Source organism: Streptomyces sp. MUSC 14 (assembly GCF_001866675.1).
In the GTDB taxonomy this organism is placed as follows: Bacteria; Actinomycetota; Actinomycetes; order Streptomycetales; family Streptomycetaceae; genus Streptomyces.
On the sequence record NZ_MLYN01000044.1, the window covers coordinates 56,965 to 102,456 of the forward strand.

42 protein-coding genes and 1 riboswitch (1 of these 43 only partly in view) are annotated in these 45,492 nt (G+C 72.8%); of the genes, 9 read left to right on the plus strand and 33 right to left on the minus strand.

Going from position 1 to position 45,492, the window contains the following annotated elements:
• Positions 1-194: the 3' end of a uridine kinase gene (locus tag BIV25_RS27330; protein WP_079176922.1), read on the plus strand. Its footprint begins 427 nt before the window's first position; 194 of the gene's 621 nt are visible here — the last part of the coding sequence; its start codon lies beyond the left edge, outside the window; it ends in the stop codon at positions 192-194.
• A 426-nt stretch (positions 195-620) separates the two neighbouring features.
• Positions 621-2,483, plus strand: a complete 1,863-nt coding sequence (locus BIV25_RS27335) for an AAA family ATPase (protein WP_071375097.1) — start codon at positions 621-623, stop codon at positions 2,481-2,483.
• Between the two features lie 79 nt (positions 2,484-2,562).
• Here BIV25_RS27335 and BIV25_RS27340 read toward each other — a convergent pair whose 3' ends face one another.
• The 9 genes from BIV25_RS27340 to BIV25_RS27380 all read right to left on the minus strand — a co-directional run bounded on the left by BIV25_RS27340 (position 2,563) and on the right by BIV25_RS27380 (position 10,001).
• Positions 2,563-3,636: a hemolysin family protein gene (locus BIV25_RS27340; RefSeq protein ID WP_071375098.1), complete on the minus strand. Its 1,074-nt coding sequence runs from the start codon at positions 3,634-3,636 to the stop codon at positions 2,563-2,565.
• The gene (locus tag BIV25_RS27345; RefSeq protein WP_071375099.1) at positions 3,633-4,967 is read right to left on the minus strand and encodes a hemolysin family protein; all 1,335 of its coding nucleotides are present in this window, start codon (positions 4,965-4,967) and stop codon (positions 3,633-3,635) included. The genes BIV25_RS27340 and BIV25_RS27345 overlap by 4 nt, the downstream gene beginning before the upstream one ends.
• A gap of 291 nt (positions 4,968-5,258) precedes the next feature.
• A complete protein-coding gene (locus BIV25_RS27350; RefSeq protein WP_071375100.1) occupies positions 5,259-5,723 on the minus strand; it encodes a PH domain-containing protein in 465 nt (154 codons plus the stop codon).
• Positions 5,724-5,738: 15 nt separating this feature from the next.
• Positions 5,739-6,587 carry an ATP phosphoribosyltransferase gene (hisG, locus tag BIV25_RS27355; RefSeq protein ID WP_071375101.1) on the minus strand — a complete coding sequence of 283 codons (849 nt, stop codon included), beginning with the start codon at positions 6,585-6,587 and terminating at the stop codon, positions 5,739-5,741.
• A 62-nt stretch (positions 6,588-6,649) separates the two neighbouring features.
• A complete protein-coding gene (locus BIV25_RS27360) occupies positions 6,650-6,922 on the minus strand; it encodes a phosphoribosyl-ATP diphosphatase (protein WP_071375102.1) in 273 nt (90 codons plus the stop codon).
• Positions 6,923-6,956: 34 nt separating this feature from the next.
• Positions 6,957-7,442, minus strand: a complete 486-nt coding sequence (gene ribH / locus BIV25_RS27365) for a 6,7-dimethyl-8-ribityllumazine synthase (RefSeq protein ID WP_071375103.1) — start codon at positions 7,440-7,442, stop codon at positions 6,957-6,959.
• 23 nt (positions 7,443-7,465) lie between these two features.
• The gene (locus BIV25_RS27370; RefSeq protein WP_071375104.1) at positions 7,466-8,758 is read right to left on the minus strand and encodes a bifunctional 3,4-dihydroxy-2-butanone-4-phosphate synthase/GTP cyclohydrolase II; all 1,293 of its coding nucleotides are present in this window, start codon (positions 8,756-8,758) and stop codon (positions 7,466-7,468) included.
• Positions 8,755-9,396: a nicotinamide riboside transporter PnuC gene (pnuC, locus tag BIV25_RS27375; protein ID WP_071375105.1), complete on the minus strand. Its 642-nt coding sequence runs from the start codon at positions 9,394-9,396 to the stop codon at positions 8,755-8,757. The genes BIV25_RS27370 and pnuC overlap by 4 nt, the downstream gene beginning before the upstream one ends.
• Positions 9,393-10,001 carry a riboflavin synthase gene (locus tag BIV25_RS27380; protein WP_071375106.1) on the minus strand — a complete coding sequence of 203 codons (609 nt, stop codon included), beginning with the start codon at positions 9,999-10,001 and terminating at the stop codon, positions 9,393-9,395. The genes pnuC and BIV25_RS27380 overlap by 4 nt, the downstream gene beginning before the upstream one ends.
• A 155-nt stretch (positions 10,002-10,156) precedes the next feature.
• Positions 10,157-10,287, minus strand: a riboswitch (FMN riboswitch).
• 358 nt (positions 10,288-10,645) lie between these two features.
• On the opposite strand from BIV25_RS27380, the gene BIV25_RS27385 reads away from it, so the two are divergent.
• On the plus strand, positions 10,646-11,389 hold the full coding sequence (locus tag BIV25_RS27385) for an SDR family oxidoreductase (RefSeq protein ID WP_071375107.1): 744 nt from the start codon (positions 10,646-10,648) through the stop codon (positions 11,387-11,389).
• Between the two features lie 142 nt (positions 11,390-11,531).
• On the opposite strand, the gene BIV25_RS27390 is transcribed toward BIV25_RS27385, so the two are convergent.
• Positions 11,532-12,791, minus strand: coding sequence for an ROK family transcriptional regulator (locus BIV25_RS27390; RefSeq protein WP_071375108.1), 1,260 nt, complete (start codon positions 12,789-12,791; stop codon positions 11,532-11,534).
• A 107-nt stretch (positions 12,792-12,898) separates the two neighbouring features.
• Here BIV25_RS27390 and BIV25_RS27395 point away from each other — a divergent pair, with 107 nt between their 5' ends.
• The gene (locus BIV25_RS27395; protein ID WP_071375109.1) at positions 12,899-14,113 is read left to right on the plus strand and encodes an MFS transporter; all 1,215 of its coding nucleotides are present in this window, start codon (positions 12,899-12,901) and stop codon (positions 14,111-14,113) included.
• A gap of 45 nt (positions 14,114-14,158) precedes the next feature.
• On the opposite strand, the gene BIV25_RS27400 is transcribed toward BIV25_RS27395, so the two are convergent.
• On the minus strand, positions 14,159-14,617 hold the full coding sequence (locus BIV25_RS27400; protein WP_071375110.1) for a thioesterase family protein: 459 nt from the start codon (positions 14,615-14,617) through the stop codon (positions 14,159-14,161).
• Between the two features lie 84 nt (positions 14,618-14,701).
• The gene (locus BIV25_RS27405; RefSeq protein WP_071375111.1) at positions 14,702-15,958 is read right to left on the minus strand and encodes an alginate lyase family protein; all 1,257 of its coding nucleotides are present in this window, start codon (positions 15,956-15,958) and stop codon (positions 14,702-14,704) included.
• 145 nt (positions 15,959-16,103) lie between these two features.
• On the opposite strand from BIV25_RS27405, the gene BIV25_RS27410 reads away from it, so the two are divergent.
• The 3 genes from BIV25_RS27410 to BIV25_RS27420 all read left to right on the plus strand — a co-directional run bounded on the left by BIV25_RS27410 (position 16,104) and on the right by BIV25_RS27420 (position 19,412).
• The gene (locus tag BIV25_RS27410; RefSeq protein ID WP_071375112.1) at positions 16,104-17,495 is read left to right on the plus strand and encodes a uracil-xanthine permease family protein; all 1,392 of its coding nucleotides are present in this window, start codon (positions 16,104-16,106) and stop codon (positions 17,493-17,495) included.
• A gap of 144 nt (positions 17,496-17,639) precedes the next feature.
• A complete protein-coding gene (locus tag BIV25_RS27415) occupies positions 17,640-18,332 on the plus strand; it encodes a DUF5995 family protein (RefSeq protein WP_071375113.1) in 693 nt (230 codons plus the stop codon).
• Positions 18,333-18,482: 150 nt separating this feature from the next.
• The gene (locus tag BIV25_RS27420; RefSeq protein ID WP_071375114.1) at positions 18,483-19,412 is read left to right on the plus strand and encodes an LLM class F420-dependent oxidoreductase; all 930 of its coding nucleotides are present in this window, start codon (positions 18,483-18,485) and stop codon (positions 19,410-19,412) included.
• A gap of 44 nt (positions 19,413-19,456) precedes the next feature.
• On the opposite strand, the gene BIV25_RS27425 is transcribed toward BIV25_RS27420, so the two are convergent.
• The 11 genes from BIV25_RS27425 to BIV25_RS27475 form a co-directional block, all read right to left on the minus strand.
• Positions 19,457-21,169 (minus strand): NAD(P)/FAD-dependent oxidoreductase, encoded by a 1,713-nt coding sequence (locus BIV25_RS27425; RefSeq protein WP_071375115.1) that lies wholly within the window; start codon positions 21,167-21,169, stop codon positions 19,457-19,459.
• Positions 21,170-21,239: 70 nt separating this feature from the next.
• Positions 21,240-22,028 (minus strand): carbon-nitrogen hydrolase family protein, encoded by a 789-nt coding sequence (locus BIV25_RS27430; protein ID WP_071375116.1) that lies wholly within the window; start codon positions 22,026-22,028, stop codon positions 21,240-21,242.
• A gap of 232 nt (positions 22,029-22,260) precedes the next feature.
• Positions 22,261-22,908, minus strand: a complete 648-nt coding sequence (locus BIV25_RS27435) for a DUF4232 domain-containing protein (RefSeq protein WP_071375117.1) — start codon at positions 22,906-22,908, stop codon at positions 22,261-22,263.
• Positions 22,909-23,053: 145 nt separating this feature from the next.
• Complete coding sequence (locus BIV25_RS27440; RefSeq protein WP_071375118.1) at positions 23,054-23,434, minus strand: DUF742 domain-containing protein; 381 nt, start codon at positions 23,432-23,434, stop codon at positions 23,054-23,056.
• A gap of 7 nt (positions 23,435-23,441) precedes the next feature.
• On the minus strand, positions 23,442-23,894 hold the full coding sequence (locus BIV25_RS27445) for a roadblock/LC7 domain-containing protein (RefSeq protein WP_079176923.1): 453 nt from the start codon (positions 23,892-23,894) through the stop codon (positions 23,442-23,444).
• Positions 23,884-26,430, minus strand: a complete 2,547-nt coding sequence (locus tag BIV25_RS27450; protein ID WP_079176924.1) for an ATP-binding protein — start codon at positions 26,428-26,430, stop codon at positions 23,884-23,886. The genes BIV25_RS27445 and BIV25_RS27450 overlap by 11 nt, the downstream gene beginning before the upstream one ends.
• 94 nt (positions 26,431-26,524) lie before the next feature.
• Positions 26,525-27,991 carry an HAD-IA family hydrolase gene (locus BIV25_RS27455; protein ID WP_071375119.1) on the minus strand — a complete coding sequence of 489 codons (1,467 nt, stop codon included), beginning with the start codon at positions 27,989-27,991 and terminating at the stop codon, positions 26,525-26,527.
• A gap of 14 nt (positions 27,992-28,005) precedes the next feature.
• A complete protein-coding gene (locus BIV25_RS27460) occupies positions 28,006-29,088 on the minus strand; it encodes an ABC transporter ATP-binding protein (protein ID WP_071375120.1) in 1,083 nt (360 codons plus the stop codon).
• 8 nt (positions 29,089-29,096) lie between these two features.
• Complete coding sequence (locus BIV25_RS27465; protein WP_071375121.1) at positions 29,097-29,918, minus strand: ABC transporter permease; 822 nt, start codon at positions 29,916-29,918, stop codon at positions 29,097-29,099.
• Complete coding sequence (locus BIV25_RS27470; protein WP_071375122.1) at positions 29,903-30,784, minus strand: ABC transporter permease subunit; 882 nt, start codon at positions 30,782-30,784, stop codon at positions 29,903-29,905. Before BIV25_RS27470 ends, BIV25_RS27465 begins: the two co-directional genes overlap by 16 nt.
• Positions 30,781-31,941, minus strand: a complete 1,161-nt coding sequence (locus BIV25_RS27475) for an ABC transporter substrate-binding protein (protein WP_071375123.1) — start codon at positions 31,939-31,941, stop codon at positions 30,781-30,783. Before BIV25_RS27475 ends, BIV25_RS27470 begins: the two co-directional genes overlap by 4 nt.
• Positions 31,942-32,146: 205 nt before the next feature.
• On the opposite strand from BIV25_RS27475, the gene BIV25_RS27480 reads away from it, so the two are divergent.
• On the plus strand, positions 32,147-32,887 hold the full coding sequence (locus BIV25_RS27480) for a GntR family transcriptional regulator (protein ID WP_071375124.1): 741 nt from the start codon (positions 32,147-32,149) through the stop codon (positions 32,885-32,887).
• Between the two features lie 116 nt (positions 32,888-33,003).
• Here the strand turns inward: BIV25_RS27480 and BIV25_RS27485 are convergent, their stop codons facing one another.
• The 9 genes from BIV25_RS27485 to fmt form a co-directional block, all read right to left on the minus strand.
• On the minus strand, positions 33,004-33,456 hold the full coding sequence (locus BIV25_RS27485; RefSeq protein WP_067129751.1) for an Lrp/AsnC family transcriptional regulator: 453 nt from the start codon (positions 33,454-33,456) through the stop codon (positions 33,004-33,006).
• A gap of 27 nt (positions 33,457-33,483) precedes the next feature.
• Positions 33,484-34,971 carry an amino acid permease gene (locus BIV25_RS27490; protein ID WP_071375125.1) on the minus strand — a complete coding sequence of 496 codons (1,488 nt, stop codon included), beginning with the start codon at positions 34,969-34,971 and terminating at the stop codon, positions 33,484-33,486.
• 329 nt (positions 34,972-35,300) lie between these two features.
• On the minus strand, positions 35,301-36,743 hold the full coding sequence (locus tag BIV25_RS27495) for a GuaB1 family IMP dehydrogenase-related protein (RefSeq protein ID WP_071375139.1): 1,443 nt from the start codon (positions 36,741-36,743) through the stop codon (positions 35,301-35,303).
• A gap of 133 nt (positions 36,744-36,876) precedes the next feature.
• Positions 36,877-37,203, minus strand: a complete 327-nt coding sequence (locus BIV25_RS27500) for a barstar family protein (RefSeq protein ID WP_071375126.1) — start codon at positions 37,201-37,203, stop codon at positions 36,877-36,879.
• The gene (locus tag BIV25_RS27505) at positions 37,200-37,667 is read right to left on the minus strand and encodes a ribonuclease domain-containing protein (RefSeq protein ID WP_071375127.1); all 468 of its coding nucleotides are present in this window, start codon (positions 37,665-37,667) and stop codon (positions 37,200-37,202) included. The genes BIV25_RS27500 and BIV25_RS27505 overlap by 4 nt, the downstream gene beginning before the upstream one ends.
• 101 nt (positions 37,668-37,768) lie before the next feature.
• Complete coding sequence (locus BIV25_RS27510; protein WP_071375128.1) at positions 37,769-38,812, minus strand: sugar-binding transcriptional regulator; 1,044 nt, start codon at positions 38,810-38,812, stop codon at positions 37,769-37,771.
• A gap of 90 nt (positions 38,813-38,902) precedes the next feature.
• Complete coding sequence (gene rpe / locus BIV25_RS27515) at positions 38,903-39,586, minus strand: ribulose-phosphate 3-epimerase (RefSeq protein WP_071375129.1); 684 nt, start codon at positions 39,584-39,586, stop codon at positions 38,903-38,905.
• Between the two features lie 110 nt (positions 39,587-39,696).
• Entirely contained in the window at positions 39,697-41,124 is a 1,428-nt protein-coding gene (locus BIV25_RS27520) for an RsmB/NOP family class I SAM-dependent RNA methyltransferase (RefSeq protein WP_071375130.1), read from the minus strand.
• A 149-nt stretch (positions 41,125-41,273) separates the two neighbouring features.
• On the minus strand, positions 41,274-42,206 hold the full coding sequence (fmt, locus tag BIV25_RS27525) for a methionyl-tRNA formyltransferase (protein ID WP_071375131.1): 933 nt from the start codon (positions 42,204-42,206) through the stop codon (positions 41,274-41,276).
• 312 nt (positions 42,207-42,518) lie between these two features.
• Here fmt and BIV25_RS27530 point away from each other — a divergent pair, with 312 nt between their 5' ends.
• On the plus strand, positions 42,519-43,064 hold the full coding sequence (locus BIV25_RS27530) for a hypothetical protein (RefSeq protein ID WP_071375132.1): 546 nt from the start codon (positions 42,519-42,521) through the stop codon (positions 43,062-43,064).
• An 82-nt stretch (positions 43,065-43,146) separates the two neighbouring features.
• Here the strand turns inward: BIV25_RS27530 and BIV25_RS27535 are convergent, their stop codons facing one another.
• Positions 43,147-45,309, minus strand: a complete 2,163-nt coding sequence (locus tag BIV25_RS27535; protein WP_071375133.1) for a primosomal protein N' — start codon at positions 45,307-45,309, stop codon at positions 43,147-43,149.
• Positions 45,310-45,492: the final 183 nt, after the last annotated feature.

The window sequence follows — 45,492 nt, forward strand, 5'->3', positions numbered from 1 at the left end:
CGGAGCAGCGGGAGTTCTGGGACGGCTGGGTCGAGGCGGAGCGCGCGCACTTCGCCGCGGACCCCTCGTACCCCCATGCCGATCTCCTGGTGACACAGACTCCGATGGGGTACGAGGTGCTGCCGGGACCCGGGTCAACCCCTGGACCGGACCAGCCCGTGACCCTGAGTGACGAGCCATCGGCAATGTGGTGAAGTTGTGAAGACGCCTGTGGGTGAACTTCCCCGAGTGCCCCAACTCTGCTTGACCGGGGGCCCGTACAGGTCTTACGTTCTCAATGTGCGGTCAATCGGAACCGCTCACGAACGCGAAGCCCCCGGTTGTTCCCCCGTGACCGGGGGCTTCGTACTGCCCTAAAGCCACTTTCCGGGCGCCCCGCGCACCGAGCCGCTCACACTCGGTCACGAAGCCGTTGTGCTCCGTCCGCTCCCACCTCGTCAAACGGCCCGTACGGCACCCTTCGGCAGGCGGTCCCCGCGCGGGTACGATGCCAACGGTGCGGGCTCGGAGCGGCTGCCTCGCACCCAGCAACTCCGGTCCGCGGCACGGCGGTTCGACCGCGGCGGCCCCGGGCGTCCGCCCGGTGGTGAACCACGGGGGCACGGTCTGTGGGGGGACGGATGGACTTCGGCACGCAGGGCCCCGACGCCCCGGCCGACCTCGCCTGGCTGCGAGGTGTCGACGCGTACACGATGGGGGCCTATCCGCAGGCGGAGGAGGAGTTCCGCACCGCGGTGCGGATGGACCCGGGCATGGCGGACGGCTGGCTCGGGCTGCACGCGCTCCGGGTCGACACCACGACCGCGCTGCTCAGAATGTTCCGGCACCGCGACCGCTTCGGCGAGCAGCGCGGCCGGCACCGCAGGCCCCTCAACTCCTGGTACTGGCTGGGCTGGTGGGTGCAGCCGGTGCTGGAGAGCCCGCGCGATCTGCTGCTGGCGCACGCCTCGCACTGGCTGGACGGCCGGCACGTGCCCGAGCTGGACCGGGCGCTCGCCGGACTGCCCCCGGTCGACACCGACCCCCAGGTGCGCTTTCTGCACGCCTGCCGCGCCTATCTGGTGAAGGACTGGGAGCAGTTGGTCCGGCACACCGACCCGCTGCTGGACGATCCGCTGCTCGGCATCGAGGCGGGCCTGTTCGGCGGCATGGCCCGGGTCCGGCTGGAGATGTACGGTCAGGCCGAGCCGCTGCTGTCGGCGGCGCTGATGCGCTGCCGCAGCGAGCAGCCGCAGCGCAAGGAGCTGCGCTACTGGCTGGCGCGGGCGCACGAGGGCACGGGCCGCTCGGCGGCGGCGCTCCCCCTGTACCGGGCCGTGCACCGCGTGGACCCCGCCTTCATGGACACCTCGGCGCGCCTCGCGGCGATCGCCGAGGGGGACGGGTACGACGACGCCGCCGGCCTCGCCGCGATCAGCCTGACCGGCGCCGGGCAGGACAGCGTCGACGGAGCGGACGGCTTCGACGCCTTCTTCGGCACCGAGAGCCGGGACCTGCGGCTGCCGGAGCCGGATCTGCCGACCGGGCCCCTGCCCTCGGTGGCCGACCCGGCGGTGCGCGCGAAGACCGGCGCCCCCTCCTCCCCGGTCCCGGCCGGGCCGACCGATCCCGCCCTGCTGGAGGAGGCACTCGCCGAGCTGGAGCGCATGGTGGGGCTGGAGCCGGTCAAGCGCCAGGTGAAGGCGCTGTCCGCACAGCTGAACATGGCCCGGCTGCGGGCCGGGCAGGGGCTGCCGGTGCAGCCGCCGAAACGGCACTTCGTCTTCTCGGGGCCGTCGGGGACCGGCAAGACCACGGTGGCCCGGATCCTCGGCCGGGTCTTCTACGCGCTCGGCCTGCTCGGCGGCGACCACCTGGTGGAGGCCCAACGGGCGGATCTCGTCGGCGAGTACCTCGGGCAGACGGCCGTGAAGGCCAACGAGCTGATCGACTCCGCGATCGGCGGGGTGCTGTTCGTGGACGAGGCGTACTCGCTGTCGAACTCCGGGTACGGCAAGGGGGACGCGTACGGCGACGAGGCCCTGCAGGTGCTGCTGAAGCGGGCCGAGGACAACCGGGACCACCTGGTGGTGATCCTGGCCGGCTACCCCGAGGGCATGGACCGGCTCCTGGCGGCGAACCCCGGGCTGTCCTCCCGCTTCACGTCTCGGGTCGACTTCCCCTCCTACCGGCCGCAGGAACTCACCGAGATCGGCAAGGTGCTGGCGGCCGAGAACGGGGACGTGTGGGACGAGGAGGCGCTGGAGGAGCTGCGCTCGATCGCCGGGCACGTGGTCGACCAGGGGTGGATCGACGAGCTGGGCAACGGCCGTTTCCTGCGGACGCTGTACGAGAAGAGCTGCGCGTACCGGGACCTGCGGCTGTCCGCCTATCTGGGCGCGCTCTCCCGGGACGACCTGGCGACGCTCCGGCTGCCCGACCTGATGCAGGCGTACGGAGAGGTGCTGTCGGGCCGGGGCCCGCAGGATCCGCCGGGCATGTGAGCGCCTCTCCGGAACGGACACGGGGAGCCGCATGACGGCCGCCTGCGGCCCGCTGTCACGCGGCTCCCCGCCGTCCGGGCTAGTTGGCGAGCACTCCCTCCGGCTCGCCGCTGGCTCTCGGCTCTGGCATCTCGCGGTGGGCCGGGTCGCGTACCTCGCCCACCAGCAGCTCCAGTACGTCCTCCAGGGCCACCAGGCCCAGCACCCGGCCGGAGGCGTCCGCCACCTGGGCCAGGTGTGTGGCCGCCCGGCGCATGACCGTGAGGGCGTCGTCGAGCGGCAGCTCGGCCCGCAGGGTGGTCATGGGGCGCCAGACGTGCTGCGGGACGGCACGGTCGGAGCTCTCCAGGTCCAGGACGTCCTTGACGTGGACGTAGCCCATGAAGGCGCCCTTGTCCGCCGCCGCGACCGGGAAACGGGAGTAGCCCGTGCGGGCCGTCAGGTCGACGATCTCGCCCGGGGTGACCGACGGCGCGACGACGACGAGGGACTCCCGGCGCAGCAGGACGTCCGTGACCGGACGGGAGCCCAGCTCCAGGGCGTCCTCCAGGCGCTCGCGCTCCTCGGGGTCGAGCAGGCCCGCCTCGCCGGAGTCCTCCAGCAGGCGGTTGAGCTGCTCGGTGGTGACGACCGCCTCCACCTCGTCCTTCGGCTCGACCCGGAACAGGCGCAGGACGGCCTGGGCGCAGGCGCCGAGGGCGACGGTGATCGGTCTGCAGACGCGGGCGAACGCGACCAGTCCGGGGCCGAGCCAGAGTGCCGCCTTCTCGGGGGCCGCCATCGCGAGGTTCTTCGGCACCATCTCGCCGATCACCAGGTGGAAGAAGACGACCGCCATCAGTGCGATCACGTAACCCAGCGGATGGATCATGCCGTCCGGCAGCCGGACCGCGGCGAACACCGGCTCCAGCAGCTGCGCCACCGTCGGCTCGGCGACCGCGCCGAGGGTCAGCGAGCAGACCGTGATGCCGAACTGGGCGGCTGCCATCATCTGCGGCAGGCGCTGCAGGCCGTAGAGCACCTGGCGGGCGCGCGCCGTGCCGAGCGGTTCGATCTGGCTGCGGCGCACGGAAACGAGCGCGAACTCGGCGCCGACGAAGAAGCCGTTGGCGAGCACGAGCAGTGCGGCGAAGGCCAGTTGGAGGACGCTCATCGGGCGGTCTCCATCACGTTCGCCGCCGGGGCCGTCCTGACCAGGCGGACCCGTTCGGCGCGGTAGTGGCCGACGCGGCGCACCGAGAGCCGCCAGCCGGGCAGTTCGGCCCGGTCGCCGGGGGCCGGGATCCTGCCGAGCAGGTCCGCGACCAGGCCGGCGACCGTCTCGTACGGCCCCTCGGGCACGTCGAGTCCTATGCGCTGGAGGATGTCGACGCGGACGCTGCCGTCGACGTCCCAGGCGGGCTTGCCGTCCTGCGGCGGGGCGACGGCGAATTCCGGCGCGTCCGGGCGGTCGTGCTCGTCGCGGACCTCGCCGACGAGTTCCTCGACGATGTCCTCCAGGGTGACGACGCCGGCGGTGCCGCCGTACTCGTCGACGACGACCGCGATGGGCTGCTCGGAGCGGAGCCGGGCGAGCAGGGGCTGGACCGGCAGGGTCTCGGGGACGAGCAGCGCCTTGCGGGCGATGCGGCTCACCGGGGTACGCAGCCGGTCGTGGACCGGGACGGCCAGGGCGTCCTTGAGGTGGGCCATGCCGACGATCTCGTCGATCTTCTCGCGGTAGACGGGGAAGCGGGACAGGCCCGTGGCCCGGGTGAGGTTCACCACGTCCTCGGCGGTGGCCGAGTCCTGGAGGGCGCTGACCTTCACACGCGGGGTCATGACGTGCTGCGCGGTCAGCTCGCCCAGGGACAGGGTGCGCACGAACAGGTCGGCGGTGTCCTGCTCCAGGGCGCCGGCCTGCGCGGAGTGCCGGGCCAGGGAGACGAGTTCGCCCGGGGTGCGGGCCGAGGCCAGCTCCTCGGCCGGCTCGACGCCGAGGGCCCGGACGAGCCGGTTGGCGACGGTGTTGAGCGCGGCGATCACCGGGCGGAACAGCCGTGAGAAGCGGGCTTGCGGGCCGACGACGAAGCGCGCGACCTGGAGCGGCTTGGAGACCGCCCAGTTCTTGGGCACCAGTTCGCCGATGACCATCTGGATCGCGGAGGCCAGCAGCATGCCGACGACCACGGCGATGCCGGAGACGACGCCGTCGGGGAGGCCGAGTGCGGCGAACGGGCCGTGCAGCAGCCGGGCCAGGGCCGGTTCGGCCAGCATGCCGACGACCAGGGAGGTGATGGTGATGCCGAGCTGGGTGCCGGAGAGCTGGAAGGACAGTTCCTTGAGCGACTCGACGACCGTACGGGCGCGTCGGTCGCCGTCGGCGGCGGCCTTCTCGGCTTCCGGGCGCTCGACCGTCACGAGGCCGAATTCGGCCGCCACGAAGAATCCGTTGGCGAGAATCAGCAGGAGGGCGGCTGCCAGGAGCAGCAGAGAGGTGGTCACGATGCCGCCGCCTTCCCGGTATGTCGGGTCGGGGCGGCGCAGGTACTACAGGACGATCCGTCCATCGCTGGAGGGAGTCACTCCTCGGGTAGCAGGAACCCCTGGACGCCGGGCGGCGTGCAGGGGCGGAGGCGCAGCGAAAAGGCCTCCGTCACCAGATTAATCAAGACAAGGGCCGCTCGGGCAGGGTGGGCGCCCCGGAGTCGGCCCCGATCTGTCCCCGAGTGAGCCCGGAGCCGCCCCCGGGGAAGCGGCGACGCCGCCCCTGAGGGGCCGTGCCCGGCCGCCGGGTCAGCCCCGGTCGTGGGCGCCGTCGACCGCCGAACGTGCCTCGGCGAGCGCGCGCAGGGCCCGCGCGTCGGCAATGGCACGCTGCTTGGCGAGACCCGGCTGGATGCCGAGCGCGGGCAGGCTGGTGCCGTCGCTGAGGTTGAGGAACACCCACGGGTCGCCCGGGCGGAGGTTCACCTGAACGATCTCGGCCCATTCCAGGCGCCGCTTGCCGGCGATGTTGACCACGGTGACGCCGGAGTCGTCGGCGACCACCTTGATCCGGGCCAGCAGAGCGAGCACCCAGAAGATGAGCGCTCCGGTGACGGCGAAGCTGAGGCGCTCCCCCGGGCCCAGCTGCTCCAGCAGCAGGCCGACCGCCGTGATGGTCAGGAAGATCGCCGCGCCGGCGGTGAGCAGGATGGCCCGGGTGTGGCCCGGCCGGAAGGTGACGGGGAGGTCGGGAAGGGGAGTCGGGTCGGACATCGGTCGGCGTGTCCCTCAGAGGCGGCAGGCGTGGATGGCCGTGGTGAGGATGGCGCGGGCGCCGATGGCGTAGAGGTCGTCCATGATCCGCTGCGCCTCCTTGGCGGGCACCATGGCGCGGACCGCGACCCAGCCCTCGTTGTGCAGCGGGGAGACGGTCGGGGACTCCAGGCCGGGGGTGAGCGCGACGGCCTTCTCCAGCTGCTCGACACGGCAGTCGTAGTCCATCATCACGTACGTCCGCGCGACCAGGACGCCCTGGAGACGGCGCAGGAACTGCTGGACCTTCGCGTCCTCGGTGCCGGCGCCGGAGCGGCGGATGACGATCGCCTCGGACTTCATGATCGGCTCGCCGAAGACCTCCAGGCCGGCGTTGCGCAGGCTGGTGCCGGTCTCGACGACGTCGGCGATGACCTCGGCGACGCCCAGCTCGATCGCGGTCTCGACGGCGCCGTCGAGGTGGACCACGGAGGCGTCGATGCCGCTGTCCGCGAGGTGCCCGGCGACGATGCCCTCGTAGGACGTGGCGACCGTCCTGCCCTTGAGGTCCTCGGTGCCGGTCGCCGTGCCGGGCTTGGCGGCGAAGCGGAAGGTGGAGCGGGCGAAGCCGAGCGGCAGGATCTCCTCGGCGTCGGCGCCCGAGTCGATCAGCAGGTCGCGGCCGGTGATGCCCACGTCGAGGCGGCCGGAGGCGACGTAGATCGCGATGTCGCGGGGGCGGAGGTAGAAGAACTCGACCTCGTTGACCGGGTCGACGATCCGCAGTTCCTTGGACTCGCGGCGCTGCTGGTAGCCGGCCTCATGCAGCATGTCCGCCGCAGGGCCGGACAGGGAACCCTTGTTGGGGACGGCGATGCGCAGCATGAGGTCGGCTTCCTTTGCGTGACGGGGTTCTTACGGCTGGTACGGCTGGAACAGCAGGCTGTTCACAGGTGGGCGTAGACGTCGTCCAGGGAGATCCCGCGGGCGACCATCATCACCTGGACGTGGTAGAGCAGCTGCGAGATCTCCTCGGCTGCCGCTTCCTTGCCCTCGTACTCGGCGGCCATCCAGACCTCGGCGGCCTCCTCGACGACCTTCTTGCCGATGGCATGGACACCCTTGCCGACCAGCTCTGCGGTGCGGGAGGTGACGGGATCGCCGTGGGCGGCCTTGTGCTGGAGCTCGGTGAAGAGCTCCTCGAACGTCTTCTTGGACATGGTGTCCCCCACCCTAGCCGTTGTGGTGGCCGACCTAGTGCCAGGGTTCGGATACTGAGCGCAGCGTGGCCGCCGTCGCCACCGCCGCCGTCACCGCCTCGTGCCCCTTGTCCTCGTTCGAGCCCTCGATGCCGGCCCGGTCCAGGGCCTGCTCCTCGGTGTCGCAGGTGAGCACGCCGAAGCCGACGGGGACGCCGGTCTCGATGCTGACCTGGGTGAGGCCCTGGGTGACGCCCTGGCACACGTAGTCGAAGTGGGGCGTGCCGCCGCGGATGACGACGCCGAGGGCGACCACCGCGTCGTAGCCGCGGCCCGCGAGGACCTTGGCGGCGACCGGGAGCTCGAAGCTGCCCGGGACCCGGATCAGGGTCGGCTCGTCGATCCCCAGGTCGTGCAGGGCGCGCAGGGCGCCGTTCACCAGACCGTCCATTACCTTCTCGTGCCACTGCGCCGCGATGACGGCGACCCTGAGGTCGCTCGCACCCCGTACGGACAGCTCCGGTGCACCCTTGCCGCTCACGTGTCTCCTCAGTGCTCTCTTGCTTACTGGTTGCCGCAGGCCGCCGCCACGGCGGGCGTGTCGAGCCAGGGCAGGTCGTGTCCCATCCGGTCGCGCTTGGTGCGCAGGTACCGCAGATTGTGCTCCCCGGCCTGGACCGGCATCGGTTCGCGGTCGGTGACCTTGATGCCGTGGCTACGCAACGCGTCCGTCTTGTCCGGGTTGTTGGTCATCAGCCGGACGCTGCGCACGCCGAGGTCGGCGAGGATCTGCGCGCCCGCGCCGTAGTCCCGGGCGTCGGCCGGCAGACCGAGTTCGAGGTTGGCGTCGAGCGTGTCGCGGCCCTGCTCCTGGAGTTCGTACGCCCGGAGCTTGGACAGCAGGCCGATGCCGCGGCCCTCGTGTCCGCGCAGGTAGACCACGACGCCCCGGCCCTCCTCCTGGATGCGTTCCAGGGCCGTGTCCAGCTGGGGGCCGCAGTCACAGCGCAGGGAGCCGAAGACGTCGCCGGTGAGGCATTCGGAGTGGACGCGGACCAGGACGTCCGCCCCGTCGCCGAGCTCGCCGTGCACGAGGGCGACGTGCTCGACGCCGTCGGCGACGGCCCGGTAGCCGTAGGCGGTGAAGGTGCCGTGGGCGGTGGGCAGCCGGGTCTCGGCCTCGCGGCGGACGGTGGGCTCGCTGCTGCGGCGGTAGGCGATCAGGTCCTCGATGGAGATGATCGTCAGGCCGTGCTTGCGGGCGAACGGGATCAGCTCGGGCAGCCGGAGCATCCGGCCGTCCTCGCCGGCGATCTCCACGATGGCGCCGGCCGGACGCAGGCCCGCGAGCCGGGCGAGGTCGACGGCGGCCTCGGTGTGGCCGTTGCGCACGAGGACGCCGCCGGGCCGGGCGCGCAGCGGGAAGACATGGCCGGGGCGGACGAAGTCCGTGTGCTCGGCGGTGCCGCCTGCCAGCAGCTGAAGCGTGGTGGCGCGGTCGGCGGCGGAGATGCCGGTGGTGACGCCGTGCGCGGCGGAGGCGTCCACGGAGACGGTGAAGGCGGTCTTCATCGACTCGGTGTTGTCCTCCACCATCTGCGGCAGCCGCAGCCGGTCGAGTTCGTCGCCCTCCATGGGGGCGCAGATCAGGCCCCGGCACTCGCTCATCATGAAGGCGACGATCTCGGGGGTCGCCTTCTCGGCGGCGATGACGAGGTCGCCCTCGTTCTCCCGGTCCTCGTCGTCCACGACCACGACGGGGCGGCCCGCGGCGATGTCGGCGACGGCCTGTTCGACGGGGTCGAGCAGGAAGTCCTCGAGGGGATCGATGTCGTGGAGCAGGGGTGCCGCGGTCATGCCGGAGCTCCTTCCAGGACGGGCTGCGGACGCCTGCGGGAGCGCAGCCACCAGTCGCGCATGCCCCACAGGACGAGCGCGCCGTAGATGACGTAGACGAAGCCGGAGAAGGCGTAGCCGTTGGTGAAGTTGAGGGGGACGCCGACGAGGTCGACGAGGAGCCAGGCGATCCAGAACTCGACCATGCCCTTGGCCTGGGCGTACATGGCGACGACGGTGCCGACGAAGATGTACGCGTCCGGCCAGGGGTCCCAGGACAGGCTCGGGTACGCCTGGAAGAACAGGGCGACGGCGACCGTGCCCACGGCGGCCGCGGCGAGCATGGCCGCGCGCTCGCGCCAGGTGGCGAAGCGGGGCGTGATGTGGCCGTCGCCGGAGCGGTCCTTGGTGCGCTGCCACTGCCACCAGCCGTACAGGGCGACGGCCATGACGACGGCCTGCTTGCCGGCGCTGCCGGTCAGATGGCCGTAGAAGGCGGCGAAGAGGACGAGGCCGGAGAGGAACTGCACGGGCCAGGTCCACAGCGAGCGGCGCCAGCCGAGGGCGAGGGTGATCAGGCCGAGGATGTTGCCGACCATGTCCGACCAGATGATGCGCTGGCCGAAGAGGGTGAAGGCCTCGGAGTTCAGCCAGTTCACTTGCCGGCTCCCTGGGCGCGGTCGCCGAGGAGACGCTCGACGTACTTGGCGATGACGTCGACCTCCAGGTTGACCGGGTCGCCGGCCTGCTTCACGCCGAGCGTGGTCAGGTCGAGGGTGGTCGGGATGAGGCTGACCGTGAAGAAGTCCGGGCCGGCCTCGACGACGGTGAGGCTGATGCCGTCGACGGTGATGGAGCCCTTCTCGACCACGTAGCGGGCGAGGTCCGCGGGCAGCGAGATCTTCACGATCTCCCAGTTCTCGGACGGCGTGCGCGCCAGCACCTCGCCGGTGCCGTCGACGTGGCCCTGCACGATGTGGCCGCCGAGGCGGGCGCCGACGGCGGTGGGGCGTTCGAGGTTGACGCGGGAGCCGACGGTGAGCGCGCCGAGGCTGGAGCGGTTCAGGGTCTCGGCCATGACGTCGGCCGTGAACTCGTCGCCCTCGTGCTCGACGACGGTGAGACAGACGCCGTTCACGGCGATGGAGTCGCCGTGCTGCGCGCCCTCGGTCACGACGGGGCCACGGAGCTTGAAGCGGGAGGCGTCGCCGAGGTTCTCGACGGCGGTGACCTCACCCAGCTCTTCGACGATTCCGGTGAACACTTCCCGGGTCCTCCTGCCTCTTCGGGCACGGACTCCGGGGCCTGTCGATGACGACAGCTGGTACGAGTGAGCACGACAGGACGACGCCGAGAAGGACCCGTCCGGGTACGGACGAGCCCAGATACGACGGCGCACACGAAAGACGTGCCCGCTCGCCGCGCACTGCCTCCCATCCGGACTTTAACCGTCGGTCCAGGAATTTCACCTGGTCAACCGGCCGCTGGAAGCGACCGGGTCGCGGACTGTAACCGCCGGTTCGGACTTTCACCGACCCCGGAGTGCGCTGCTTCTGGTACATGGCCAGTGTGCCATGCCGGACCGACATCCAGACAGGCGAGGCGTGTGGCCTCCCTCACAGCGCGTGTCAGCACCCTTGCGCGGCGCAGCCACAGCGGGCAACTGCCGTTCGGGGAGGTCCGGTTGACGGTGGCCGGGACGGTGGCCCGGACCATTGACCGTACTGGTCTAGTCCTTTTAGGGTGCGGACGGGTCCGGTGGCGGTGACGACGGCCCTTGCCCGCCGCCGGACCGTCAGGGCGCGTGGCGCCCGTCGGTACGACGTCACGATTCCCGGGGCTGTCCGGTTCCCACTGGCGAGGGGTGCTCCGACCGGGGCACCCGGAGTCCGGAGGAACGGGAACGACATGACCACGATCCTGGTGACCGGCGGGACCGGCACGCTCGGCCGCCGCGTGACGGAGCGCCTGCGGGCGGACGGGCAGGCGGTGCGGGTGCTCAGCCGGCACGCGCAGCCGTACGCCGTCGATCTGCGCGCGGGCGGAGCCGGTCTGGACGCCGCGCTGACGGGGGTACGGACGGTGGTGCACTGCGCGAGCAGCCCGCGCGGCGGCGACGAGCGGGCGGCCGGTCAGCTCGTCTCGGCGGCGCGGCGGGCTGGGGTGGCCCACCTGGTCTACATCTCGATCGTCGGGGTCGACCGGGTGCCGTTCGGCTACTACAAGTCCAAGCTGGCCGTGGAGCGGCTGATAGCGGAGTCGGGGCTCGGCTTCACGGTGCTGCGCGCCACGCAGTTCCACGACCTGGTGGCGACGGTGCTGGGCGCACTGGCCAGGTCGCCCGTCCTGCCGCTCCCGGCCGGGGTGCCGGACCAGCCGGTGGAGGTGACCGAAGTCGCCGCCCGGCTGGCCGAGTTGGCACTCGCCGCGCCGGCCGGCCGGGTCCCGGACATGGGCGGTCCCGAGGTCCGCTCCTTCGACTCCCTGGCCCGCGCCTACCTGCAGGCGACCGGCCGCCGCCGCAGCGTGCTCCAGCTACCGCTGCCCGGCCGGACGTACCGCGCCTTCCGCGCGGGCGGCCACCTCGCACCGGAGGGAGCGGTGGGCAAGGTGACGTTCGAGGAGTACCTGGAGCGCCGCTTCACCGGCTGAGGGGGCAGCGGGGTCCGTTCGGGCCGGATCCAGAACCCGCCCCACAACAACACGAGGGCGACAACACCCACCCGGCCTCCACCGCCTCCGGGCAGACAGACCGCAAGGGAACTCCCCGTCCCACGTCCGCGGCGGCGAGGCGTCAGTGCAGGCCCGGAGGTGTGAACAGGTCGTCCTGGGCGCGGTCGCGGGCCGTCAGGAGTGCGCCGCGCAGGACGGCCGTGCCGCCGAGGGTGCCGGCCCGGACCTCCGTGCGCAGCGGTGACATCCCGCGCAGCCGCTCCTCCACCAGCCCCGCGAGCGCCGCGCCCCCGGCCTGCCCGATCTCCCCGCCGAGCACCACGCAGCCGGGGTCCAGGACGGCCACGACCGAGGCGACCCCGACCGCGAGCCGGTCGGCGAGGGCGTGCAGGAAGCGGGAGGCGGACGGGCCGGCGTTCGTGTCCGAAGCCTCCGCGCCGCCCGGCACTTCCACAGGCCCCCGCTCCGCACCGCCATCACCCGCTGCCGCCACAGCCGCTCGCACCGTCTCCGCCGTGGCCGGGCCGTCGGGGTGGGGCGGTGGCGGCAGGCCGCAGGACGTTGCCAGGCTGGCGATCGCGGCTGCTCCGGCCAGGGAGTGGAAGCCGCCGTCGCAGTCCTTCGCCGAGGGCAGTGAGCCGGTGCCCGGGACGGGCAGGAAGCCGATCTCGCCGGTGCCGCCGGAGGCCCCGCGGCGCAGGGTGCCGTCGAGGACGACCGCCGCGCCCACACCGTGGCCCAGCCAGAGCAGGACGAAGGTGTCGCGGTCCCGGGCGGCGCCCTCACGCTGTTCGGCCAGGGCGGCGAGGTTGGTCTCGTTCTCCACGGTGACGCGGGCGCCCGGCAGGCGTTCCTGGAGGGCGGCGGACAGGCTGCGGTGCCACGCGGGCAGCCCGCCGGAGTCGCGCAGGTCGCCGGTGGCCGGGTCGACGAGGCCCGGCGCACCGATGCCGACGGTGTGCAGCCGGTCCGCGCCGGCCTCCTTGGCGGTGCGCTCCACCGCGGCCACCGCCTGCTCCACGGCGGGCCCGGTGCCGGCATCCCCGCCGATCGGCACGGAAGCCTCGGCGAGCACCCGCCCGACCAGGTCCGCGACCAGCACGAAGACACCCTCGGTACGGACGTCCAGCGCGGCCAGATGGGCGCGGTCGGCGACGATGCCGTAGAGCCGGGCGTTCGGGCCGCGGCGCTGCTCCCCCGACTCGCCGACCACGGTGATCAGCCCGGCGTCGGTGAGCCGGTCCACGAGGTCGGCGACCGTCGGCCGGGAGAGCCCGGTCAGCTGTTTCAACTGCCCTGCCGTCAGCGGGCCTTCCTGCTGGAGCAGCCGCAGGGCGAGGCGGTCGTTGAGGGCCCGGGCGGTGCTGGGCGATGCGGGCATGGCGGGAATCCTAGAACCATCTTTCTATCAGGAAGGGTACCTGATAGTTTACGCCGCGGGTCGACCGGGCGCCCGGAGGCGGGACCGGACCGGGGAGGGGCGGGAACATGAGTGACGTGGGACACGCGCCCGGCGAGGTGAGGCGCGCCCGGTACGCCGTGGCGGCGGTGTTCGCCGTGCACGGCGCCGTGACAGGCTCCTTCGCCACCCGGGTGCCGTGGATCCAGGACCATGCCTCGCTCGGTGCGGGCCAGTTGGGCTTCGCGCTGGCGTTCACGGCGCTCGGCGCCTCGTGCGCGATGCCGCTCGCGGGGCGGATCAGCCACCGCTTCGGCAGCCGTACGGCGCTGCGCGGGCTGCTCGCGCTGTGGACGATGTCACTGGTCCTGCCGTCCCTGGCGACGAATCTGTACACCCTGTGCCTGGCGATGTTCGTCTACGGCGCGAGCTCGGGAACCGCCGACGTCACGATGAACGCGCTCGGTGTCGAGGTCGAGCGGCTGCTGGACAGGTCGATCATGTCGGGGCTGCACGGCATGTGGAGCGCGGGCGCGCTGACCGGCTCCGCGGCCGGCACGCTCGCCGCGCATCTGGGGGCGGACGCCCGCACGCACTTCCTGTCGGCCGCCGCCGTGCTCACCGTGCTCGGAGCGGCGGCCTGTGCCTGGGTGCCGGACCTCCGGGCGGCCGCGGACGAGGAGCCGCCGCCGCGGTTCGCGCTGCCGCCGCGCTCGGCGCTGCTGATCGGCGCGGTCGGCTTCTGCGCGGTGTTCGCGGAGGGCGCGAGCCTGGACTGGTCGGCGGTCTTCCTGCGGGACCGGCTGGACAGCTCGGCCGGGGTGGCGGCGGCCTGCACGACCGGGTTCATGCTGACCATGGCGGTGGCCCGGATCGCCGGGGACGCGGTGGTGAACCGGTACGGCGCGGTCCGCACGGTCCGGGCCGGCGGGGCGCTGGCCGCGCTGGGCGGACTGCTGATCGTCGCCGCCGGGCAGCAGGCGGTGGCGATGGCCGGGTTCGGGCTGATGGGGCTCGGCATCGCGGTGGTCGTACCGCTGTGCTTCGCGGCGGCCGGGCACGCGGGGCCGAACCCCGGCCAGGCCATCGCGGGCGTGGCGACGATCACCTACACCTCGGGGCTGATCGCGCCGAGCCTGATCGGCGGGGTGGCCCAGGCGACCAGCCTGATGGTGTCGTTCGGCGTGGTGGCGGCGCTGGCGTGCGGGCTCGCGGTGTTCGCGGGGGTGCTGCGCACCGCCGAGCGCGGCAGCCGCACGCAGGTCGGTGCGCGGGCCGCCGCCGTACCCGACCCGCGCGCCTGAGGGACACCCCTGATCGACGGCCCCGGGACACGCCCCTGCGGAACGTCAGGCCGCCGGGCGCAGCAGTTCCCGGCCGGCGGCCCGGAAGCCGTCCGTCCAAGGCGTGGGGCGCAGGGTGTCCGCGTCGAGCCGGACCAGCACCCGGGCGCCCTCGGCGTACGTCCGCGTGCCGTCGGCCGAGCAGAAGCGGAAGCCGTAGGTCAGGCCGGTGGTACCGAGCCGGTCCAGCCAGAGGTGGACGGCGTACGCACCGGGGCTGGTCACGGGCGCCTCGTAGCTGATGCGCAGTTCGCGCACCGCGTTGCAGGCGTCGCCCGCCGCGTGCCAGTCGCCGTCGAAGCGGACGCCGTGGCCGTTCCACAGCTCGGTCCAGGCGCGCTCGACCAGCAGCGGGTAGCGGGCGTTGTGCAGGAGGCCGAGGGCGTCGAGGTCGTCGAAGTGGACGGTGACGGGGATCAGCCGCCCGTAGGGGAGGGCGGGCGCGATCGGGGCTTCGACGGTCACGGGTGGGGCTCCTGAACATGGTTGCGATGACAACCACATACTAAGCGACCGCTCAGGAGCCCCGGTCGGGTTCCGCCTGAGGGCTCAGCCCGCGATGGAGTCCAGTTGCTCGGCGGCGGGGCGCAGCGCCCACAGATCACCGCCGGGCGGCGCCTCCAGCGCGGCGACGGCCTTCGCGGCCGCCCGCTCCCCCGCGTCGGCCGCCGCGTGGACGACGTCGGTGGCCGCGTACCGGTGGAACTCCAGCTCCGGATGTGACCAGGAGGCAGCACCCGTCGCTGCCGGGAGCAGGTAGTCGACCGCCTTCACCAGGCTCTGCCCGTCCGGACCCCGGTACGACCAGAGGTCCACGCCCACGTGCCGCCCGATGGCCGCGAGGCGGGTGTAGGCGACGAGGTCGAAGGTCGAGTAGTGCCAGCTGCGGGTGCGGGCCAGCTCCTGGGGCTGGCTGCCGTCGGCCGCGATCTGCGGGTCGATCCGCCCGGCCCGCGCGTCCAGAACGGTCCGCCGGGCCAGCGCGGTGTCGCCGGCGGCGAGGGCGAGGGCGGCGAGCTGCATGTCGTAGAAGGTGCCGTGATTGTTGGCGGCGGCGCCCTCCTCCTTGCCGAAGGCGCTGTTCTTCAGCCAGTCCAGGAAGCCCGCGTTCCACGCGCCCATCGCCGTACGGTCACGCGCGCTCCAGCCGGGGGCGCCGGCGGCCAGGATCGCCTGGGCGTCGAGGACGCTCGTGTACGACTGCGAGAAGTCGATGACGCCGATGGCCCGGCCGTCGTACTTGCAGGGGATGAACTGGCCGTGGTCCAGGTCGGGGTTCATCCGGGTGGCCGGGTCCAGGAACCAGGTGCGCAGGATCTGCCCGGCCTTCTCGGCGTAGGTCCGCCTGCCGGTGTAGTACCAGGCGAGCGCGAGGTCGTACGTCGAGTCGAAGACCTTCTCGGCGTCCTGCCGGTCGGTGCCGCTGTCGACCTCGGGATTGCGCTGCCCGTCGCGCTGGACGTAGGGGCAGCCCCAGGGGTTGTCGGCGGTGGGGGTGGTCGTGGGCCACCAGTAGGGAGCCTGGCTCAGGTACTCGTGGACGTCGCCGCCGGGGGCGGGCTTCGGCTTGTCGACGACCGTCCAGGGACCCTGGTCCAGCCAGGCGTCGGCGCGGGTGGTCAAGTCCTTGAGCGCGCGCCGGAGTTGGGGGTCGTGGCCCAGGCGGGCACGGGTCCGCTGGAGGCGGGCGCCGTCGAGCACGACGGTGCGCGGGGCCTTCGGCGCGGCGTGCGCGGCCGGGACGAGCACCGCGCCGAACGTCACCACGGCGGCCAGCAGCACGGCCGCACGGGATCTTCCACTCATCGGGGCTCCCATCTGAGCCAGTCAACTCAACCAGTCATGTACGTGAACTTGGTTCATGAGTAGGACCGTGTGAGCGTAGGACCGCTCGTCACCCGTGACAATGGTGCGGACCGTCTTCATGTACGTAAGAAAGCGAAACCCCACCATGAATCTCGGCGTGCGCTGGAAACTGCACGGCGACGGGCGCACGCCCGCGCCCGGAGCGGTGGTACGCCCCGACGAGCGGCTCACCTGGCCCCGCACGGTGGGCCTCGGCGCCCAGCACGTGGTCGCGATGTTCGGTGCCTCCTTCGTGGCCCCTGTGCTCATGGGCCTGGACCCGAACCTCGCGATCATGATGTCCGGCGTGGCGACCGTGATCTTCCTGCTCGCCACCCGCGGCCGGGTGCCGAGCTACCTCGGCTGCTCCCTGTCGTTCGTGGGGGTGGCCGCCGTCATCCGCGCCCAGGGCGGCACGAGCGCCACCGTGACCGGCGCGGTGTTCGTCGTCGGCGTGGCGCTGTTCCTGGTCGGGCTCGCGGTGCAGCGCTTCGGGGCGCGGATCATCCACGCGGCCATGCCGCCCATCGTCACCGGCGCGGTCGTCATGCTGATCGGCTTCAACCTCGCCCCGGTCACCGCCTCCACCTACTGGCCGCAGGACCAGTGGACCGCCCTGCTCGTCATGCTGTTCACCGGGCTGGCCGTGGTCTGTCTGCGCGGCTTCTGGTCCCGGATCGCGATCTTCCTCGGGCTGGTCTTCGGGTACGGCATCTCGTGGGCGTTCGACCGCGTCTTCGGCAAGATCCACTCGGTGAGCGCGAGCGGCAAGGTCACCGACCACTGGCGCCTGGACCTGTCCGGTGTCTCCAAGGCCGACTGGATCGGCCTGCCGCAATTCCACGGGCCGTCCTTCCAGTGGTCCGCGATCCTGGTCGCGCTGCCGGTCGTCATCGCCCTGGTCGCGGAGAACGCGGGCCACGTCAAGGCGGTCGGCGAGATGACCGGCGACCCGCTGGACGACAAGCTCGGCACGGCGATCTCGGCGGACGGCGTCGCCTCCATGCTGTCCACGGCCGTCGGCGGCCCGCCGAACACCACGTACTCCGAGAACATCGGCGTCATGGCCGCCACCCGCGTCTACTCCACCGCCGCCTACTGGGCCGCCGCCGGCTTCGCCCTGCTCTTCGGCCTCTGCCCGAAGTTCGGCGCGATCGTGGCCGCGATCCCGGGCGGCGTCCTCGGCGGCATCACCGTCATCCTCTACGGCATGATCGGCCTGCTGGGCGCCCAGATCTGGCTCAACGCCAAGGTGGACCTGCGCAACCCGCTGAACCTGGTGCCGGCCGCCGCGGGCATCATCATCGGCGTCGGCAACGTCAGCATGAAGTTCACCAGCAACTTCTCGCTCAGCGGCATCGCCCTCGGCACCGTGGTCGTCATCACCGGCTACCACGCCCTGCGCGCCTTCGCCCCGGCGCACCTGAAGACGCAGGCGCCGCTGCTGGACGAGGGCACCTCCCGCTACGACGCGGACGAGCCGCGCTCCACGTCGTAGGCGCAGGACGGGGTGAACGTGCCGGGCACGCCCCGGCCCCGCCTGCCCCCTCCCGGCCGCACCCGGGGTGCTCCGTTCCCCCGTTCCGGGGAAGCCCCGGGCCGGTCGGCCCGCCGTCCGGCCCGGGGCTGGGACCCTTCCCCCATGGCGCAGTTGGAACACTTCACCACTCCCGTCGACGCGGTGATCGCCCGGATGCGCGCGATCGACGCGGCCCTGCCCGAGCGCGACGGGGTCGCCGTGTTCAACCGCGTCTACCTCACCGTCACCGAGGAGGTCGACCGGCGCCTGGACGCCGGGGAGTTCCCGGACCCGCGGGCGGCGACCGCGCTGGACGTGCGGTTCGCGCTGCGCTATCTGGCGGCGGTCGACGCGGCGTCGGCGGGCCGTCGTCCGCCCGCGTGCTGGCGTCCGCTGTTCCAGCTCCGCGGCCATCCCGGGGTACGGCCGCTGCAGTTCGCCCTGGCGGGCGTCAACGCGCACATCGGGCACGACCTGGCGCTCGCCGTGGTGGACGCCTGTCGTACGCTCGCGTGCGAACCGGCCGATCTGGAGGACGAGTTCGACCGCGTGGGCGAGATCCTCGTATCCCTGGAGGAGCGGGTCCGCGAGGATCTGATGCCGGGCCCCGATCTGCTCCAGGTCGCCGATCCGCTCACCCATCTGCTGGGCTCCTGGAGCCTGGAGCGGGCCCGGGACGCGTCCTGGGCGGCGGCACGGGCCCTGTGGGCGCTGCGCCACTGCGGCGACGTCGCCGACGAGTTCACCGATCGGCTCGACGCGGCCGTGGGGTTCGCGGGCCGGATGCTGCTCACCCCGCTCCCCGAGCTGATCTGATCCCCGCGCCGATCCGGTTCCCGGCTGTCGACTGCCCACCGGCCGATGCGACTGGCCGGATCCAGACCCTCGCGCGAGCCGCCGTGGAACAGCCGGGTCCGCTCCGTACGTTGTCGTCCGGCAACCCGTCATCCGTCGTAAGGAGCGGTCATGGCAGCACGGCTCGGACTCGGTCTTCCGCAAATGCGGCAGTACTCCCTCGGCTCGGACGTGCCCGACGTGGCCCGCGCCGCGGAGCAACTCGGTTACGAGAGTCTGTGGGTCTTCGAGCGGGCCCTGTTCCCCGAGCCCGCCACCCAGGGGCTGTACGGCATGGACGGCGTGCCCTGGCCGGACCAGTACCGCAATGTGGCGGACCCGCTGGTCACCCTCACCCTGGCCGCGGCGGCCACCGAGCGGGCGGAGCTGGGCTCCAGCGTCCTGGTGGCGCCGCTGCACGTGCCGTTCCAGCTCGCCAAGGCCCTCGCCTCGCTCGACGTGGCGAGCGGCGGTCGGGTGCTCGCCGGCCTCGGCACCGGCTGGTCCCTCGACGAGTACGCCGCCGCCTCCGTGCGGCCCTTCGCGGAGCGCGGCAAGGTGCTGGACGAGATCATCGAGGTGAGCCGGGCGGTGTGGGGCCCGGATCCGGTCGTCTACGACGGCTCTCTCACGAAGATCGCCTCCGCCGTGGTCGGGCCCAAGCCCGTGCGCCCGATCCCGATCCTGCTGGCCGCGAGCAACCGGCGGGCCTTCCGGCGGCTGGTCGACCATGCCGACGGCTGGCTGCCCGCGGGCTTCAGCACCGAGCAGGTCGGTACCCAGTGGCGGCAGCTGAGGGAGCTGGCCGAGGAGCGGGGCCGTACGAAGCCGATCCGGGCGGTGCTGCGGGTGAACACCGCCCTGGAGGCGAAGCCCCACGACGGCGCCGACCGCAGGACTTTCCAGGGCAGCGTCGACCAGATCGTCGCGGACCTCGTGCCGTTCACCGGGATGGGCATCGACGAGTTCCTGATCGACGTGCAGAGCGGCGCGCGGGACGCGGAGGAGCTGAAGGACATCGCCGCCGAGCTGTTCGAAAAGGCGCGGGCGGCCGGAGTCTGAGGCCGACCGCCCGCGCCTGGGGGCACCACTCCCGCCGGACCTGGTCAGTCCTCGGGGAGCTCCACCGGGGCGATCTCGTCGTAGACGTCGCCCGGGCCGGGGTTCGACGCGTCGGTCGTGCCGCCGAAGTGGTGCATGACGCCCCAGACCGCGTTCAACGCGGTCTGGACGGCGCCCTCGGCCCAGCCGGCCGTCCAGGAGATGTCGTCGCCGGCGAGGAAGATGCCCCGCTTGTCCGCGGGCAGCCGGTCCTGCATGAAGTGCGTGAACAGGCGCCGCTGGTAGCGGTAGTGACCGGGCAGGTTGGCCTTGAACGCGCCCATGAAGTAGGGCTCGTTCTCCCAGGAGACGGTCACCGGGTTGCCGATGATGTGCTTCCGGATGTCGACCTTCGGGTAGATCTCGCCGAGCGACTTCAGCATGACCTCCATCCGCTCGTTCGCGGACAGCGGCAGCCACTTCAGGCTGTCGTCGCACCAGGTGTAGGACAGGCAGATCACGGCCGGCTTGTCCGGGCCGTCGTCCAGCAGGTACGTCCCGCGGGTCATGCGGTCGGTGAGCGTCATCGACATGACGTCCCGGCCTGTCGGATTTCCCCTGTCGTCGGCGGCCTTGTCCAGCCAGAACGGCCGGTCCACCGGCACGAAGAGCTTGCTGGACTCCATGTAGTGGGTGCGCTCGATCGCCGTCCAGTGGTCGATCGGGAAGAGCGAGTCGTCGCAGGCGATCTTGGACAGCAGCATCCAGGACTGGGCGGTGAAGACGGCCGCCTCGAAGGTGCGGATGTCGCCGTTCGCGTCCGTCACGGTGATCCGGTTGCCCGCGGTGCGGTGCAGCCGGGTCACGGCCGGGCGCGGCTCGCCGTCCGGGTGCAGGGACTTCAGCGAGGTGCCGTACGGCCAGTGGACGATCTTCTCCGGCTCGCGCTCCCACAGGCGCAGCGGCAGCTGCTGGGAGCCGCCGACGATGCCGCGGTGGTGGTCGTCGGCCTCGGTGTAGACGACGCGCAGGATCTCCAGGATGGAGTTCGGGAAGTCGGTGTCCCAGCCGCCGGTGCCGAAGCCGACCTGGCCGAAGATCTCGCGGTGCCGGAAGGACTTGAAGGCCTCGGAGTCGCAGAGGAAGCCGTAGAAGGTCTGGTTGTCGAGCTTCTCGACCAGCTTCGCCCAGATCTCGCGGATGCGCGGCACGTCCCGCTCGCGCATGGCGCGGTTCATGTCGGAGAAGTCGGCGCCTTCGTCGAGGCACTTGTTCCAGGCCTCGGCCACGTCCCGGTACACCTGGGGCAGGTCGTCGACGGTCTCGGCGTAGTGCGACTCGCCCTTGAGGTCGACGACGGTCGACGGCGTCGCCTCGGCGAGGGGGTTGGGGAACGGCCGGGTCTGCAGGCCCACCAGGTCGATGTAGTGCTGCAGGGCGGTCGAGGACGGCGGGAAGCGCATCGCGCCCAGCTCGCAGTTGAGCGACTCGTCACAACCGTCGAAGCCGACGGTGCGCAGCCGGCCGCCGATCTGGTCGGCCTCGTAGACGACGGGCTTGAGGCCCATCTTCATCAGCTCGTAGGCGGCCACGATGCCGGACAGCCCGCCGCCGATGACCGCGACCTCGGTGCCGTGCTCGGTCGCGGGTATCTGGCCGAGGCCCGCCGGGTGGGCGAGGAAGTCGTCGTAGGCGTACGGGAAGTCCGGGCCGAACATGGTGATCGGCGGCTGCTGCCCGTCGGTGTGCTCGACGGCGTTGGGCACCGTGGACGTCATGGGGTACGGACTCCTTGCGGGAAAGAACTCGGGGGGAAGTTCAGAAACTCGGGGGAAGCTCGGCGGGGTGTCAGCTCAGGGACCCGTACAGACCGGGGCGGCGGTCCTCCAGGTACGGGTTGGCCGCGCGGGAGGCGGCCAGGAAGGCGGGGTCGGCGTCGGCGAACACCAGCTCCTCGCCGCGGCCGGCCCGGGTGCGGGCGACGCCGTCGGGACCGGCGAGGACGGACAGCCCGACGAACTCGAACTCCCCTTCCAGGCCGACCCGGTTGACGTACGCGACGTACATCTGGTTCTCCCAGGCGCGCACCGGCACGAGGGACTCGGCGACGAACTGGAAGGGGTGCATCTGCGCGGTCGGGACGACCAGGAGGTCGGTGCCGGCCAGGGCGTGGGCGCGGACGTTCTCCGGGAACTCGACGTCGTAGCAGATCATCAGGCCCACGGTCAGGCCGTTCAGCTCGGCCTGGACGACGGGCTGGTCGCCGGGCGTGAAGTGGTCGCGCTCGAAGCAGCCGAAGAGGTGGGTCTTGCGGTAGTTCGCGAGGCGGGTGCCGTCGGCGGAGATCAGCTGGGCGGAGTTGTGGACGCTCTCGCCGGCGCGCTCCGGGTAGCCGTAGGCGATCGCGATGCCGTGCCGGGTCGCGGTCTCGGCGATCGCGTCGGCGCTGTCGCCGTCGGCGGGCTCGGCGAGGCGTCCGATGTCGTCGCCGATCGCGTAGCCGGTCAGGAACATCTCCGGTGCGGCGAGCAGCGCGGCGCCCGCGGCGGCGGCCCGGCCCGCGGCGGCGTCGAGGACCTTCAGGTTCTCGACGGCCGAGCCGGGGCGGCCGGAGCTCTGGAGCAGGGCGGTGCGCATGCGTGATCCTCACCGAAGGGGGACTTTGGGGGCCACGAAGACGGTACGGTCGGCGCGCTCGGCCGGACAAGAAGGAGCCGTTGCGCGCCTGTGCGCGGTTCGTTGCGTGCACAGGGGGCGATACGGCGATTCGTTGCGCGCCCGCACGACGGTGCCCCGTCCTCCTGGGGCGCAGGTGGTGGACGGGGCGCGGGTGACGCCGGGGACGCGGCGCGGCGGTTACTCCCAGGTGCTACTTCCCGGTGCCGACCGGGTCGACGGTGATCGCGCCGCCGCTGCCGTCCGTGACGGGGACGTTGACGCTGACCGGCAGGCTGTGGGAGTGGGTCTCGTTCGGCGGGGTGACGACGAGGGTGGTGAAGGTCTCGCCGGTGCCGCCGGAGTTGTTCGGCGGGTAGTGCAGCGTGAACCGGGTCTCCTCGCCGGGCTTGACGCGCACCAGCACGGGGGCGACCGAGCTGCGCTTGGCGCTGGTGCTGCCGTCCTTGCTCTTCAGGTCGGCGCCGGGGAAGCCCTTGAGGGCACAGGTGGCGGAGCCGGTGTTCTTCAGGTTCACGATCAGCTCGCCCTCGGCCATGCCGCCGGAAGTGCTGAACGCGAGCTGGGAGGTCTTGCAGGCACCCGAGCCGCCGCCCACGGCCGCACCGCCGTTCGTACCGGCCTGGCCGGCGCCGGTGCCCGTGCTGGTCCCCTTGCCGGTGGCCGCGCCGCCACCGCTGCCGCCGGTGCTCTGCGTGCCGGAGTCCTGGGAGCCGGTGCTCTGGCTCGGGGCGGAGGAGTCGCTCTTGCCGGAGGAGCCGCTGTCACTTCCCGAGCAGGCGGTGAGCGACAGGCCCGCGACGGCGGCGACGACGAGCAGCGAGAGCTTCTGGACGCGCATGGTTCCCCTTCAGGCGTTGTCCCCTCACGCAACGAGCGTGAGCGGCACTGGTCACTTGCCACCCGGTGAGACCGTCGCGGGCGCCCTGTCCGTTCCTCCCGTCACCCGCCTAGTACATGCCCGTTACAAGAGTCTCCGGACCTGCTCATATCTCACGCAACCGCGCCACGATCTCGCGCAGCAGTTCCGGCTCGGTGCCCGGACCGCCCGTCGGGGAGCGGCGGGGCGCGTCGATGCGGATCAGGCCCGCCTCGGCCAGGTCGCCGAGCAGGACCCGCAGCACGGTCAGGGGCAGGTCGGCGTCCGCGGCCAGCTCCACGACGGGACGCCGGCCGCGCCGGACCAGGTCGAGCAGGGCGGCACCGGCGTGGTCGATGTCCGGCCCCGGCCCCTCGGTCTCCACCGCGCTGACCTGGGACATCAGGTCGATGGCGTGTGCGCCGGAGGGCCGGGTGCGGCCCCGGGTGACGGTGTAGGGACGCACCAGCTGCCCGGTCTCGTCCTCGTACCAGTGCTCGTCGCTCACGGTGGGATCAGAAGCCCGTGCGGGCGGCCGTGTCCAGGTGGCGGCCGAGACGGCGGACGAGCAGGGCCATCTCGTGGGCGAGCTGGCCGACGTCGGTGCGGGCCTCGCTGAGGACGGCGAGCCGGGTGCCGTGGCCGGCCGGGGTGATGAAGAGGTAGGCGTCGTCGAGCATCACCATGGTCTGGCGCACCGCCCCCGCGGCGAACCGCTCGCCCGCCGAGCGGGCGAGGCCGTGGAAGCCGGAGCAGATGGCGGCCAGGTGCTCGATGTCGCGCCGGCGCATGCCGTCGGAGCTGCTGAGCGGCAGTCCGTCGGCGGTGAGCAACACGGCCTGCCGGACGTCGCCGGTGCGCGCCACGAGGTCGTCCAGCAGCCAGCCGAGATCCGTGCCGACCGCTCCGCCGGGCACGGCGGGCCGCTCGGGCCCGTGTTCGTCACCGGGCTGTTCGTCACCGGTCATCGTCGGTCTCCGTCCCTTCGTGGGCGTCGGTGGTTGCTTCGCCTGCGTGGGGGGTGTCGCCTCCGGTGCCGGGGGCCTCCCGGCCAAAGGCCGGCTCGTGGTGCGCGGGCAGGCCCTTGCGGCCGCGGTCGAGCCCTCGCTGGAAGGCGCCGAAGATCGCCCGCATCTCGTCGGCGTCCACCTGGCGCTCGGGCGTGTCCGCAGGCGCCGGCGGATCGTCCCGCAGCTCGGGGGCGAGGGAGGCCTGCCGGGTACGGGTGGGGAGGGCGGGCGCGGGGCCTTGTTCCGGCTGGTCCGGGGCGTGCGACGCGGCGGCGGACACGGCGGGAGGCTCGGCGCCGGACGGCTCCCGCGCCGGCGCCGGGCGCCCGGCGGCCGAGGGTCCGGTCCGCTTCCTGGTCGGCAGCGCCGGTACGTCTCCGTACCCGGAGGGCAGGCCTCGTACGTTGCCGTCCGCCGAGGGCAACCGTCGTACGTCGCCGTCGGCGGCCCCGAGCGGCAGTCCCCGCCCAGCCTGGCCCCTGGCGTTCCTGACCGGCAGTTCCCGTACCGCGCCCAGCGTTCCCGCGGTGCGCCCGCCGCCCGCCGGCACCGGCTCGGGCGCCGCTGCGGTGGGCTCTGCCGCGCTGACCTCCGCCAGCACCGCCGAAGGCAACCGCACCAGCGCCGTCGTCCCCCCGTAGGGCGAGTCCCGGAGGCTGACCTCGATGCCGTGGCGGGCGGCGAGGCGGCCGACGACGTAGAGGCCCAGCCGGTCGTGGCGGGTGGGGTCGAAGGCGTCGGGGGCGGTGAGGGTGGCGTACGCCCCGTCGCGGGCGTCGGCGTCGAGGCCGAGCCCGCGGTCGTCGATCTCCAGGACGAACCCGCTGCCGACCCGCCCGCTGCGCAGGGTGACCTGGGTGTGCGGCGGCGAGAACACCGTGGCGTTCTCCAGGAGTTCGGCGACGAGGTGGACGACGTCGGCGACGGCGTCCGCGGCCACGCCCACCTCGGGCATCGGCGGCACCACCACGCGCGCGTAGTCCTCGATCTCCCCGACCGCCGAGGCGACGACGTCGGCGAGCGGCACCGGCCGGCGCCAGCGGCGGCCGGGCGCGGCACCGGAGAGGATGATCAGGCTCTCCGCGTGCCGCCGCATGCGCGTGGTGAGGTGGTCGATGCGGAACAGCTCGCGCAGCACGTCCGGGTCCTCGGTGCGCCGCTCCAGCGTGTCGACGAGCTTGAGCTGCCGGTGCACGAGCGCCTGGTTGCGGCGCGCGATGGTGAGCAGCACCGCGAACTGTCCGCGCCGCAGCCCGGCCTGCTGGACGGCGGCCTCCACGGCGGCGAGCCGGGCGGCGTTGAAGGAGCGGCCGACCTGCCCGATCTCGTCGTCGTGAACCGCGCCCGCGGCCAGCGGCGGCGCCGCCGCCCCCGCGTCCACGTCCTCCCCGGCGCTCAGCCGCCGCATGACGTCCGGAAGCTGGTCGCGGGTGAGCACGTCGGCCGCGTCCCGCAGGGTCTCCAGGCGCCGGGAGATGCGCCGGGCGCCGCGCACCGCGAACCACAGCGACACCCCGGCGGCGGCAAGCCCGGCCCCGCCGACCACCGCCGCCTTGATCAGCTCCTGGTAGGCGAAGGAGCGCCCGCGTGCGGCGGAGTTCTCGGCGGAGCTGGTGCACAGCTCCCGGTAGCGGACGACGGCCCGGTCGACCGTCGAGCGCCAGGTGTCCGCGGCGACCGCCTTCCCGGCACCGGCGGCACCGGCCCGCAGCAGGGCGTCCTCGCCCCGGGTCAGCGAGCGGTACAGGTCGCCGCGCTGGAAGTCCTCGAACAGGCCGCGCGAGTCGGCGGGCAGGTCCGGTACGTACGTCCGCTCGAAGACGCGCCGGTCCTCGATGGTCGCGGTCAGCGTGTCGTACTGCCCGTCGGTCAGCGTGCCGGCCGCCCGCGCCCCGGCGACGAGCGCGTCCTCCCGGGAGACGAACTCCCGTACCCGCACCAGCTCGATGACGACCTGGGCCTCGCGGGCGAGCTGGCCGGCCTGGAGGGCGGTGAGGGTGGACTGCACGTCGAAGCCGGGCTCGACGAGCGCGCTGTACCGGGTGACGGCCTGGTCCCAGCTGATCTGCCGGTTCAGCACGCGCTCGCGCAGCGCCTCCAGCCGGCCGGTGGCCGCGACCACGGAGTCCACGGCCTGCCGCTGCCGTGCCGTGAGCCGGCTGCGGTCCCCGCCCTGGACCGCCCGCTTCATGGCCTCGACGGCCTGGTCGGTACGGCGCTGCTGGCCGAGCAACTGCCCGGCGGCGGCCGTGTCGAGGCGGCTGCCCAGGTAGGCGGCGGACATCCGGCGCTCGATCTGGAGCTGCCCGATCGCGGTGTCCACGGGGGTGCCGAAGTCGTCGTACACCCCCTGGACCCGGACCAGTGCCCGCAGTTCGCCGGTGACGGACCACATCGCGAAGCTCCACAGCGCCATCAGCGCGACGGCCGGGGCGAGCGCGAGCGCCACGATCCGCGTGCGGACGGTGGTGGGGCGGCGGAGGGGCCAGCGCATGAAGTACCTGCCGGTGTTACCAGTCAGTAGAGAGCGCGGCAGACCCTACGGGATCGATCTCCGTGCCGCAATGGTGACCTGCGGTAACCCCGGGTCACCTCGGGGTTGGGGCAAAGGTCGTGACGACCGCCGCGTGGTCCGAGGGCCAGTCGTTGTCCGTCACGTCCGGCCAGGGACACGGGCTGCCGGTGACGACGGTGCGCGCGTCCCGCACGGTCAGGCCCCGGTGCAGGACGTAGTCGATCCGGTCCTGCGGTTCGGGCCGCCCGCTGCCGTCCTCGTGCACGGCGTGGATCGGCGACCAGGTGTGCCCGGGCGCGGCGGCGGGGTCCGGGTGGGCCTCGCGGTAGGAGTCGGCGAAGCCCGCCTCCTCGGCCGCCTTCGTGACCGGCCAGACCACGTCCGGCCGGTCCAGGTGCGAGGGGCAGTTGAAGTCGCCGACGAGGACGACCGGGACGCCGTCGGCGGACGACTCGGCGATCCGGCGCAGGGTGTCCCGCATCTGTGCGAGCCGGACCCCCTCGTGGGCGATCAGCTCGGCCGCCGGCAGCCCGTCGAAGGCGGACTCGTAGGGCCCGTACGGCGTGTAGTGCAGATGGGCGGTCCACACGTCGACCTCGCGGCCGGGCGCCACGGCGATGCGGACGCCGGCCGCGCCGTAGAAGCCGACGTCGGGGTCGCCGAAGCGGGCGGTGATCGGGTGGCGGCTGAGGACGCCGAGGTTCTCGCCGGCCCGGTGGTGGTGCCAGCCGAGGGCCTCGGCCAGTTCCTGGGCGGCCGTACCGGCGGTCTCCTGGAGCCCGACCACGTCGGCGCCGCTCTCCAGGATGACCTTGAGCTGCTTGGCCCGGTGGTCGTCGACCATGATGCCGCCGAGCCACAGGTTCCAGCTCATCACGCGCAGTTCGGGCGTCACCATCCGCCCGAGCTCCTCGACCGTGACCCCCGCGAGGCTCTCCCGCACGGTCCGGCCGGGTGCCGCACCGATCGGGGCGAGCGACGGTACGGCGAGTACGGCGCAGCCGGCGGCCTCGGCGGAGGCGACCCCGGTCTCGGTGTCCTCGACGGCCACGCAGGCGGTGGGCTCGACGCCCAGGGCGCGGCAGGCGGCCAGATACGGGTCCGGGGCGGGCTTGGTGCGGGGCGTGTCGTCGGCGGTGACGGAGGCCGCGAACCAGGCGGCGCCCAGCGCGTCGAGGACGACGTCGGCGACAGCGCGCGGGGACGCGGTGACCAGGGCGGTGGGGACGCCGGCGGCGGCCAGCGCGGCCAGCAGGTCCAGGGCGCCGGGGCGGGGCACGATGCCGGTGCGGACGCGGTCGGCGAACTCGCGGTGCAGGTCGGCGGCGAGGTCCTGGGCGGGCCGGCCGGTGACCGCGCCGAGCCAGTCGGCGGTGTGCTCGACGGCGCGGCCGAGGACCTCGGGCTGGTCGGCCTCGGTCAGCGGCCGTCCGGCGACCTGCTCGACCGCCTCCCACCACAGCCGCTCGGTGTCGACGAGCGTGCCGTCCATGTCGAACAGGACTGCCTGCGGAAGGAGTTGGGGGGTGTGGGGGGTCACGTTCGGGTCAGTCCTCACTTCTGGATACGTTCGGCCACCAGGACGGCCCGCTCGGGCAGCGACACGGTGACGGCGGCCCCGGCGCCGAGTCCGGCGGCGTCGTGGGCGGGCAGGTCGGCCTTGGCCTCGGTGCCGTCGGCGAGCCGTACGGTGACCCGGACGACCGCGCCGAGGAAGGCGGTGGCGACGACGCGGGCGGCGCCCTGCTCGTCGGCCGAGACGTGGACGGCCTCGGGGCGCACCAGCACGTCGACCGGGCCGTCCGGCACGTCGCCGTTGCCGTCGGCGGGCAGCCGCCGGCCGAGCACCTGGACGGTGCCGTCGGCCAGCTCGCCCGGGATCCGGCTCATCGTGCCGACGAACTCGGCGACGAAGGCCGTGGCGGGGCGGCCGTACAACTCGGCGGGTTCGGCGCACTGTTCGAGGCGCCCGGCGCGCATCACGGCGACCCGGTCGGCGACCGACAGGGCCTCCTCCTGATCGTGCGTCACGAACAGGGTGGTGATGCCGAGTTCCTGCTGGAGCCGGCGGATCTCCTCGCGCAGGGAGAGCCGCACCTTGGCGTCGAGCGCCGACAGCGGCTCGTCCAGGAGCAGCACGCGCGGGCGCAGCGCGAGGGCGCGGGCCAGCGCGATGCGCTGCTGCTGGCCGCCGGAGAGCTGGTGCGGGTAGCGCTCACCCTTGTCGCCGAGGCCGACCAGCTCCAGCAACTCGGCGGCGCGGGAACGCCGTTCGCCCGCGCGGACGCCGCGCATGCGCAGCCCGAAGGCGACGTTGTCGACGGCGTTCAGATGCGGGAAGAGGCTGTACGACTGGAAGACCATCCCGGCGTCGCGGCGGTGGGCCGGGACGCGGGTGACGTCCTCGCCGTCCACCAGCACGGCGCCGGAGTCGGGGTGTTCGAACCCGGCGAGCATGCGCAGTGCGGTGGTCTTGCCGCAGCCGGAGGGACCGAGGAGGGCGAGGAACTCCCCCGGGCGGACGGTGAGGTCGAGTCCGTCGAGGGCGACGGTAAACCCGAACTCCCGTCGCAGGGCACGGAATTCGACGGTCGCGGCCTTCTCGGCCGTGGCCTTCTCAAGGGTGGTGGCGGTCATGGTCGGTGTCATCCCCGGGAGTTCGCGGTTCGGTTGCGTCCGCCGCCAACGCCGGCGAGCGCGAGGAGCAGGGCCCAGGTGACGAGCAGGCTGAGCACGGAGACGGCGACGGACATCTGGGCCTGCGAGCCGCCGACGTTGTAGATCCACACGGCGAAGGGCTGGTAGCCCAGCAGCTGGGCGACGGTGAACTCGCCGAGCACCAGGGCCAGCGTGAGGAAGCCCGCGTTGAGCAGTGCGCCACGGACGTTGGGCAGCACGGCCCGGACCAGCGCCTGCGGCCAGGAGGCGCCGCAGCTGCGGGCGGCCTCGACCAGGGTGCGCACGTCGATGGCGCGCAGGCCCGCGTCCAGCGCCCGGTACACGAAGGGCAGCGCCATCACGACGTAGGCGAGGACGAGCACGACCGGGAAGCTCGGGTTCTGGATCGCGACGAACGTCTCGAACAGCGGGGTGCGCGACAAATGGTCGGGGCCCCACTTCAGCACGCTGACGATGCCCGCCACGAACGCGATCGGCGGCACCACCAGCGGCAGCGAGCAGACGATCTCCACCACCGGCCGCAGCCGGGGCGCGCCGAGCCTGAGGGCGACCATGGCGGGCACCATCAGCAGCAGGACGGCGGCGATGGTGGCCAGGGCCAGCTCCAGCGAGAGCAGCAGGCTGGAGACGAAGCCGTCGGTGGACAGGATCTTGGTGTAGGCGTCGAAGGAGACGCCCTGCCCGGGCTCGTCGACGGTGAAGACGACGGACGCGCCGAGCGGCACCAGGAAGTACAGGGCGGCGAGGCCGAGGACGGCCCAGCGCCAGGGGGTCAGGCGTCGAGCCATCGGGCGCTCCGGCGTTGCAGGGGCAGGTACACGGCCATCACCAGGCCGGCCACCAGGACCATGTCGAGACTGAGGGCGAGGGCGATGTTCTCCTGGCCGACCAGCACGTTGCCGGACAGCGCGTCGGCGATCTGCAGGGTGACCAGCGGGACCGCGCTGCCGACCATGGCGGCGGCGGTGGCGTAGGCGGCGAAGGCGCTGCCGAAGAGGAGCACGAGTCCGCCGAGCAGCGAGGGCGCGAGGACGGGCAGGGCGACATGGCGCCAGTACTGCACGCCGGTCGCGCCGTTGTTCAGCGCGGCCTCCCGCCACTGGGTGCGCAGGCCGTCCAGCGCGGGGGTGATGGTGAGGACCATGAGCGGGATGAGGAAGTACAGGTAGACGAGGACCAGGCCCCAGAAGCTGTAGAGGTTCCAGCCGCTGTCCTTCAGGCCGAGGTGCACGGTCAGGACGCCCGCGTTGCCGAGGGTGGCGACGAAGGCGAAGGCCAGCGGGACGCCGCCGAAGTTGGCGAGCACGCCGGAGGCGGTCAGCACGGCCTCGCGCAGCCAGCGGGAGCGGGAGCCGACCACGGCCTGGGCGAGCGGCAGCCCGAGCAGCGCGCCGAGCAGGGCGGCGAGGGCGGACAGCTTGACGCTGCCGAGCAGGGAGGTGAGGTACGGCCCCTGGAGCGAGTCCGTCAGGTTCGCCGTGCCGTAGTGCCCCTCGACCGTGAAGGCGCCGTCGAGGATGGCGAAGGCGGGCAGGCCGAAGGCGATGGCCGCGAAGACCAGCAGCGGTACGACGGCGAGCCAGCCGGGGGCGCGGCGCCGCCGCTTCGCCGAAGCGACGGGCGCCACGTCCGCACGCGGGAGAGCGGCGGTCATCCGGAGACGGCCTTCCCCCAGCCCTGAGCGATGACCGTCTTGGCCTTGCTCTGCTGGGTCTCGGTCGGGAAGGCGGGCGCGCCGGTGACCTTGGGCAGCTTGGCGGCGGCCGTCTTGTCGAGCGTGCCGGCCTTCTCCAGGACGGCCATCAGGGCCGGGCGGGCGTAGCCCTTGAGCCACAGGTTCTGGCCCTCGGCGCTGTAGAGGTACTCCTGCCACAGGCGGGCGGCCGCCGGGTGCGGGGCGTCCTTGTTGATGGCCTGGGAGTAGTACTGGGCGTACTGGCCGTCGGCGGGGATGTTCACCTTCCAGTCCAGGCCCTTGGACCTGAACTCGTCGGCGTACCCGGCGTTGAGGTAGTCCCAGTCGATGGAGATGGGCGTCTCGCCCTTCTCGACGGTGGCCGGGGTGGACTCGACGGGCGTGTAGTTGCCGCTCTTCTTCAGCTTGGCGAAGAAGTCGAGGCCGGGCTGGATGTTGTCGAACGAGCCGCCGTTCGCGAGGGCGGCCGCGTAGACGCCGCCGAAGGCGGAGCCGGACTTGGTGGGGTTGCCGTTGAGGGCGACCTGGCCCTTGTACTCGGGCTTGAGCAGGTCCTTGAAGCTCGTCGGGCAGTCCTTGACGCGCTTGTCGTCGCAGCCGATGGAGATGTAGCCGCCGTAGTCGTTGTACCAGCGGGCCTGCGGGTCCTTCTGGGCCGCGGGGATGTCGGCGAAGGAGGCCACCTTGTACGGCGCGAGCAGCCCCTGCTGGGCGGCGCTCAGCGCGAACGACGAGCCCAGGTCGAGCACGTCGGGGGTGCGGTCCTGGCCCTTGCGGGAGGTGACGGCGTTGATCTCGTCCTGGCTGGTGCCGTCGGGGCTCTCGTCCTCGATCTTGATGCCGTACTTCTTCTGGAAGCCGTCGATGATCGCGCCGTAGTTGGCCCAGTCGCGGGGCACCGCGATGATGTGCAGCGTGCCCTCCTTCTTGGCCGCCTTGACGAGGGCGTCCATACCGCCGAAGGCGGCGGCGGAGGTGGCGGTGGCGGCGTTCTTGCCGTCCTTGGTGGTGGTCGACGCGTTGTCGGGGGCGGCGCCGCAGGCGCTCAGGGCGAGCGCGGCGACGACGGCGAGGGAACCGCCGAGGACGGCGTTTCTCGGCAGGGACACGGTCACGGTCTCTCCAGGGGGACACATGGCGAGGGTGGGAGAACTTGTCTGAACAAGTCGGCCCCAGTACGCCCGCCCTTGGTGTCTGCTCCGTAAACACCAGCCGAACACAAACCCGAGTTTCCCTGCACACTTACAGTTGACACGGATCACCCGGATACGTCGATTAGGCTGGTCACGCTGTGCACAGCGACCTATGCAGAGGGGAAGCATGACCGCGCGCCACGAGGAGATCGCCGACGAGCTGCGGCGAGCCATCGACCGTGAGGAGTACACGGTCGGCAGCCGGCTGCCCTCGGAGTCGGAGCTGGCCGCGCACTACGGCGTCTCGCGCGGCACGGTCCGCCAGGCCGTCGCGACCCTGACGTCCGAGGGCCTGATCGGCTCCCGCCAGGGCGCTCGCCGGGTGGTGCTGGCCAGCCGCCGCAGCCAGAGCTTCGAGGAGCTGCGCAGCTTCGCCCAGTGGGCCCGCGCGATGGGCCGCGAGGCCACCGGCCAGGTGGTCGCCCAGCAGTACCGACCGGCGACCCAGGAGGATGCGGTACGCCTCCAACTCCCCATCGGCACACAGGTGTTGCACGTACTGCGGGTACGCGGCCTGGACGGCGAGCCGGTGCTCCTGGAACGCACGGTGTACGCCGACTGGATCTCCCCCGCGGTCGAGTCCATCGAACCGGACTGCCCGTCCGTCACCCAGCACCTCTACGACGAGACGGGGCTCGTCTTCGCGTACGGCGAGCACATCATCGACGCGGTCGCCTGCGGCGCGCAGGACGCCGAGCTGCTCGGGGTCCGCCGGACGAGTCCGCTGCTGCGGGTGCGGCGCGTGACCACGACCCGCGAGGGGCGGCCGGTGGAGTGGTCGGACGACCGCTACCGCTCGGACGCGGTGAGCTTCAGCGTGCACAACTCGATCGGCAACAACGCGCTGGCGCGCAAGACCGCGGAATAGAGCCCGGCGGGTCCTACCGGGTGCCGGGTGCGGGTCGTGTGTGGCTGATCGCGCAGTTCCCCGCGCCCCTGAGGGGGTTGCGGTCCAACCCCTTGAAGCGGCGCGGGCAACTGCCCCTACCCCGGCGCCCCGGAGGAAAAGCGCCGAAGCAGCGGCGACAGCACCAGCACCGACTTGGTCCGCTCGACGAACGGCTCCCCGGCGATGCGCTCCAGCACCCGCTCGAAGTGACGCATGTCGGACGCGAAGACCTGGGCGATCGCGTCCGCGTCGCCGGTGACGGTCGACGCGGCCACGACTTCCTGGTACCGCTCCAGCCCCCGCTGGATGGTCTCCGGCGAGGTGTTGCGCCGGCAGTGGATCTCGATGTAGCCCTCGGTCTCCCAGCCGAGCGCCGCCGGGTCCACCCGGACGGTGAACCCGGTGATGGCTCCGGTGGCGCGCAGCCGGTCCACACGCCGTTTGACGGCCGGGGCGGAGAGTCCGACCAGTTGCCCGATGTCCGCGTAGGAGCGGCGGGCGTCCTCGGCGAGGGCGTGCACGATGCGTTCGTCGAGATCGTTCAGCACAGGGGGTGGTTCACTTCTTCGGTTCGGTCACTTCTCTGCCGCCACCGCGAGTTCCTCACCGGTCGCGAGACGGGAACGGCGGTAGCCGTATACGAAGTAGAACACGAGCCCGACGGCCATCCAGGCACCGAACACGATCCAGGTGACCTCGGACAGGCTGCCCATCATCCAGATACAGAAGAGGAAGCCCAGCGCGGGCAGCACCGGCGACAGCGGCACGCGGAAGGTGCGGTGCATGGCCGGGCGGGTCCGGCGCAGTACGACCACGGCGATGTTGACCAGCGCGAAGGCGAACAGCGTGCCGATGCTGGTGGCGTCCGCCAGCTGGCCCAGCGGGATCGCGGCGGCGAGCACACCGCAGAACACGGACACGATGATCGTGTTGGCGCGCGGCGCGCCGGTCTTCGGGTGGACCTTGGCGAAGATCTTGGGCACCAGGCCGTCGCGGGCCATCGCGAACAGGATGCGGGTCTGGCCGTAGAGCACGGTGAGCACCACGCTGGCGATGGCGATGACCGCGCAGAACGCGAGCAGCGTGCCCCAGAAGCTCTGCCCGGTGACGTCGGTCATGATCTGCGCGAGCGCGGCCTCGGAGTCCTTGAACTTCTTCCAGGGCCAGGCACCGACGGCGACGGCCGCGACGAGGACGTACAGCGCGGTCACGATGACCAGCGACAGCATGATCGCGCGCGGCAGGTCGCGCTGCGCGTTCTTCGCCTCCTCACCGGCGGTGGAGGCGGCGTCGAAGCCGATGTACGAGAAGAACAGCGTGGCACCGGCGGCGCTGACGCCCGCCATGCCGAGCGGCATGAAGTTCGCGTAGTTGCCGGACTTGAAGCCCATGAAGCCGATGGCGCAGAAGAGGATCAGCGCGGCGATCTTCACCGACACCATGATCGTGTTGGCCCGCGCGGACTCCTTGGCCCCGCCGAGCAGGAACACCATGCCGAGCAGGACGACGATCAGCGCGGGCAGGTTGAAGATGCCGCCCTGGCCGGGCGGCGCCGACAGGGCGTCCGGGATGGTGACGCCTATGGTGCCGTCCAGCAGCTCGTTCAGGTACTGGCCCCAGCCGACGGCCACGGCGGCCACCGAGACTCCGTACTCCAGGAGCAGGCACCAGCCGCAGACCCAGGCGATCAGTTCGCCCATGGTTGCGTATGCGTACGAGTAGGAGGAACCGGAGACCGGGATGGTGCCCGCCAGCTCGGCGTAGGACAGGGCCGAGAACAGCGCGGTGAGACCGGCGATCACGAAGGAGAGCGTGACGGCCGGACCCGCCTTGGGGACGGCCTCGCCGAGGACGACGAAGATGCCGGTGCCGAGCGTGGCACCGATGCTGATCATGGTCAGCTGCCACAGCCCGAGGGAGCGCCGAAGCTGCCCTCCTTCACCCTGGCCGCCCTCCGCGACCAGGCGTTCCACGGGCTTGCGCCGCATGAGGCGCGCGGCGACGCCCGGGGACGCGGGGGCGGTCGCTGGGCGGTCTTGCGGGGGTGCGCCTTGGTCGAGCACGCGCTGGCTCCTTATCGCTGCCGGTCATTGCGGAACGGGGACCGGGGGCAGCCCTGCCGGGGCAGGAACCCACCGAGCGGGGTCCCCGCCACACCACGTACAGACGAGCACCCTACGAGGCAGGCCTTCACGGGCGTAATGCAGCAACCTTGCGCGTCCCCGCATGATCATTGCGTTCATCCGTCCAGAACGCCAATTCGTTGCACGCGGACCGCCGGGCGTTGCACGGTGGTCCCACAGGTCCGCTTTGCGAAGTCTTGAACACGCCGACGGCCCCCGTCGATCCCGGGCTCGGGATCGACGGGGGCCGTGCGGAAGGGACTTGAGGGTCAGCTCCAGCTGGCGTGCAGCGGCTTGCCCTCGGCGTAGCCGGCGGCGCTCTGGATGCCGACGATGGCCTTCTCGGCGAACTCCTCCAGGGAGCCCGCGCCGGCGTAGGTGCACGACGAGCGGACGCCCGCGATGATCGAGTCGATCAGGTCCTCGACGCCCGGGCGGGTCGGGTCGAGGAACATGCGCGAGGTGGAGATGCCCTCCTCGAACAGTGCCTTGCGGGCGCGGTCGTAGGACGACTCCTCCGACGTGCGGTTGGCCACCGCACGCGCGGACGCCATGCCGAAGGACTCCTTGTAGGCACGCCCGTTGGCGTCGTGCTGCAGGTCGCCCGGGGACTCGTAGGTGCCGGCGAACCAGGAGCCGACCATCACGTTGGACGCGCCGGCCGCGAGGGCCATGGCGACGTCGCGAGGGTGGCGGACACCGCCGTCGGCCCACACGTGCTTGCCGTACTTCTTCGCCTCGGCGGCGCACTCCAGGACCGCGGAGAACTGCGGCCGGCCCACGCCGGTCATCATCCGGGTGGTGCACATGGCGCCGGGGCCCACACCGACCTTGATGATGTCCGCGCCGGCGTCGACGAGGTCCTTGACGCCCTCGGCGGAGACGATGTTGCCCGCGGCGATCGGCACCCGCGGGTCGAGCGCGCGCACCAGCCTGACGGCGTTGATCATCGACTCCTGGTGGCCGTGCGCCGTGTCGATGACGAGCGTGTCCACGCCCGCGTCGAGCAGCTGCTTGGCCTTGCCCGCGACATCGCCGTTGATGCCGACGGCCGCGGCGATGCGCAGCTTGCCGTTCGCGTCCACGGCCGGCGTGTACAGCGTGGCGCGCAGGGCGCCCTTGCGGGTGAGGATGCCGGCCAGCTTGCCGTCCTTGTCGACGGCCGGGGCGTAGCGCCGGTTGTGCTGGTCGAGGGTGTTGAAGGCCTCGCGCGGGTCGATGTCCGCGTCGAGCAGGAGCAGGTCCTTGGACATGACCACTTCGAGCTGCGTGAAGCGGTCGACACCGGTCAGGTCCTCGTCGGTGACGACACCGACCGGACGGTGGTTCTCGTCCACGACGACACCGGCGTTGTGGGCGCGCTTGGGCAGCAGCGCGAGCGCGTCGGCGACGGTCTGGTGCGGGGCGAGCACGATCGGGGTGTCGAGCACCAGGTGGCGGCTCTTGACCCAGGAGACGACGTCGGTGACGACCTCGATCGGGATGTCCTGCGGGATGACCACCAGGCCACCGCGGCGGGCCATGGTCTCGGCCATACGGCGGCCGGCGATGGCGGTCATGTTGGCGACGACGAGCGGGATGGTGGTGCCCGTGCCGTCCGGCGAGCTGAGGTCCACGCCCTGACGCGAACCGACCGCGGAGCGGCTCGGCACCATGAACACGTCGTCGTACGTCAGGTCGTACGGGGGCTGGATGTCATTGAGGAAACGCACGTGCCGCACATCCCAGTCGATCAGAGGTGACCCCCCGACAGGTGTGCCAGGGGGAAAAGAGCACGTACTTCATTGTCCCATGTCGGGGGCGTTCGCACGCCCCCACAGAACATCCAGGCCCACCGTGGATCAGCTAGGAGGTTCCTCCAAGGGCGAGGGCCACGGTGAGCGCCGGCGTCCGTCGCATCGCCTGCGAGAACACCTTCTGGGCAGTCTCCCACTCCTCGGGCCGCGCCTTCGCGTAGCCCTGCCAGTCCGTGACGACGACGAGGAGCCCGCCCTCGGCCTCCTCCGGCCATACGGACAGGTCGGACAGGGAGTCCGCCAGCGCGTCCCAGTTGCGGCCGAACCAGTCGGGCAGCGCCAGGGCCCGGACGGCGCGGTCCATCAGAGCGGCCTTGTCGGTGACTCCGTCGAGGTCCAGGGTGACGACGAGCCGCCCTGCCAGGTCCTTGCTCATCTCAGCACCGCCCGGAACGAGTTGTAGTGATCATCGGTGTAGTAGATCTCCCCGGCCTTGCCGGTGATGATGCGCCGGGCGCCGCGATCGCGCGAGCCGGGCGTCTTGACGGTGTACTCGTGGTAATAGCCGCGCTGGTGACCCGGCAGGTGCCGCTCGAGGTTCCCGAAGACGATGCCGTCCCGGGCGTAGGGGTAGGGGCCGCCCTTGTCGATGAGGGCGAGGGTCCGCCGGGCCTCGGCGGGCAGCGCGGACGCCTGCACGGTGGCCATGCCCTTGGCCCAGCCGGGGGTGACCGAGGCGGCGGGCGCGTGCGAGGCGGGACCGGCGCTCGTGCCGGTGCCGGCGCTCGTGTGGTGCGACGAGCAGCCCGTCAGCAGGACGGCGAGGACGACGAGCAGCCCCGCGAACAGACGGGGCACCGCCCGTCGTCGGGACGGTGGGGGGACGAACCGCAGCAACATGCGGACGATGCTGCCACGGCCGTCCCACCGTCACGAACTCCGCGCCCGGCGACCGGAGTCGGCGTGTCCGCCGGGTCTCGCGGGCCCGGTGCGGGGGCCGGTCAGGAGCCGTCGGGGTCCGCGCGGCTCAGGGCCGGCTTCGGGGTCGGTCCCGCCGTCATCAGGTAGTCCGCGGCCGAGGTGTCCGTGACCAGGCTGGTGACCAGCCCGGACCGCAGCACCGCGTCGATCGCGGCCGCCTTGCGCTGTCCGCCCGCGATCGCCACGACCTCCGGGATACGGCGCAGCTGGTCGGTCTTGACCGTGATGCACCGCTCCCCCAGGTCCCGCCCGATCCGGCGGCCCTCGGCGTCGAAGAGGTGCGCGGACATCTCGGCGGCGACACCGAGCGAGGCGTAGTGCGCCCGCTCCTCGTCGCTGAGCATGTCGTGCACCGTCGAGATGCCCGGCTCCCAGGAACCGATGGAGACACAGGCGACCGTGACCTTGTCGAAGTACTCGAAGGCCCGGGCGATCCCGGTCTGGTGGCGCAGCGCCGCCGCGGTGGCCGCGTCCGGCAGCAGCATCGGCGCGTAGATGGGGTGCGCGTCCCCGCCCGACACCTGCGCGGCGCGGCGCACCGCCTCCACCGATCCGCGCTCGGCGGTCCCGGCGTCGTACACCCCCGTCAGCTGCACCACCGTGCAGGGCGGCAGCCGGTCGAGCGCCGCCGCCATGTGGATGGTGGACCGGCCCCAGGCCAGCCCCAGCACGTCCCCCTCGTTGACGAGTTCGCCGAGCAGGTCGGCCGCGACCTCGCCGAGGTTCTCCGGGTCGGGGGTCTCCTCGGCCTCGGCCGGGGACTCGACCACGACGGCGTGCCGCAGTCCGTACCGGGCGCGGAGCGCGTCGGAGCGCTCGGCGTCCAGCTCGGCCGGCACGCGGATCTCGATCCGTACGAGATCCCGTTCGAGGGCCGTCTCCAGGACCCGGGCCACCTTGAAGCGGCTGACACCGAACTCCTCGGCGATCTGGATCTTGGACTTCCCCTCGAGGTAGAAGCGGCGGGCCATGGCCGCCGCCTGGACCAGCTCAGCGGGTCCCATCCGCATGGCTGACCGGCCCGCCGACATACCCGACACGGCGATCTCCTCACTGCTGTTCACACTCTGGATTCGCCGTTCATCCTTGCAGATTCGGGGCGACTGATCTGCCCTGATGGGCGCCGTTCACTTAACCGTTCATGCAGCCGTGGCTCAGTGGTCGCATGCCCAGGACGACCGGGCGGTGACCGCGTCCGCCTGGGCGCGCAGGGCACGCACCGCCTCCGCCGGGTCGGCTGCGCCGTAGACCGCCGAGCCGGCCACGAAGACGTCCGCGCCCGCCTCCGCGCACCGCTCGATCGTCGAGGCGGAGACACCGCCGTCCACCTGGAGCCACACCTGGAGGCCGTGCTTGGCGATCAGCTCCCGGGTGCGACGGATCTTCGGCAGCATGATGTCGAGGAACGCCTGGCCGCCGAAGCCGGGCTCGACCGTCATGATCAGCAGCATGTCGAGCTCGGGCAGCAGGTCCTCGAACGGCTCGATCGGCGTCGCCGGCTTGAGCGCCATGGAGGCACGGGCCCCCTTGGCGCGGATCTCCCGGGCGAGCCGCACGGGCGCGGCGGCCGCCTCCACGTGGAAGGTCACCGAGGAGGCACCCGCCTCCACGTACTGGGGGGCCCAGCGGTCGGGGTCCTCGATCATCAGATGGCAGTCCAGCGGGGTGTCCGTCGCACGCGCCAGGGACTCCACGACCGGCACGCCGAGCGTGAGGTTCGGGACGAAGTGGTTGTCCATGACGTCGACATGGAGCCAGTCGGCGCCTTGGACCGCCTTGGCCTCCTCCGCGAGGCGGGCGAAGTCGGCGGACAGGATGCTGGGGTTGATCTGGGCCATGCCCCAAGACTGCCATGTCCGGAGCACTGATGTTCGCGTCCGTCCACAGGCGAGGCCGTTCATCATACTGCCGCGGCCGCCTGTGGATGACTCCCGGTGAGCGCGTGACCTCAGCCGGTACGACGGATGAGCGCCAGGTACATCGCGTCGGTGCCGTGCAGATGCGGCCACAGCTGGACGTCCGGCCCCTCGCCGAGCGCCGGTACGCCGGGCAGCAGCGGGCGCGCGTCGATCAGCTCCGCCTGCGGGTGCTGCTTGAGCACGTCGGCGACGACCGCCCGGGTCTCGGCGAGGTGCGGCGAGCAGGTGGCGTATCCGACGACGCCGCCCACGCGCACCGAGTCGAGCGCGGTGCGCAGCAGGCCGCGCTGCAGCGGCGCGAAGTTCTCCAGGTCCTCGGGGCGCCGCCGCCAGCGGGCCTCGGGCCGCCTGCGCAGCGCGCCCAGCCCGGTGCACGGCACGTCCATCAGCACGCGGTCGAAGGCCCCGGGCCGCCACGGCGGCCGGGTGCCGTCGGCGGCGATGACCTGGTACGGCCCGGGGTTGCCGGCCAGCGCCTTGGCGACCAGCCCGGCCCGGTGCGGCTGCTTCTCGGAGGCGAGCAGCGTGGCGCCGCGTTCGGCGGCGAGGGCGGCGAGCAGCGCGGCCTTGCCGCCGGGGCCGGCACAGCCGTCGAGCCACCGCGCGTCGGATCCCTCGACGGGCGCGTTGGCGAGCGCCAGGGCCACCAGCTGGCTGCCCTCGTCCTGCACCCCGGCCCGTCCCTCACGCACGGCCGCCACCGCGCCCGGCTCACCGCCCTCGGCGAGCCGCACGGCGTACGGCGACCAGCGCCCGGGCACGGCGGCCTCCTCGCGCAGCAGTTCCTCGGCGGTGGCCCGCCCCGGCCTCGCGACCAGGGTCACCTCGGGCCGCTCGTTGTCGGCCTCCAGCAGGTCCTCGATCCCGGCGCGCCCGCCGCCGAGGGAGTCCCAGAGCGCGGAGACGACCCAGCGCGGGTGCGAGTGCACGACGGCGAGGTGGTCCTCGGGGTCCTCGTCGTAGGACGGCGCGACCTGCTCCAGCCAGCCGCCGAGGTCGTGCTGGGTCACCTTGCGCAGCACGGCGTTGACGAACTTGGCCCGTCCGTCGCCGAGCACCACGCGGGCCAGCTCGACGGAGGCGGACACGGCGGCGTGCGCCGGGATCCGGGTCCCGAGCAGCTGGTGCACCCCGAGGCTGAGCACGTCGAGCACCGGCGGGTCGACCTCGCGCAGCGGCCGGTCGACACAGGCGGCGATGACGGCGTCGTACGTCCCCTGCCGGCGCAGCGTGCCGTACACCAGCTCGGTCGCGAGGGCCGCGTCCCGTGCGTCGAACTTCTCCGGCCCCTCCTTCTCGCGCGCCTTGCGCAGCAGCGGCGGCAGCACGAGGTTGGCGTACGCGTCCCGCTCGTCGACCGCGCGCAGCGCCTCGAAGGCCAGGATGCGGACGGGGTCCTTCTGCGGACGGCGGTAGGGCTTGGCGGGCTTACGGGGCCGCCGGGACTGCTCACTCACGAAAAAGGTGCTCCGGATACGAGGAAGGAGGTGCGGTCTCCAGCCTACGTCCGCACACCGGCACCGCCGCCGCCCGGGCCTCGCGGCCCTTCTGCGGGTCCGGACCCGCGGAGGACCGACGGCACATCGGGGCTCCTCCGGCGGAGCGCTCAGCTCCCGAGGGTCTCGTCCTCGGCGATGCGCACCCCGCGGGCCCAGTCGGCCGCCCGCATCGGCTTCTTGCCCTGGGCCTGCACCCAGAGCAGCTCGACGGCGTACGACCCCGTGCCGACGTGCACGCTGTTCTTGCCGGCCGCCATCCGCCCCGGCGCGAGGTCGGTCCGCTCCGGCACGGGCGTGACCTGGACGAGCTTCAGCCGCTCACCGCGGAAGGTGGTCCAGGCGCCGGGCGCCGGGGTGCAGCCGCGCACGACCCGGTCGACGCGCAGCGCGGGGGCGGCCCAGTCCACCTGGGCGTCCTCGACGGTGATCTTCGGCGCGACGGTGATGCCGTCGGCCGGCTGCGGTACGGCCTTCAGGGTGCCGTCCTCGATGCCGTCCATGGTCGCGGCGAGCAGCCCGGCGCCGGCGAACGCGAGCCGCGTGAGCAGGTCGCCGCTGGTGTCGGTGGCCCGCACCTCCTCGGTGACGGTGCCGTAGACGGGCCCGGAGTCGAGGCCCTCCTCGATGAGGAAGGTGGAGGCGCCGGTGATCTCGTCGCCCGCCATGATGGAGTGCTGCACCGGCGCGGCCCCGCGCCAGGCGGGCAGCAGCGAGAAGTGCAGGTTGACCCAGCCGTGCGCCGGGATGTCGAGGGCGACCCTGGGCAGCAGGGCGCCGTAGGCGACGACCGGGCAGCAGTCCGGGGCGATCTGCGCCAGCCGCTCCAGGAACTCCGGGTCGCGCGGCTTGAGGGGCTTGAGCACCTCGATCCCGGCCTCCTCCGCCCGCTCGGCCACGGGCGACGCGACCAGCCTGCGCCCGCGTCCGGCCGGCGCGTCGGGCCGCGTGACGACGGCGGCGACCTCGTGCCGCCCGGAGGCGATCAGGGCGTCCAGAGCGGGAACGGCGACCTCGGGGGTACCGGCGAAGACGAGCTTCATGGGCGGGATCGGGCCTCTCTGGCGGGTGTTGGACGGGCAGCGCACCAGTCTATGACCACCGGGGAAAAGCCGCCGACGGCCGGAGCCGCACAGGTCAGCGTCACGGCCGGGGGACTCGGGCGGGGCGCCGGCGCAAGAGCGGTCCCGCACCACCGCCGGGCGCAGGCGCCCGGCCGACCGGCGTACGCATATGCCCGTACGCCCCCACCCCGTGACCAGCGGCGCGCACACGCGTTGGTCAAGAAAGAGTTGACCACAACGGGCCGCTTTCGCGGCCCAATTCCTTTCAACGCCGGTTCGAGAGGCTTGTTCATGGCCGACCACGCAACCCACGACGCCCAGGCCCGGGCCAGCCTGCACTTGCTGGTGCGGGACATCGAGCGGGTCCGCCGACAGGTGGACGCGCTGCGCACGCTCACCGCCCAGCTGGGCAACGTCTACCGCCCGCGCCGCTCCGGCCCGTCCACGGGCTTCGTCGTCTACGGACGCGCCCCCGCCCCCACGGTCCGCCTGGCCCAGGAACTCCGCGACAGCGTCGAGACCCTGGTCACGGCCGCCGTGGACTTCGACCGCTCGCTGGGCTTCTCGTGGGACGCGGTGGGCTCGGCGCTCGGGGTCACCAAGCAGGCGGTGCACCGCCGTTACGGCGCCCGCCGCGCCGCGGCCCAGGCGGCCGCCGCCGAGGCCGAACGGACGCCGGAGCCGTCCGGCTCGCGCGCGATCGGCGTGAACACCGGCCTGCCGTCGGTGCCCACGGTCCCCGCGGCCCGTTCCATGCCCACGCAGCCCACCGCCGGCAGCCCCGCCCTGCGCGACGACGCCCGCCCGACGGCCTTCCCCGGGCCCCGCAACGGCTGACGCGCTACGCCCACCGGTCCGCGCCGCCCCGCCCTCCCGGCACCATGTCCGGGAGGGCAGTCACATCTCCCGGGGGCGCACGTCACCCGATGTCCGGCGGATCGATCCGCACCCGCACGGACTCTCCGGCCCCGCTGTTCCCGCTTCCCCGCGCCATCCGCGCGGCCTGGGCGGCCTTCAGCGCGGCGGCCAGCGCCGCCCCGCTCCCGGGCGGCACCCGCACAAGCGCCCGCTCCCAGTGCTCGCCGGGTGGCGGAGCACCGGGCCTGCGGGGCCGGCCGGGCGGCGTGGGCGGCACCGGAACCGGCCCCAACACCTCGGCGTCCGGCGGCAGTTCGGCCGACGCCAGGAATCCGGCGACGGACGCCGGCACTCCCGTGACGGCCGCCATCCGGGACACCGGCGGGAAGCCCAGCTCCGCCCGCTCGGCCAACTCCCGTACCGCATGCCCGACGGGGTCCCAGCGCACCAGCGCCTGCACCGGCCGCAGCGTCGGCTCGGCCACCACGACCACCGTGCCCCCCTCGCCCTGCGGCCGGACCAGCGCGCTCGCCGCGATCCACCGGCGCAGTGCGTCCTCGCCGGCCCGCAGGTCGGGGCGGACGAGCATGGCCCAGCCGTCCAGCAGCAGGGCCGCCGCGTAGCCGCCCTCGGCGACGGGCTCGGCGCCCGGGGTGCTCACCACCAGCGCGGGCGTGCCCGGCACGGTGTCCAGCACATGCTCCCGTCCCGAGGTCCGCACCGGTACGGCGGGAAAGGCGCGCCCCAGTTCCTCGGCCGTCCGCCGCGCCCCCACCACCTGTGCGCGCAACCGGAAGCCGCCGCACTCCGGGCAGTGCCACGCGCTCTCCTCGCGCCCGCACCAGCCGCATCGCAGCACTCCGGCGTCCTGGCCCTGGAGCGGTCCGGAGCAGTGCCGGCACCGCGCGGGCGCCCGGCACCGGTCACAGGCCATACGGGGGGCATAGCCGCGCCGGGGCACCTGCACCAGCACCGGCCCGTGCCGCAGCCCTTCGCGGGCCGCCTGCCAGGCCAGGGTCGGCAGCCGGGCGGCGCGGGCGGCCTCGTCACGCCCGAGGTCGTCGTCGCCGACCGTCCGGACCAGGGGCGCGGCCCGTCGTACCTGCTCACGGCCGGCGACCAGCGGCCGGGCCCAGCCGCTCGCCACGAGCTGGGCGGCCTCCACGGTGCAGCCGAACCCGCCCAGCAGGAAGGCGCACCTGTCCAGCGCGGCGCGCAGCAGCAGCACATCGCGCGCGTGCGGCTGCGGGGCGTGCTGCTCGCTCAGGCTGTCGTCGCCGTCGTCCCAGACCGCGACGAGGCCCAGGTCGCGCACGGGAGCGAACATGGCGGCCCGTGTCCCCACGACGGCCCGTACGGCTCCGCGCCGCACGGCGAGCCACTGCGCGTACCGCTTCTCGGGACCCGCGTCGGCGGTCAGCAGCGCGTGCCGCCCGGGGCCGAGCAGTGCGGTGAGCGCCGCGTCGACCCGCGCGGCGGCCCGCCCGTCCGGTACGACGACGAGGGCGCCGCGCCCCGAGGCGAGCGTGGCGGCGACGGCCCGGGCCGCCTCCTCGCTCCACAGCGGACCCGGCAGCGCGGTCCACACCGCCCGGGGCGCTCCGCCGGAGGCCAGCGCGTCGAGAAAGGCGACCCCGTGCTCGTACCGCCCCCAGGAGCCGGGGCCGGGTGGCACGGGCGGCGGCAGCGGCGCGGGCGACGGGCGCTTCTCGGCGGCGGCGCTGCGCGGCGGCACGGCCAGCTGGAGGACATCGGCGAGGCTGCCGGCGTAGCGGTCGGCGACGGCCCGGGCAAGGCCGAGCAGCTCCTCGCTCAGCACCGGCTCCGGGGAGACGACCTGGGCCAGCGCGGCCAGCGGTCCGGAGTAGTCGGACTCGGCGCGCCGCTCGACGAGGAAGCCGTCGATCAGCCCGCCGCCCTCGCGGCGCCCTTCGCGCACCCGGTGCCGGCCGGCCCCGAACCGCACCCGCACCCGCACTCCGGGCTGCGCCTGTTCGTCCAGTTCCTCGGGGACGGCGTAGTCGAAGTACCGGTCGAGGTGCAGTACGCCCTTGTCGACCAGGACCCGGGCGACGGGCAGCTCCTTGGCGAGCGCGGCGCCCCGCCAGGTGCGCGGTTTGGCGCGCGGCGTCTTCGCCTTGCGCACGCTCTCCCGGATGAGCGCGAGCTGCTCCGGCGGCGCCCCTTCGACGCCCCCGCCCCCCTGCTCGTTCTCGCTGCTCACGCTTGCATTCTTACCAAACGCCACTGACAACGGGGCGCTCGCGGCCCGCCGTTCACATGCATGGACGGCATGACGACATCGGCTCCCGGGAGCACCGAACGGTGGTCCCGGGAGCCGGTGTCAGCCGTGCTGCCGTTCGCCTCAGAGGCCGACGGCCTTGCGGAGGGCGTCGACGCGGTCGGT

Coding starts and splice junctions, on each gene's coding strand:
- BIV25_RS27405 (WP_071375111.1), bottom strand. CDS start 15,958: ATGAGTGGAAGATCCCGTGCGGCCGTGCTGCTGGCCGCCGTGGTGACG.
- BIV25_RS27500 (WP_071375126.1), bottom strand. CDS start 37,203: ATGAGCAAGGACCTGGCAGGGCGGCTCGTCGTCACCCTGGACCTCGAC.
- BIV25_RS27480 (WP_071375124.1), top strand. CDS start 32,147: ATGACCGCGCGCCACGAGGAGATCGCCGACGAGCTGCGGCGAGCCATC.
- BIV25_RS27385 (WP_071375107.1), top strand. CDS start 10,646: ATGACCACGATCCTGGTGACCGGCGGGACCGGCACGCTCGGCCGCCGC.
- fmt (WP_071375131.1), bottom strand. CDS start 42,206: ATGAAGCTCGTCTTCGCCGGTACCCCCGAGGTCGCCGTTCCCGCTCTG.
- BIV25_RS27445 (WP_079176923.1), bottom strand. CDS start 23,894: ATGACCGGTGACGAACAGCCCGGTGACGAACACGGGCCCGAGCGGCCC.
- BIV25_RS27430 (WP_071375116.1), bottom strand. CDS start 22,028: ATGCGCACCGCCCTGCTCCAGAGCTCCGGCCGCCCCGGCTCGGCCGTC.
- BIV25_RS27470 (WP_071375122.1), bottom strand. CDS start 30,784: ATGACCGCCGCTCTCCCGCGTGCGGACGTGGCGCCCGTCGCTTCGGCG.
- BIV25_RS27340 (WP_071375098.1), bottom strand. CDS start 3,636: ATGAGCGTCCTCCAACTGGCCTTCGCCGCACTGCTCGTGCTCGCCAAC.
- rpe (WP_071375129.1), bottom strand. CDS start 39,586: ATGGCCCAGATCAACCCCAGCATCCTGTCCGCCGACTTCGCCCGCCTC.
- BIV25_RS27360 (WP_071375102.1), bottom strand. CDS start 6,922: ATGTCCAAGAAGACGTTCGAGGAGCTCTTCACCGAGCTCCAGCACAAG.
- BIV25_RS27425 (WP_071375115.1), bottom strand. CDS start 21,169: ATGACGTCCACGGTGCCCAACGCCGTCGAGCACACCGACGGGCAGCAG.
- BIV25_RS27415 (WP_071375113.1), top strand. CDS start 17,640: ATGGCGCAGTTGGAACACTTCACCACTCCCGTCGACGCGGTGATCGCC.
- BIV25_RS27395 (WP_071375109.1), top strand. CDS start 12,899: ATGAGTGACGTGGGACACGCGCCCGGCGAGGTGAGGCGCGCCCGGTAC.
- BIV25_RS27370 (WP_071375104.1), bottom strand. CDS start 8,758: ATGACCGCGGCACCCCTGCTCCACGACATCGATCCCCTCGAGGACTTC.
- BIV25_RS27530 (WP_071375132.1), top strand. CDS start 42,519: ATGGCCGACCACGCAACCCACGACGCCCAGGCCCGGGCCAGCCTGCAC.
- BIV25_RS27505 (WP_071375127.1), bottom strand. CDS start 37,667: ATGTTGCTGCGGTTCGTCCCCCCACCGTCCCGACGACGGGCGGTGCCC.
- BIV25_RS27335 (WP_071375097.1), top strand. CDS start 621: ATGGACTTCGGCACGCAGGGCCCCGACGCCCCGGCCGACCTCGCCTGG.
- hisG (WP_071375101.1), bottom strand. CDS start 6,587: ATGCTGCGCATCGCCGTCCCCAACAAGGGTTCCCTGTCCGGCCCTGCG.
- BIV25_RS27420 (WP_071375114.1), top strand. CDS start 18,483: ATGGCAGCACGGCTCGGACTCGGTCTTCCGCAAATGCGGCAGTACTCC.
- BIV25_RS27435 (WP_071375117.1), bottom strand. CDS start 22,908: ATGCGCGTCCAGAAGCTCTCGCTGCTCGTCGTCGCCGCCGTCGCGGGC.
- BIV25_RS27390 (WP_071375108.1), bottom strand. CDS start 12,791: ATGCCCGCATCGCCCAGCACCGCCCGGGCCCTCAACGACCGCCTCGCC.
- BIV25_RS27350 (WP_071375100.1), bottom strand. CDS start 5,723: ATGTCCGACCCGACTCCCCTTCCCGACCTCCCCGTCACCTTCCGGCCG.
- BIV25_RS27450 (WP_079176924.1), bottom strand. CDS start 26,430: ATGCGCTGGCCCCTCCGCCGCCCCACCACCGTCCGCACGCGGATCGTG.
- BIV25_RS27465 (WP_071375121.1), bottom strand. CDS start 29,918: ATGGCTCGACGCCTGACCCCCTGGCGCTGGGCCGTCCTCGGCCTCGCC.
- BIV25_RS27460 (WP_071375120.1), bottom strand. CDS start 29,088: ATGACCGCCACCACCCTTGAGAAGGCCACGGCCGAGAAGGCCGCGACC.
- BIV25_RS27410 (WP_071375112.1), top strand. CDS start 16,104: ATGAATCTCGGCGTGCGCTGGAAACTGCACGGCGACGGGCGCACGCCC.